General features: G+C 68.9%; 58 protein-coding genes and 2 pseudogenes (1 of these 60 cut by a window edge). 18 read left to right on the top strand and 42 right to left on the bottom strand.

The features are described 5' to 3' along the window. From A5702_RS17880 to A5702_RS17900, 5 genes are all read right to left on the bottom strand, one after another. Positions 1-736, bottom strand: a 736-nt coding sequence (locus A5702_RS17880) for a glycosyl transferase (RefSeq protein ID WP_068222421.1), incomplete at its 3' end; no start/stop codon positions are given. 238 nt (positions 737-974) lie between these two features. After that, positions 975-2030 (bottom strand): DNA topoisomerase IB, encoded by a 1056-nt coding sequence (locus A5702_RS17885; RefSeq protein WP_068222335.1) that lies wholly within the window; start codon positions 2028-2030, stop codon positions 975-977. Between the two features lie 113 nt (positions 2031-2143). Continuing rightward, positions 2144-2542 carry a heme-binding protein gene (locus A5702_RS17890; RefSeq protein ID WP_068222337.1) on the bottom strand — a complete coding sequence of 133 codons (399 nt, stop codon included), beginning with the start codon at positions 2540-2542 and terminating at the stop codon, positions 2144-2146. 269 nt (positions 2543-2811) lie between these two features. Further along, entirely contained in the window at positions 2812-3216 is a 405-nt protein-coding gene (locus A5702_RS17895) for an STAS domain-containing protein (protein ID WP_055403847.1), read from the bottom strand. A 169-nt stretch (positions 3217-3385) separates the two neighbouring features. After that, on the bottom strand, positions 3386-4222 hold the full coding sequence (locus A5702_RS17900) for an SDR family oxidoreductase (RefSeq protein WP_068222340.1): 837 nt from the start codon (positions 4220-4222) through the stop codon (positions 3386-3388). Between the two features lie 163 nt (positions 4223-4385). On the opposite strand from A5702_RS17900, the gene A5702_RS17905 reads away from it, so the two are divergent. Further along, positions 4386-4622 (top strand): general stress protein CsbD, encoded by a 237-nt coding sequence (locus tag A5702_RS17905; RefSeq protein ID WP_067818442.1) that lies wholly within the window; start codon positions 4386-4388, stop codon positions 4620-4622. A gap of 117 nt (positions 4623-4739) precedes the next feature. Beyond that, the gene (locus tag A5702_RS17910) at positions 4740-5009 is read left to right on the top strand and encodes a DUF3349 domain-containing protein (protein WP_067818445.1); all 270 of its coding nucleotides are present in this window, start codon (positions 4740-4742) and stop codon (positions 5007-5009) included. A gap of 4 nt (positions 5010-5013) precedes the next feature. Here A5702_RS17910 and A5702_RS17915 read toward each other — a convergent pair whose 3' ends face one another. Genes A5702_RS17915 through A5702_RS17925 form a run of 3 tightly spaced genes read right to left on the bottom strand, consistent with a single transcriptional unit; the run spans position 5014 to position 7548 of the window. Further along, positions 5014-5778, bottom strand: a complete 765-nt coding sequence (locus tag A5702_RS17915; RefSeq protein ID WP_067818448.1) for an endonuclease/exonuclease/phosphatase family protein — start codon at positions 5776-5778, stop codon at positions 5014-5016. A 50-nt stretch (positions 5779-5828) separates the two neighbouring features. After that, positions 5829-6599, bottom strand: coding sequence for a PIG-L deacetylase family protein (locus tag A5702_RS17920; RefSeq protein WP_055403852.1), 771 nt, complete (start codon positions 6597-6599; stop codon positions 5829-5831). A 7-nt stretch (positions 6600-6606) separates the two neighbouring features. Next, a complete protein-coding gene (locus A5702_RS17925) occupies positions 6607-7548 on the bottom strand; it encodes an acyl-CoA dehydrogenase (protein ID WP_055403853.1) in 942 nt (313 codons plus the stop codon). Between the two features lie 29 nt (positions 7549-7577). On the opposite strand from A5702_RS17925, the gene A5702_RS26435 reads away from it, so the two are divergent. After that, on the top strand, positions 7578-7799 hold the full coding sequence (locus A5702_RS26435; protein ID WP_156669668.1) for a hypothetical protein: 222 nt from the start codon (positions 7578-7580) through the stop codon (positions 7797-7799). Positions 7800-7920: 121 nt separating this feature from the next. Further along, positions 7921-8487, top strand: a complete 567-nt coding sequence (locus A5702_RS17930) for a nucleotidyltransferase (protein ID WP_068222344.1) — start codon at positions 7921-7923, stop codon at positions 8485-8487. On the opposite strand, the gene A5702_RS17935 is transcribed toward A5702_RS17930, so the two are convergent. Next, positions 8481-8738: a hypothetical protein gene (locus tag A5702_RS17935; RefSeq protein ID WP_055403855.1), complete on the bottom strand. Its 258-nt coding sequence runs from the start codon at positions 8736-8738 to the stop codon at positions 8481-8483. The genes A5702_RS17930 and A5702_RS17935 overlap by 7 nt on opposite strands. Before the next feature lie 134 nt (positions 8739-8872). Here A5702_RS17935 and A5702_RS17940 point away from each other — a divergent pair, with 134 nt between their 5' ends. The 3 genes from A5702_RS17940 to A5702_RS17950 are packed head-to-tail and all read left to right on the top strand — an operon-like array spanning position 8873 to position 12531. Then, positions 8873-9889 carry a chemotaxis protein CheB gene (locus A5702_RS17940; RefSeq protein WP_068222347.1) on the top strand — a complete coding sequence of 339 codons (1017 nt, stop codon included), beginning with the start codon at positions 8873-8875 and terminating at the stop codon, positions 9887-9889. Continuing rightward, positions 9882-10640, top strand: a complete 759-nt coding sequence (locus tag A5702_RS17945) for an STAS domain-containing protein (protein ID WP_068222424.1) — start codon at positions 9882-9884, stop codon at positions 10638-10640. The genes A5702_RS17940 and A5702_RS17945 overlap by 8 nt, the downstream gene beginning before the upstream one ends. A gap of 49 nt (positions 10641-10689) precedes the next feature. Next, a complete protein-coding gene (locus A5702_RS17950) occupies positions 10690-12531 on the top strand; it encodes a CheR family methyltransferase (RefSeq protein ID WP_067818456.1) in 1842 nt (613 codons plus the stop codon). A 6-nt stretch (positions 12532-12537) separates the two neighbouring features. Here A5702_RS17950 and A5702_RS17955 read toward each other — a convergent pair whose 3' ends face one another. Continuing rightward, a complete protein-coding gene (locus tag A5702_RS17955) occupies positions 12538-13392 on the bottom strand; it encodes a chemotaxis protein CheB (protein ID WP_231965084.1) in 855 nt (284 codons plus the stop codon). A 151-nt stretch (positions 13393-13543) separates the two neighbouring features. On the opposite strand from A5702_RS17955, the gene A5702_RS17960 reads away from it, so the two are divergent. From A5702_RS17960 to A5702_RS17970, 3 genes are all read left to right on the top strand, one after another. Next, complete coding sequence (locus tag A5702_RS17960; protein ID WP_068222350.1) at positions 13544-14719, top strand: glycosyltransferase; 1176 nt, start codon at positions 13544-13546, stop codon at positions 14717-14719. A 40-nt stretch (positions 14720-14759) separates the two neighbouring features. After that, the gene (locus A5702_RS17965; protein WP_068222353.1) at positions 14760-15860 is read left to right on the top strand and encodes a helix-turn-helix transcriptional regulator; all 1101 of its coding nucleotides are present in this window, start codon (positions 14760-14762) and stop codon (positions 15858-15860) included. 261 nt (positions 15861-16121) lie between these two features. Continuing rightward, positions 16122-16634, top strand: a complete 513-nt coding sequence (locus tag A5702_RS17970; protein ID WP_082956112.1) for an STAS domain-containing protein — start codon at positions 16122-16124, stop codon at positions 16632-16634. On the opposite strand, the gene A5702_RS17975 is transcribed toward A5702_RS17970, so the two are convergent. Next, complete coding sequence (locus A5702_RS17975; RefSeq protein ID WP_369817934.1) at positions 16631-17992, bottom strand: flavin monoamine oxidase family protein; 1362 nt, start codon at positions 17990-17992, stop codon at positions 16631-16633. The genes A5702_RS17970 and A5702_RS17975 overlap by 4 nt on opposite strands. 119 nt (positions 17993-18111) lie before the next feature. Between A5702_RS17975 and A5702_RS17980 the strand changes: the two genes are divergently transcribed. Next, positions 18112-19068: an alpha/beta fold hydrolase gene (locus tag A5702_RS17980; protein ID WP_068222356.1), complete on the top strand. Its 957-nt coding sequence runs from the start codon at positions 18112-18114 to the stop codon at positions 19066-19068. Here the strand turns inward: A5702_RS17980 and A5702_RS17985 are convergent. From A5702_RS17985 to A5702_RS17995, 3 genes are all read right to left on the bottom strand, one after another. After that, the gene (locus A5702_RS17985; RefSeq protein ID WP_067818568.1) at positions 19063-20409 is read right to left on the bottom strand and encodes a flavin monoamine oxidase family protein; all 1347 of its coding nucleotides are present in this window, start codon (positions 20407-20409) and stop codon (positions 19063-19065) included. The two genes, A5702_RS17980 and A5702_RS17985, sit on opposite strands and share 6 nt — an antisense overlap. A 119-nt stretch (positions 20410-20528) precedes the next feature. Beyond that, positions 20529-21644 carry a hypothetical protein gene (locus tag A5702_RS17990; protein ID WP_068222359.1) on the bottom strand — a complete coding sequence of 372 codons (1116 nt, stop codon included), beginning with the start codon at positions 21642-21644 and terminating at the stop codon, positions 20529-20531. Then, a complete protein-coding gene (locus tag A5702_RS17995; protein ID WP_068222435.1) occupies positions 21644-22795 on the bottom strand; it encodes a phosphotransferase family protein in 1152 nt (383 codons plus the stop codon). Before A5702_RS17995 ends, A5702_RS17990 begins: the two co-directional genes overlap by 1 nt. Before the next feature lie 88 nt (positions 22796-22883). Between A5702_RS17995 and A5702_RS18000 the strand changes: the two genes are divergently transcribed. Together A5702_RS18000 and A5702_RS18005 are read left to right on the top strand one after the other, a co-directional pair. Beyond that, entirely contained in the window at positions 22884-23486 is a 603-nt protein-coding gene (locus A5702_RS18000; RefSeq protein WP_055403862.1) for a TetR/AcrR family transcriptional regulator, read from the top strand. Next, a complete protein-coding gene (locus A5702_RS18005) occupies positions 23483-24355 on the top strand; it encodes an SDR family NAD(P)-dependent oxidoreductase (protein WP_068222362.1) in 873 nt (290 codons plus the stop codon). The genes A5702_RS18000 and A5702_RS18005 overlap by 4 nt, the downstream gene beginning before the upstream one ends. Here the strand turns inward: A5702_RS18005 and A5702_RS18010 are convergent. Further along, positions 24352-25740: pseudogene (locus A5702_RS18010) on the bottom strand (13E12 repeat family protein). The gene A5702_RS18005 and the pseudogene A5702_RS18010 sit on opposite strands and share 4 nt — an antisense overlap. Positions 25741-25885: 145 nt before the next feature. On the opposite strand from A5702_RS18010, the gene A5702_RS18015 reads away from it, so the two are divergent. The 5 genes from A5702_RS18015 (at position 25886) to A5702_RS18035 (ending at position 29987) form a co-directional block, all read left to right on the top strand. Then, the gene (locus A5702_RS18015) at positions 25886-26827 is read left to right on the top strand and encodes a DUF4129 domain-containing protein (protein ID WP_197281270.1); all 942 of its coding nucleotides are present in this window, start codon (positions 25886-25888) and stop codon (positions 26825-26827) included. Then, positions 26824-27306 carry a hypothetical protein gene (locus A5702_RS18020; RefSeq protein WP_055403866.1) on the top strand — a complete coding sequence of 161 codons (483 nt, stop codon included), beginning with the start codon at positions 26824-26826 and terminating at the stop codon, positions 27304-27306. Before A5702_RS18015 ends, A5702_RS18020 begins: the two co-directional genes overlap by 4 nt. Then, positions 27303-28274 carry a MoxR family ATPase gene (locus tag A5702_RS18025; protein ID WP_055403867.1) on the top strand — a complete coding sequence of 324 codons (972 nt, stop codon included), beginning with the start codon at positions 27303-27305 and terminating at the stop codon, positions 28272-28274. The genes A5702_RS18020 and A5702_RS18025 overlap by 4 nt, the downstream gene beginning before the upstream one ends. After that, a complete protein-coding gene (locus A5702_RS18030; RefSeq protein ID WP_055403868.1) occupies positions 28271-29530 on the top strand; it encodes a DUF58 domain-containing protein in 1260 nt (419 codons plus the stop codon). Before A5702_RS18025 ends, A5702_RS18030 begins: the two co-directional genes overlap by 4 nt. A gap of 64 nt (positions 29531-29594) precedes the next feature. Beyond that, positions 29595-29987: a hypothetical protein gene (locus A5702_RS18035; protein WP_231965087.1), complete on the top strand. Its 393-nt coding sequence runs from the start codon at positions 29595-29597 to the stop codon at positions 29985-29987. A gap of 2 nt (positions 29988-29989) precedes the next feature. Here the strand turns inward: A5702_RS18035 and nuoN are convergent, their stop codons facing one another. The 27 genes and pseudogenes from nuoN to A5702_RS18170 form a co-directional block, all read right to left on the bottom strand. Then, positions 29990-31579 (bottom strand): NADH-quinone oxidoreductase subunit NuoN, encoded by a 1590-nt coding sequence (gene nuoN / locus A5702_RS18040; RefSeq protein ID WP_068222369.1) that lies wholly within the window; start codon positions 31577-31579, stop codon positions 29990-29992. Next, on the bottom strand, positions 31579-33159 hold the full coding sequence (locus tag A5702_RS18045; protein ID WP_197506620.1) for an NADH-quinone oxidoreductase subunit M: 1581 nt from the start codon (positions 33157-33159) through the stop codon (positions 31579-31581). The genes nuoN and A5702_RS18045 overlap by 1 nt, the downstream gene beginning before the upstream one ends. After that, entirely contained in the window at positions 33156-35042 is a 1887-nt protein-coding gene (gene nuoL / locus A5702_RS18050) for an NADH-quinone oxidoreductase subunit L (protein ID WP_068222375.1), read from the bottom strand. The genes A5702_RS18045 and nuoL overlap by 4 nt, the downstream gene beginning before the upstream one ends. Before the next feature lie 10 nt (positions 35043-35052). After that, positions 35053-35352, bottom strand: coding sequence for an NADH-quinone oxidoreductase subunit NuoK (gene nuoK / locus A5702_RS18055; protein WP_007168303.1), 300 nt, complete (start codon positions 35350-35352; stop codon positions 35053-35055). Beyond that, entirely contained in the window at positions 35349-36116 is a 768-nt protein-coding gene (locus A5702_RS18060) for an NADH-quinone oxidoreductase subunit J (RefSeq protein ID WP_156349529.1), read from the bottom strand. The genes nuoK and A5702_RS18060 overlap by 4 nt, the downstream gene beginning before the upstream one ends. A gap of 17 nt (positions 36117-36133) precedes the next feature. After that, positions 36134-36700, bottom strand: a pseudogene (gene nuoI, locus A5702_RS18065) (NADH-quinone oxidoreductase subunit NuoI); the annotation flags it as partial. Next, positions 36672-37946 carry an NADH-quinone oxidoreductase subunit NuoH gene (nuoH, locus tag A5702_RS18070; protein WP_055402976.1) on the bottom strand — a complete coding sequence of 425 codons (1275 nt, stop codon included), beginning with the start codon at positions 37944-37946 and terminating at the stop codon, positions 36672-36674. The pseudogene nuoI and the gene nuoH, both read right to left, overlap by 29 nt. Beyond that, positions 37943-40381, bottom strand: a complete 2439-nt coding sequence (locus A5702_RS18075) for an NADH-quinone oxidoreductase subunit G (protein WP_231965092.1) — start codon at positions 40379-40381, stop codon at positions 37943-37945. The genes nuoH and A5702_RS18075 overlap by 4 nt, the downstream gene beginning before the upstream one ends. 79 nt (positions 40382-40460) lie before the next feature. Continuing rightward, on the bottom strand, positions 40461-41771 hold the full coding sequence (gene nuoF, locus A5702_RS18080; protein ID WP_068222380.1) for an NADH-quinone oxidoreductase subunit NuoF: 1311 nt from the start codon (positions 41769-41771) through the stop codon (positions 40461-40463). Beyond that, the gene (gene nuoE, locus A5702_RS18085; RefSeq protein WP_055402982.1) at positions 41768-42523 is read right to left on the bottom strand and encodes an NADH-quinone oxidoreductase subunit NuoE; all 756 of its coding nucleotides are present in this window, start codon (positions 42521-42523) and stop codon (positions 41768-41770) included. Before nuoE ends, nuoF begins: the two co-directional genes overlap by 4 nt. Further along, positions 42520-43851, bottom strand: coding sequence for an NADH dehydrogenase (quinone) subunit D (gene nuoD / locus A5702_RS18090; RefSeq protein WP_055402984.1), 1332 nt, complete (start codon positions 43849-43851; stop codon positions 42520-42522). Before nuoD ends, nuoE begins: the two co-directional genes overlap by 4 nt. Continuing rightward, a complete protein-coding gene (locus A5702_RS18095) occupies positions 43851-44576 on the bottom strand; it encodes an NADH-quinone oxidoreductase subunit C (protein ID WP_055402986.1) in 726 nt (241 codons plus the stop codon). Before A5702_RS18095 ends, nuoD begins: the two co-directional genes overlap by 1 nt. Next, on the bottom strand, positions 44573-45127 hold the full coding sequence (locus A5702_RS18100) for an NADH-quinone oxidoreductase subunit B family protein (protein ID WP_055402988.1): 555 nt from the start codon (positions 45125-45127) through the stop codon (positions 44573-44575). Before A5702_RS18100 ends, A5702_RS18095 begins: the two co-directional genes overlap by 4 nt. Positions 45128-45134: 7 nt before the next feature. Continuing rightward, the gene (locus A5702_RS18105) at positions 45135-45512 is read right to left on the bottom strand and encodes an NADH-quinone oxidoreductase subunit A (protein WP_055402991.1); all 378 of its coding nucleotides are present in this window, start codon (positions 45510-45512) and stop codon (positions 45135-45137) included. A gap of 249 nt (positions 45513-45761) precedes the next feature. Continuing rightward, positions 45762-46175, bottom strand: a complete 414-nt coding sequence (locus A5702_RS18110) for a response regulator transcription factor (RefSeq protein ID WP_055402993.1) — start codon at positions 46173-46175, stop codon at positions 45762-45764. Positions 46176-46205: 30 nt separating this feature from the next. After that, positions 46206-46742 (bottom strand): YceI family protein, encoded by a 537-nt coding sequence (locus A5702_RS18115; protein WP_068222440.1) that lies wholly within the window; start codon positions 46740-46742, stop codon positions 46206-46208. 33 nt (positions 46743-46775) lie between these two features. Beyond that, positions 46776-47159 (bottom strand): nuclear transport factor 2 family protein, encoded by a 384-nt coding sequence (locus A5702_RS18120; protein ID WP_068222383.1) that lies wholly within the window; start codon positions 47157-47159, stop codon positions 46776-46778. Between the two features lie 11 nt (positions 47160-47170). Further along, entirely contained in the window at positions 47171-47512 is a 342-nt protein-coding gene (locus tag A5702_RS18125; RefSeq protein ID WP_055402998.1) for a DUF6285 domain-containing protein, read from the bottom strand. Next, positions 47512-48498, bottom strand: coding sequence for a phosphotransferase family protein (locus A5702_RS18130; RefSeq protein ID WP_068222386.1), 987 nt, complete (start codon positions 48496-48498; stop codon positions 47512-47514). The genes A5702_RS18125 and A5702_RS18130 overlap by 1 nt, the downstream gene beginning before the upstream one ends. After that, complete coding sequence (locus tag A5702_RS18135) at positions 48495-49730, bottom strand: acyl-CoA dehydrogenase family protein (protein ID WP_068222389.1); 1236 nt, start codon at positions 49728-49730, stop codon at positions 48495-48497. Before A5702_RS18135 ends, A5702_RS18130 begins: the two co-directional genes overlap by 4 nt. A 9-nt stretch (positions 49731-49739) precedes the next feature. Continuing rightward, positions 49740-50366, bottom strand: coding sequence for a TetR/AcrR family transcriptional regulator (locus A5702_RS18140; protein WP_082459840.1), 627 nt, complete (start codon positions 50364-50366; stop codon positions 49740-49742). Continuing rightward, positions 50366-51262, bottom strand: a complete 897-nt coding sequence (locus A5702_RS18145) for a hydroxymethylglutaryl-CoA lyase (protein WP_068222392.1) — start codon at positions 51260-51262, stop codon at positions 50366-50368. Before A5702_RS18145 ends, A5702_RS18140 begins: the two co-directional genes overlap by 1 nt. After that, positions 51259-52461, bottom strand: a complete 1203-nt coding sequence (locus A5702_RS18150; protein ID WP_068222395.1) for a CaiB/BaiF CoA-transferase family protein — start codon at positions 52459-52461, stop codon at positions 51259-51261. The genes A5702_RS18145 and A5702_RS18150 overlap by 4 nt, the downstream gene beginning before the upstream one ends. Next, entirely contained in the window at positions 52458-53639 is a 1182-nt protein-coding gene (locus tag A5702_RS18155; RefSeq protein ID WP_068222397.1) for an alpha/beta fold hydrolase, read from the bottom strand. Before A5702_RS18155 ends, A5702_RS18150 begins: the two co-directional genes overlap by 4 nt. A 2-nt stretch (positions 53640-53641) precedes the next feature. After that, positions 53642-54745 carry a homogentisate 1,2-dioxygenase gene (locus A5702_RS18160; RefSeq protein WP_068222398.1) on the bottom strand — a complete coding sequence of 368 codons (1104 nt, stop codon included), beginning with the start codon at positions 54743-54745 and terminating at the stop codon, positions 53642-53644. Between the two features lie 121 nt (positions 54746-54866). Then, positions 54867-55838: an NADPH:quinone oxidoreductase family protein gene (locus A5702_RS18165; protein ID WP_068222400.1), complete on the bottom strand. Its 972-nt coding sequence runs from the start codon at positions 55836-55838 to the stop codon at positions 54867-54869. A 22-nt stretch (positions 55839-55860) separates the two neighbouring features. After that, a protein-coding gene (locus A5702_RS18170) for an acryloyl-CoA reductase (RefSeq protein ID WP_055403017.1) crosses the window boundary here: on the bottom strand, positions 55861-56110 show its 3' portion. The gene runs 749 nt beyond the window's last position; 250 of the gene's 999 nt are visible here — the last part of the coding sequence; its start codon lies off the right edge, out of view; the stop codon is at positions 55861-55863.

A 56110-nucleotide genomic window follows, 5' to 3' on the forward strand; every position in this document is an offset into this window, starting at 1 on the left:
CCAAAAGCATGGCTTCGATGAGCGAGAGACCCAGCGAGGTCCAGCGGGCGGTATGCAGGTAGACGCGCCTGCGGGCGATCTGGTCCCAGAGCGCGGGTGGCGCCACGTCGCCGCGGCCGGTGACACCGCCGCGGTTGGTGCGCAGGTCGGCGGTGCCGATGCCCCAAACGTCGATCTGGGCGTACACCGACAACGGCTCCAACAGGTCGGCGCCGACCACGCGATTGCGGCGCAGTGGCTCGTTGATCATGGTGGCCGCCCGCAGCACGTCACCGGTGTAGCGCGGGCCGGGATCGGCGACGCCGTGGTCGATCACCCGGGTGTCAGCCCGGCCGTTGTCCCACATCAGCCGGTTGAAGTCGGTGACATGGATCAACGGGATGTCGCTCCGGTCGGCGACCACGTGCCGGCTCTGCGTGGGGCTCGGGCGAGGCGCGTTGTGCTCGACGTACACCGCCGGCAGCCCGGAGCCCGCCCGGCGACCGACCCACCGGTCGACCAGCTCCGCTTCATGTGGGCGTTGCAGCACGACGAGATCGATGTCCTCGTGCTTCAACTCCTCGAGCGGTACCTCGCGCGCGTTGGGCCAGGACCGCGCGGCGAGTCCGATGCCCCCGTCGCCGCGATCACCGGCGACCGGGACCAGATACCGGTGCCGGCCCGCGACGAACGCTTGGGTCCACGAACCGTGAACGTGCCACACCAACACGTTCTTTGCTCGCCCCGGTCGAACCATGGCGAGCGAAATACCCTACGAGTACTTCGTTAAACGGTGCTTCTCCGGCAGCAGCACTTCGTCGCGTGGCTCCCCGAGGTGGCGAACCGCGTCCGGCCTTGCCGCGCAGTCGAATTGAATGGAGGGCGGTGCACACCCCGAGGCCCGCGGTGTCCGGGAAGCGAAGCGTCAAGGACATCCGACGAAGAGCTGGCGGCGAGAAGCGGTTTGCCGGAGCAACTTTCGGACGGTCGTCTGCTCACGCGCTCTTGGGCAGCGCGGATGATTCCCCCGCGCTGTGGCCCCTGGCCACCCGCCGGATCAGCATGCGGGTGGCCTTGTCCAGGATCTCCTGGGCCGCGTCGGGGTGCCGGGCGCGTTCGGCGCGCCGCGCCGCCGACGCGATCGTCAGCCCCTGCTCGTAGCCGGTCACGACGCGCGGATCCACGTAGGAGCCGCGGGCCACCGCCGGGGTGTTGCCCAGCTCCTCGGCGACCTCCTTCATCACGGCGGACTCCACCCGTTTGGCCACCCGCCGGGAAACGGCCGGGTCCGCATCGGCGAACGCCGTCGCGGCCAACACCGTCCCGTGCCAGGTGCGCAAATCCTTCACCGTGTATTCGTTGCCGACGAGCTCCTTGAACCGGGCATTGAGGTCATCGGAGCGCACATCGAGCCAGCCGGCCGAGGTGCGGCACACCAGGAGTCGCGCGGTACGGTCGGGCCGGCGCATCAGCGCGCGCACCGCACGGACCACTTCGGGGTCCTCGATCTCCACGGTCCGTCGCACGCCACTCTTGGCCGGAAAGTCGAATTCGACCGCGCCGCGGCGGACCACCACGTGTTCGCACAGCAGGGTCGCCAGTCCATAGGACTCGTGCTCCTCGGCGTATTGCTCGCCGCCGGCGCGAAAATAGCCACGATCCAGGAGGCGCAGCGCCAACGCCAGCACCCGCTTGCGGGTCAAGCCGCTGCGCGTCAGGTCTTTCGCGATGACGGCGCGCCATTGGGGTAACCGGGTGGACAGTTCCAGGACGCGGTCGAACTTCTCCTCGGCGCGTTCCTGCTGCCAAGCGGTGTGGTACAGGTACTGCCGGCGCCCGGCGGCGTCGACGCCGACAGCCTGAATGTGGCCGTTGGGATGCGGCGATATCCACACGTTCTTCCAGGCCGGCGGAATGACCAGATCCTTGATCCGCTGCAGGATTTCGGGATCCGACACCAGGTCGCCCTCGGGCCCGTAATACGCGAAGCCCTTGCCGCGGCGCTTGCGTTTGATGCCCGGCTTGCTGAGAACGCTGCGACGCAGCCGCATGTTATGCCTCCAGTTACGTTCGCTGACTGGACAATTACCCGCCGCGGCGGCCGTTCACACGTTGCAGAGAAACGACCCGCCACGGCGTCGTGGCGGGTCGCTTCTCGGCTGGATCAGCCGGCCATGAATTGCTGGTAGGCCGACTCCAGGGTCGGCGGCAGGGCCTTGACGTTGCACTGCCGCTCGGTGTCGCCGATCGGGGCCAGGATGCCGCGCAGGTCGTAGTACTCCTGCGGGTGGGCCGTGAAGTAGCCCCGCAGGCTCGACTCGGCCTCGGGACGCGGCTGGCCGTAGGCGGCCGTGACCACCTGATTGGCGCCCGGGTGGGCCGCCAGGTACTGCTCGGCCGAGCCCTGCACGGACGAAACGGTGGCGTTCACGCCGCCGGGGCTGCAGTCGGGCGCTGCGGCCGCCGACGGGGCGCCGACGACACCCATGGCGATTCCCCCGAGCAGGCAGCCGGCACTGATGCCGGCCAGACGCCGGCGCGCGACAATACTGCTGATTTTCATGATGGGTTTGTCCTTCGAAATTGTGAATCTGTTCTTTCCAAAGAGGCTCCCGATCCTCGAAAACCAACGTAGCGGAAGAAAAGAAGTGGTCGCGTTCGCTGACGACGACCGGACGGCCGCCAACCCGCCGATCCGGCACGGAACGCGGTCGTTCACTAAGTCGGCGATCAATTTTTGCGGTAATCCTTAAGGAAAACCGTGTGGTTCTTAAGGAATCGTGATCATCTTCGTGATGAAATCGTGACCCGCAGTCGGCTCTGAACGGGTCCTCACCCGCGAATGGTTCCCCGGATCAGCTCGAGCGCGTCGGCCACCGAATCGACCAACGGCAAGCGCAGCCCGGTGACAAGCCGGGTCAGCCGGTGCAGCGCCTCACCGCCGACGACGCTGCAGTGCAGACGGGCGAGCCGACACTCGTCGTCGACGAGCAGCAGCGCGCGAAGGCCGGCGCTGCCGAGGTAGTCCACGAGGCTGACATCCAGGATCAGCGGGACCCGCAGCCGCACGAACCGGCGGGCCGCCTGTGCGACGAGGTCGGCGTTGGACGCGTCGATCTCTCCCTCGACGCGCAACACGGTGGCCACTCCATGCACCCGCACGTGCAGTCGCGCCCCGGCGCAATCGATTTCATAGCAGTCGAGCCGTTCCTCGGCTCGGAAGGGTTGAGCAGTCATCTGATCGCCCGTCCGGCTTGTGATGAGTGAGCGACCAGTTGCCCAGGGCCGCTCGATAGGGGGCAGCTGTGGACTCAACCTGAGCTGAGCCTAACCCCCGGCTTCCCTGCGCGGGTGGGAATGGCTCTTGCCACGAAAACTCTTCGTTTCATGGCTTCACCACGCCCACTCAGGCCGGGGTGAAATCCGGCCGGTGCAGGGACGCGTTCGCGTTCTCGCGGCCGTCCTTCGTACCGTCCGTGACCGCGGGCGCCTGGGTGCGCAGCCAGGTATCGAGGTCGGGGCCCAGCACGATTGCGCGATCCGGAGCCAGCAGCGCTCCGGCGGCGAGCGGGGCAGCCGCTGGCTGCACGGCGCGTACCGGGCGGCTATCACCTTGCTGGGCAAGCACTTTGGTGGTCAACTCGGGCAGCCGAATCGTGTTCGGGCCGGTGATGGTGCGCGGCGTGGGCGTCTGTCCCAGGGCCGTCTCAACGATCACGTCGGCCACGGTGTCGGCGGCGATCGGTTGAATCAGCCAGTCTTCGACGAGCACCTCGTCCCCGTCACAAGTCACCGGCCCCGCGGGGCCGGTGGCCGACTCGTACCACGTGGTCGACTTCACCACGGTGGTCGGGACCGGGCCGTCGAGCAGGATCTCCTTGGCCGCCCGCTTGGCTTCGAAGAACGGGACGCCGTCGAACACCGGGTCGTCGATGCCCGCCATCGTCGACACCACCAGGCGCTGCACCTCCCGTGCGGCGCACACACCCATGAGATTGTGCGAGGCGGTGGTGAACGCCTGCGGATCGGTGGGCTGCCCGTCGTCCGCCACTGGATTGGACACGTCGATCGCCACATCGACCCCCTTGAACGCCCGGTACAGGCCCTCCCCGCTCAGCAGGTCGATGCCATGCGCGCGGGACACCTCCACGACCGCGACGTCGCGGGCCCTGAGCCTGGCGACGACGCGGGCGCCGGCGGTGCCGGTCGCTCCGATGACGGCGATGGTGGTCAGCAGCCTCACCCGCTTTCGTTGGTCGCTGATTACTACCCGCCGAATCCCGCTTCAAACGTTCCGATTCCGCCGCGGTCCGGTCTCGTGATCGCCCGCACGTTCCCGTTTGACTGGTCGGCCGACGGGAACGCCGTAGGGACGAATTGACAGTAACCAACAGGGAGGTCGACCCATGGGGGATGACAAGAGCGGACCGCAGGAAGCCGTCAAGGGCGCCGTCGAGGGCGTGAAGGGCAAGGTCAAGGAGGCCGGCGGAACGGTGCTCGGCCGCGACGACATGGTCGAGGAGGGTCAGGCCCAACAGGACAAGGCCGACGCTCAGCGTGACGCGGGCAAGAAGGAGGCCGAAGCCGAGTCCGCGCGGGCCGGCGCCGAGGCCGCCGAACAGCGCCAGAAGGAAAACCAGTAGCTAGTTGGTGAAGGGGTCCGGTCCCGCTCGGGGCCGGGCCCCGTTTCCGTCTCGACGTCGCGGGCAGGTTTCAAACCGCCACGCCCGGTTATCCCCGGCTAGGACCGGAGGTGGCCAATGGGTTTGAGCGATCGCGTCTTGAACATCGTCGCGTTCCTGCGCGCGGGCTACCCGAACGGTGCCCCCGCCCACGGCTACACGCCGGTGCTGGCGCTGCTGCCGCGCCGGGTGACCGACGACGAGGTCGCCACCATCGCGACAAAGTTTCCGATGCCGCGTTCGGTATCCAGCGTGGACGTCGGGGTGGAAATCACCCGGGTTACCGACGCGCTGCCCTCGGTGGACGAGATCGAGCGGGTCAGGCGGCGGCTGACTGCGATGGGCTAGCCGATCATGCGTGTTGGAGGTCGACGACCAGCGGTCGATGGTCGGAAATTCCCATCGGTTCGGCGTCGACGGCACTGCCGCGCAGGCGGCGGTCGTCGGTCAGAATGTGATCCAGCTGCCGGTCCGGCGCGTGCGCGGGAAAGGTGGCGGCGCTGGCCAATGCTCGCATGCCCGACCAGCGGCGCACTGCCCTGGGGGTCATGTTGAGGTCCCCGGTCAGCAGCCGCGGGCCCGGAAAGCCGCGCAGGTCGTGCACCAGGCGGCGCAACTGGCGCCGATTCCAGCCGGGCACGAAGGACAGGTGCGTGTTGGCCACCGTCAGCCCGCCCATCGGGGTGTGCAGCTGCGCGATGACCGCCGCCCTCGGCTCCTCGTCGACGACCATCACCCGGTTCGGGCCCGGCAGGTACATGGGGAAGCGCATGGGAATGCGGGGCAGCCGCACCACCTGCCAACTGGCCACCGGGTATCGCGACAGCAGCGCGATCCCGTAGGCCGCGGTCCCCGGTTGCTCGCGACCCGTGGCGGCCATCCACGTCGCCCCGGGTGTGCCGGAGATGGCCGCCACGAACCGGTGTTCCACGGCTCCCATGGCTTCGGCCGCGACCGCGGTGAGGTCGGCGCGGTCGGACCGCGGCTGGTCGCAGTCGACCTCTTGCAGGCTGAGCACGTCGGGGTCGAGGCACCGCACGCAGTCACGCAGCCGCTGCAACTCCACCCCGTCACCGACGGTGCGGCCGTGCAGGATGTTGAAGGTCGCCACACGCATAGGGGTTCTCCTACCCACTTTCCGGCTCGTGCAGTCATGCCGGGGCGTGGTCAGCGGAAGACCACCTCGCCCACCGCGAGCAGCCGTTGCAGGACGAACGGCGGCAATATTGGCGGCGTTTCGCCGCGCCCGGGCCGCAATTGACTCCGATAGCATTGCGCGGCTTGGCGTTTGCGATTCACGGCCCAGCCGGGCGCCGGGACTCGGTGGGCACGCTCCCACGGCACCGCGGGGTCGGCCGGGGTGGCCCAGTGCCACATCCAGACCGGATATTCCAGCAGCGCGACGCCGGTGCGCGAGCAGGCCGCCGCCGCCGCGCGGCCCACGGCTTCGTAGTCGTGATGCCCGTCGCGGCGCCAGGGGGCGGCGCACCAGGCGTTGGGGCCTGCGGTTCGCAGAATGTCCACCAGCGCCGCGGTGAGGCGGTCCTGGTGCTTACCCAGCTCGCCGTCGGGCAACCCGAGCCGGACCGGGGATGCCGCCCCTAAAACGCTTGTGGCCCTGCGAAGTTCGTAACGGCGCGTCGTCGAAAGCCGAATGCGGCCGGACAGGGTCGCCCCGGGTTGGGCGGCGCCGCCGTCGCTGACCGACACCACCCGCACATCGACGCCCGACGCGACCAGTTGGGCGATCATCGCGCCCACACCGAGGGTCTCGTCGTGCGGGTGGGGCGCCACGACGATCAGGCGCCGACACCTCGTCAGGTCCAGTTCCGGCAGGGGGCCGCGCTCAAAAGCCGCCAGCCACAACGGTGCTGGGGTGCCGCCGTGGGTGAGCGGCTTGGCCGCGAACCGGGCGCTGTTGCTGGTGGGCGCGGTCATGGCGGCCTCAGCGGTTGCTGCCCGCCAGCCGCCCGAGCTCGGCGAGATCGCGCTCGGCGTGGCTTTGCCGGATGTAGATGCTCAGATCGGCGACGCGCTGGGCGTGCCGCCCGTCCTGGCACAGCGGGCCCGGGCCCAGCGCTCGGCCGGTGCGGGTGATGGCCTCGTCGACCGCGTGTTCCACCACCGTGCGGACGCGCCGGGCCAGCAGTTGGGCGGTCCCGCTCCGGTCGAAGGGGTCCGAGTCGACCTGCGCCGCGGCGGCGGCCAGGATCGCGTCGCCGGCGGCCAGCGCGGCGTCGACGGCGCCGAGGTGTGCCAACGAGTAGGCATCGGCGGATTGGCTTCCGGCGCAACGGTATAGCGGATCCGCGACCCGGCGCGCACCGCCAAGCCAACAGGCGGCCACGCCGATAGCGCCATGCCAGAACCCCGGCCGGTCCACGTAGTCGCCGGGATCCCCAACCGCTACGGCGTGAGTATTGGTGAATTGCACGGGCCTCGTGTCGCTGCCGGCCATGCCGGCGTTCCACCAGGTGCTCGGCAACGGCTTGACGCTTGCGTCCGTGACTTGCACGGCGAACAGGCCCCGTGAGCCGTCTTCGAGCCGGGCGGTCACCAGGGCGTGGGTGCAGAACCCGGCGCCCGAGCACCACACCTTGGTGCCCGTGAGCGTGAACGCCCCCTTGGTGTCGGTGGCGGTGAGCACCGCGTCCGGGGACTCGGTGGCCCAAACCGCCCACAGCTGACCGGATTCCGGGGGTTTACCGCCCAACTCGTGGAGGATGGCGACGGCATCGACGTGGGCTTCGGCAACCCTGGCCGCCACGATGTTCTCTTCGGCGAGCGACGCCAGGCGCTGCCAGCGTTCGGTGGTGCGCCCCGAGGCGGGTAATGGCAGCTCGAGCCGTCCCGACTCGAGCCAATGCCTGACCAGTCCCGCCGTCACGCGCAATCACCCGCCGCCGATCTCCTCAGGTGCCTGAGGCGGAAAGCGAACCCGTGTGGCGCCCGAGCCTGGGTTCGTGCCGACGTGAGGAGGAAGAGTTCGGTATCGCGGTGGACGCGGTGGCCGGCGACCTCGAAGCGGTCGGCCGGGGCGGCGTCCTCGCCAGGGGCTGGCGCACGAAGGCCGGCCACCAATCGCCCCCGCCCGGCACGGGCGGGGGTCACTGTGGCGGCGGCATCATCGGCGCTTAACCAAGCGGTTAACACCTCGACAGAATTTCCCAATTGGCCGCAAGTTAAACAGGCTTAGCACCCTCGGCGACCCATCCGCGCAGGTTGTAGCTCGTCGCCAGCGGGGTATGACCTAGGGACCATGGCACCCATCGAGCCCCCCGCACCCGGCGCGGCGCTGCGGGAAGCGCTACGCGGCGCTGCCTCTGCGCTCAAGGAAAACGGCCCCCGGTTCGCATTGGCCGGTAGCTATGCGCTGTGGGCCTATGGCGCGCCGGAACCCACCCACGACGTGGATTTGGTGGTGGCCGAGTCCGACGTCGACGACGCGGTGGCCACCCTGAGCGATGCCGGCTTCGCCGTGGAGCGGCCCCCGGAGGACTGGCTCTTCAAGGCGCGCACCGGCGACACGGTCGTCGACGTGCTGCACCGCGTCAACGGCGTTCGGGTGGAATCGAGCACGCTGGACTGCGCCGAGCAGCACGACGTGCTGGCGATCAGGATGCCGGTGTTGCCGCCCACAATGGTGCTCATCCAGCAACTGCGCGCCCTGCACGAGCACTACTGCGACTTCGCCAAGCTGTTGCCGGCGGTGCGCGCCGTGCGCGAGCGGCTGGACTGGGAGCGGGTCAGGGCGTGCACCGCGGACAACGACTACGCGGTCGCCTTCCTGGTGTTGGCCGATCGGCTCGGCCTCACGGCTCAGTGATTGCGTAGCTTGGCTACCAGCTTGTCCTTGGTCAGGCTCGAATACCCGGACATGCCAAGCTCTTTCGCGCGCTTCCTCAGCTGGGGGACGGTCCAGTCCTGATACGAGCCGGACTTGCCGCCCTTGCGCGCGACCGAAGACTTACCCCGCGCCGCGGCCGCGTTGGAGATCCGGGCCGCCTTCTCCTTGGAGTCGCCCTGCTTGCGCAGGTCCTTGTACAGCTTTTCATTCTTGATCGACGAATTCGGCATGATTCACCCTCCTTGTCCGCAAGTGGTCAGGGTGCCCGCGCGGGCCGGGGTGGAAACCCATCAGATGGCATGGCGCCAACGCCTATCCCTGCGGCAGCGGGTTACTTACGATTGAGGCGGGTAGTCGAGGGGCAGTGTTCACAGCAAGCAGCGAGAACAATGATCTGCGCGGCGTGGTGGCGATCGGCGCCTCGGCGGGCGGGGTGGAGGCGCTGTCGAAGGTGGCGGGGGGATTGTCGCCGGGCGTGCCCTACGCCTACCTGGTGACCCTGCACGTCCCGGCCGGCGCACCAAGCATCCTGGCCCGCATCCTGAACCGGAGCGGCCCGCTGCCCGCCGTCGCGGCCGAACACGGTGCCGAGCTCGAACCCGCGCACATCTACGTCGCCCGTCCGGATCGCCACCTGCTCGTCGACGACCACCACGTGGTGCTGTCCCAGGGGCCGACCGAGAACGGGCACCGGCCCGCGATCAACGCGCTGTTCCGCTCGGTCGCGCTGGCCTACGGGCCGCGGGCGATCGGCGTCCTGCTCTCGGGCGTGCTCGACGACGGGGTGCTGGGGCTGGCCGCGATCCGCGCGCGGGGCGGCACCACGATCGGCCAGGCGCCCGAGGACGCGCTGTTCCCCGCGATGCCGATGAACGCGCGTGAGGCCGGCGTGCTGGATCGCCAGGCCCCGGCCGCCGAAATCGGCGCTCTCCTCAAAGAACTGTCGCACCGCGAGCTAGAGGATCCGGAGATGGAACGCGACGCCGCAATGGAACTGGAGAATCGCATCGCCATGGCGTCGCGATTCTCGACGGATTTCGACACCGAGGAGTTGGGCACGCCGTCGGGCTACATCTGCCCGGACTGCAACGGCTCGCTGGTGGCCATCAGCGAGGGCAACTACCGCTGCCAGGTGGGCCATGCCTGGACGGCCGATGCCCTGCTCAGCGCTCGGGACGTCGAGGTCGAGGGTGCGCTCTGGGTCGCCGTCCGAAGCCTGCAGGAGAAGGCGCGGTTGGCGCGTGAACTGGCGGACAAAGCGGGCCTTGGCCCGCTCGAGCGGCGCTACACCGAGCTGGCCGACGAAACCGAACGGGCGCTGCAAGTGCTCAGCGACCGGTTGGCGGACAACGCCCCGCACGGCGGTGAACCCGGTGGCTGACCAACGGTCGGTGGTCCGCATCGACACCGAAGCGCAACGGGACGTGCCGATCCTGGCGGTGGACGGGGTGCTCGACAGCTTCACCTATCGAAGCCTCCGCGACACCGTGATCAAGGCGGCCCTCGACGAGCCACGCGCGGTGATCGTCGACGTGGACCGGCTTGCCGTGCCGGCGTCCTCCGCGTGGACGGTTTTCACCAGCGCTCGCTGGCACGTCGGCATCTGGCCGGACATCCCGATACTGCTCGTGTGCGCGAAGCCCGAGGCGAGGCGGGCCATCGTCGCGGGCGGTGTGGCCCGCTATGTGCCGGTCTACGCCAGCCGCGAGGCGGCACTGGAAGCCGCGCTCAGCCGGTCGTTGGAAATGCGGCGTCGGGCGCGAGCGGAGCTGCCGCACACGCGAGGCAGCCTCGGCCTGGCCCGCGCGGTCGTCACCGATTGGCTGACCGAATGGGACTGCCGCGAGGTCATCCCCGTCGCCTCCACGGTCGCCACCGTCTTCGTCGAGAACGTCCTCGACCACACCGAGAGCGCACCGGTGCTGCTGATCGAAAGTTACCGGGACGCCGTGACTGTCGCGGTCGAGGACGGCAGTGACCGCCTGCCCTCCCGCCACGAGGATGCCGATCGGGGCGCCGAGATCGTCTCCGGTCTGGCCATCGTCTCCGCACTGTGCCGGATGTGGGGCAGCACCCCGACCTCGACGGGCAAGACGGTGTGGGCATTGGTCGGTCGCGAGAATGAATTCTGACCGTCGCGAGTAGTGTTCAAGTCCTTCGACCACGCTTGATGGGACCTGGATGGACGGCACGACCGACGAGGCCTTCGAGGCGCTGTTGCGCTACATGCGCGATTCCCGCGGCTTCGACTTCACCGGCTACAAGCGCACATCGCTGATGCGGCGCGTCCGTCATCGAATGGACCAGGCGGGTTTCACTTCTTTCGAGGAATACCTCGACTTCTTGCAGGCCAGTTCCGACGAATTCGCCGCGCTCTTCAACACCATCCTGATCAACGTCACCGCTTTCTTCCGCGACCCGGAGGCGTGGGAATACGTCGGCTCCGAAGTCATCCCCCGGATGCTGGCCGAGCGGGGTCCCGGCGATCCGATCCGGGTGTGGAGCGCGGGATGTGCCTCCGGGGAGGAGGCCTACACGCTGGCCATGCTGCTGGCCGAGAACCTGGGTCCCGAGGCGTTCCGGCAACGGGTCAAGATCTACGCCACCGACATCGACGAGGACGCGCTGTCCGAGGCGCGCGCGGCTTCCTATGACGCCAAGGCCGTCGAATCGGTGCCCGCCGACCTCTTGACGCGCTATTTCGAGCAAGTCAACGGCCGCTACGTCTTTCAGAAGGATCTGCGCCGCGCGGTGATCTTCGGCCGCAACGACTTGGTCAAGGATGCGCCGATCTCCCGCGTCGACCTGCTCGTGTGCCGCAACACGCTGATGTACCTCAACGCCGAGACACAACGAAACGTGGTGGGGCGCCTGCATTTCGCCCTTGCCCCGCAGGGAACGCTGTTCCTCGGGCACGCCGAGATGCTGCTCAGCCACGGGGATCGGTTCACCCCGCTGAACCTGAAGCACCGAATCTTCCGTAAGGCGGTCGGAAGCCACACCGGCGTCGAGCGCTACGACCCCGCCGGCGCATTCTACGAACGCAACGTGGACCTGACGGGGTTGAGCACGGTGCGCGACTTGGCTTTTCGCGCCAGCCCGGTGGCACAGATAGTGATCACCGGCGAGGACACGGTCGCGATGATCAACCAGCAGGCCGAGACCCTGTTCGGGCTCTCGGCCCGCGACATCGGCCGGCTGCTACGCGACCTGGAGGTGTCCTACCGCCCGGTGGAGCTGCGCGCCTACCTGGAGCAGGCCAAGGTGGAGCGCCGGTCGGCGCGCATCCAGGACGTCAAATGGCAACGGCCGGGCGCCGATACGGTGTGGTTCGAAATCCACATCAACCCGCTCGTCGACGCCGAAAACGGCCTGCTCGGTGTGTCGATCGTGTTCTTCGACGTCAGCGCGACGCGCGCCCTCCTGGACAAGGTGGTCCAGACCAACCGTCAGTTGGAAGCGGCGTACGAGGAGTTGCAGTCCACCAACGAGGAACTCGAGACCACCAACGAGGAACTTCAGTCCACCGTGGAGGAACTCGAGACCACCAACGAGGAATTGCAGTCCACCAACGAAGAACTCGAAACGATGAACGAGGAGCTGCAGTCCACCAACGACGAACTGCACACCATCAACGACATGTTGCGGGAACGCAGCCTCGAGTTGGACGACGCGAAGAACTTCCTGGATTCGCTCATCGATTCCGTCCGCATGGGAATGGTCGTCGTGGACCGCGAAATGACGGTGATCCTGTGGAACCGCGGCTGCGAGGAGCTTTGGGGGCTGCGGTCCGACGAGGCGACCGGCACCAGGCTGACGAGCTTGGACATCGGGCTGCCGCTGGAAGGCGTGCGGCCGCTGATCGGCAATGCGTTCGTGGATGCCGACAGCTTCGGTGAGACCGAAGTGGACGCGATCAACCGGCGCGGCCGGCCGACGCGGGTCCGCGTCACGTGCACGTCGTTTCGTTCCGGCGAGGGGACGGTCGGCGGAGCGCTACTGCTCATGGAGGTGGTGAACTAGCCAGCCTCACCGTCCCCACTGCGCGGCCGCTTCCTCGGCCGCTTGGTGGGCCAACTGCGCCCGGCGCCGCGACTCCGCGGCCCGGCGTCGCGCCGTCGCCACGGTTTGGGCGGTGGCGCCGGATCCCGCCGACAGGTCTTTACGCCTGCGGCTGAGTTCGGCCGCGCGCAGCCCGGCGAGTTCGGCGCGGCCCGTCGGGTTGTTGACGATGTCGTCCTGTACCGGGATTGGGTCCGGATCGGGTTCTTCCACCCCCGGGTCCAACCGAACGCGGGTGTGGGGCGGCAGCGGCGCGCCCGCGACGATGCCGACCAGCACCCGGCCAATCTCCTGGATGGGCAACACCAGGTCGGCACCGGCGCGCGCCGCGGCCAACGGCATCGACGAGTACCGGGCGGTTTCGGGGCTCTCGGCGACGACGATGGCTCCCGCTCGCTTCATCGCCGCGGTGCCGCCGGCCCCGTCGTGACCGGAGCCCGACAACACCGCCGCCACGCTACGCGGCCCGTACGACCTGGCGACCGATCGGAGCAGCACGTCGAAGCGCCGTATCCCACGGACCTTCGCGAGGTGGCAGCGGCCGTCGGGGGCCAGTTCCATGTCCATGCCCGGCGGACAGACCACGGTCTGCCCGGGGACGAGGACCTGCCCGTCGTGCGCCCACCCGACCCCGCGTTCGGTCTGGCGGCAAAGGATCGCCGGCAACACGCTGTCGTGGTCGCCGAGGTGTTGCTGCACGACGATGGCGGCGGGGAGATCGGTAGGCAGATCACTCAAAACCGTCGACAGCGCGTGCAATCCACCCGCCGACGCCAGCAGGATTACCAGCTCGACTGGGGGGCGATGTGCGTCGCTCGCCACGCATTCAGTTTCGCAAATCCCCGGCCCGCGAGCGGGCCTGCTATCCGGAATGCGAAACGAGCGCGCGGTGTGCGAAGCCACCGGGCGCGCCGCAGTTTCGTGGATAACGCTCCGGGTACGCCACGGTAATGACGACGCAAGGGGGTCGGCAGTGAGGATCGCGATCGTCAGCGGTGACGACATCGTCGGTGACGACCCGCAGCAACTCGCCGCCGCGCTCGCGTCCCGGGGCCATGCGGTCACCGCGTTCGTCCGGCGCAAGGGCCGTTCGCCGGTGAACACCACCGGCGCCCACCGCGCCTTATCGGTGCCGGTTGGCCCCCGCGAGGCGAAGTCGCCATCGGACGTGCTGCCATATATCGGGGACTGGGCGGGGGCGCTCGCCCGCGAATGGGCAACCGACGCGCCCGACGTCGTGCACGCCTATGGCTGGCTCGGCGGTTTGGCCGCCCAACTGGCCGCCCGGCGCCACGACGTGCCGACCGTCCAGAGTTTCCTGGGCCTGGCCGCCACCGATTCGCCCGGCGGAGCACCCCACGCCGCCGCCGAACGGCTTCGCGTCGAACCGCTGCTGACGCGTAGCGCGATGTGGGTGACCGGCGAGAGCTCCGACGATGTCGACGCGTTGAGCCGATTGCGCCGCAGCCGCGCCAGGGTGTCGGTGTTGACCAGCGGCGTCGACGTCGAGCGATACACTTCGGATGGTCCGGCACTGTCCCGCACCCACCCGCATCGTGTTCTTTGCCTGGCGCCAAACCCTCTGCCGCACAACGGGTTTGACATCGTCATCAACGCCTTGCCAAGGGTTCCCGGCGCCGAGTTGGTGATTGCCGAAACCGATGCCACGAATCTGGATTACGACGGGGCACGCGTTCGGCTGCAACGCCTGGCCGCCGGGCTGAGGGTGGCGGACCGCGTCCGGTTCGCCGGAACCGTTGCCGGTGATGAGCTGCCGATGCTGCTGCGGTCCGCCGACGTGGTCGCGTGCACGCCCCGACAGCCACCGCGGGCGGCGGCGGCGCTACGGGCGATGGCCAGCGGCGTGGTGGTGGTGGCCTTCGGCATCGGCGTACTCAAGGACGCCGTGGTGGACAGCGTCACCGGGCTGGTGTTGTCGCCGCAAGCCCCTGGCGGACTGTCCGCTACCTTGAGAAGCCTCCTCGCGCAGGACTTTCAATGCCAGAGCATGGGCGCGGCGGGTCGCAGTCGCGCACTGTCCCGCTATGCCTGGGACCGCATCGCCCTGGACGCGCTCAACACTTATCAGCAGGTGGGAGCCCCGTCTTGGCCGCCGGAACGCTTGCGGTCGGCTGGCATGCGGTGCTGAAATTGATGACATCGTGCGAGGCCCTTCGGGTACGCCAACTATGACCACCGTGACGAGCGCAACCGAACACACCGGCTCCGGGCTGGTCGTTGAGGCGGCCGGCCCGCCGGCCGATGCGGGCCGAGTCGAGTTCGCCCCCGCCCAACCGCCCCCCTCGGGGGATCCGCTGCGGCGCGCTCGGGGATCGGCCATGGCGCGCCGGTACGACCAGTTCCGCACCATCGATGCCCAGGCCGCGCGGCAATTCTTTGCCAAGGCGTACCAGCCGGGCTGGCGCATCGCCGGCCTGACGGGTCGCTCGGCCGTCTCCCATCGGCGCTGTGAAGCGGGTTCGTTGACCGTCGACGACGTGAGCATCCAAGGACGCGTCGCGCTCGAGATCCCGGGGTCGGACACCGTCGCCGTCATCCAGCCCCGCGCGGGATCGATTAGCGTTGCCGGCGGGCCGCCCGCCACGGTCGACTTTCCCATCCTGGTCGCGCACGACATGCCGTGCCTGTTGCAGTGCAACGGGGCGCGGTTCGACGTGGTCAGCATCGGTGCGGACGTGCTGCAGAAGTTCGCCGCGGAGTGGCGGGCGCCGCTATCCCAGCAGATCCACTTCCTGGACTGGCGCCCACGCTCGCGCTCGGCTGTGCGGGCGTGGCATCGGGCGCTGGACTACGTGGCGTTGACGTTGGCCGCCCCGGAGACCGCCCAGCAGCCATTGATCGTGGCGGGGCTGGCTCCGCTGCTGGCCGGCGCGCTGCTGGGGTGCTACCCGTCCAACCTCACCGAGCAGGACCTGGCCAACGAGCCCGCGCTGCCCGAGACGCTCAAGGACGCCATATCGTTCATCCACCGGCACGCCGACTCGGAAGTGGGCATCAACGACGTTGCGGGTGCGGTGCATCTCACCCCCAGGGCGGTGCAGTACCTGTTCCGGCGCCAATTGGGCACCACGCCAACGGAATACATTCGCAGCGTTCGCCTCAGTCGCGCGCACCAGGAGCTGATCGCCGGGGCCCCGTCCAACACCACCGTCACCGAAATCGCCCAGCGGTGGGGCTTCGCGCACACCGGCCGGTTCGCGGTGCTCTATCGGCAGACGTACGGCCAGAGCCCGCACACCACCCTCCGGGACATGACGCCGCCGTCGTAGCGGCGACACGCCGCTGAGCCGCAGTTCAAAACGGACACGCCAGACTTATTTTGCGCACGCAGAATTGTATTGAAATCGCCTGGTTGAGCGCCGATTCCCGGTCCGGGGTCCGACCGTGCGAGGCGGCCTTAGCTCACATGTGTCGGCCGCAGCCGGTAGGCTCTAGTCAGGTTGAGTCCCCAGCTGCCGTTATCAACGGGCGCCATTCGGACACCGACGTCGCTCGCCCTGCACTCTCAAGCCTGAAGGGCGCACATCCCCATGACTGCTTTACCCGATCTCACTCCTGCTCGACATAGCACCGCGCTGCTCGGAGAACCGCGCAGCCGCTACGAAATCGATTGCGCCGCAGCGCAAATCCATGTCCACGCCCGCAGCACAGCCACCATTTTGCGCATCGTCGGTGAGGTGGACGCGTCCAACACCGGCCTGGTCACCGAGGCCATCCGCGGCTTCTCGCGGCTCAAGGCGCCGCTGATCCTCGACCTGACCGGCCTGGATTTCCTTGCCGGTTCGGGCCTTCGGGCGCTGCTGGTCCTCAACGAGGAGCACCGGAAAGCCCAGCTGCGGTGCTGGGTGGTCGGCGGCGCGGCGCTGCGCCGGCTGATGCGGGTGCTGCCCGATCACGGCCTGCCCATCGCCGAATCCGTCGAGGCGGCCCTTGCCCACATCGACGGCGCCACGACGGCGCGTCGCCGGTTGGTTTCGGGGCCGGCTCGCCAGCACGAACCGCAGCGCGACGCGTCCACGCGACTTCGCGGGCTGGCGTCCTAACGACCCAGGCGGCGCATCAACTGTTCGGCGGCGTAGCGGCCACTGGCGTAGGCGCCGTGCACCGTGGCCGGGTTGTTGACGCCGACCGCTTCGCCCGCCAGATACAGCCGGTCGCCGACGGGTTCGGTCAGCCTGCGCCGGTCGTCGAGACCGGATCCGGGGGCGTGAAATGAGTAGGCGCCGCGCGCGTACGGGTCGGAGCTCCAGTTCGATGTCTTGACGTCGAGTGGCGAGACGTCCCCGAACAGGCGGCGCGCGACGGGCAGCGCGGCTTCGGTCAGATCGCGGGGCGGGGAAGACTCCACGGTCCGGGCGCGGTCACCGGCGTTGAACGCCAACACGATTGGGCCGACCGCCGAGGGCATGGTGAACCACTGGGCCCAGTCGCCGCCGTCGGCGGCGAGGTATAGATAGAAGGCGTTGTCCGCCGACCAGCCGCGCCGGTTGAAGCGGAAGAAGCTCTTGGACAGCGCCCCGAAGCCCAGGGCGGCGATCGCCCGGTTGTGGCGATCGGGGAGCGGCGGATCGAAGGCGATGGCACCGGCTTTCAGCACGCCCAGGGGCACCGTGACGATCGCGGCGGGCCCCTGAAACGACCGATCCTTGGTCCGGACGACGACGGCGTCGTCGTGTTGCGCGATCGCGGTCACCGGCGTGTTCAGTTCGATCTGCAGCCCGTTGGCAAGAAGCCTCGGCAGGGCGTCGTAGCCGTTCGTGACGGCGTCCTGGTCTCCGCCGCTGTAGTCACCCTCGTCAAACGTTATGGCGGACAATTGATCCGCGTCGGCGGCGAATTCGTCCTCGACCTCGGTCGTGAGGTAGAAGGCCAACTGGGCGCGCTCGGCGGCGGACAGGCCTTCGTCGGCGGCGGCGGCGTTGACGGCGGCGCCCAGGCTGCCGCCGTCGACCAGGTAGCGCGCCCGCTCGACGAACGCGCGCCACGGCGTCGGATCGTAGTCCAGCGGTGAGAGCTTGGGATCGATCACGAGCTTGGCCCAGCCGTAGTAGTCGGTCGTGACCAGCTCGGCCCGCGCTTGCCGGGCCAGATCCATCAGGGGGTTTTGCGACGTGCCGTGAATCCACGACGCGCCCATCTCCAGCGGGACGCCCCAGCCGCGGTCGGTGTGGACGCGCCCGCCCACGCGATCGCGGGCCTCGATGACCCGCACCGGCCAGCCCGCGTCGGTGAGGCTGCGGGCGGCGGACAGCCCGGCCATCCCGGCGCCGACGACCAGCACCGAGCGGGTGTCCGGCGGCGGCGGGTGCGCCGCCGGCGGGCGCTCGGGCGCACAGGCGGCCATCAGCCCGCCGCCGACCATGGCTGCGGTGATGAATTCCCGACGGGACATCGGGTACACGGGTGTTAGCGTCTCATGAGAACGTTTGCCGGAATTACCGAATCCGAACGGACCTTAGGGATAAACTTGCGACAGACCTTAACTGCGGCGACGGGGCCACGTTCGAGGGGGGAGCGGCGATGAGTGCTCGACGATCGGCCCGCGCAGCCGACCCCTACCCCGACGAGTTGCCGCCCAGCCAGACGGTTGCCGTGCGGGCCACCGACGGCACCCGCCTGCACGCGGAGGTGTTCGGGCCGCCCGACGGCTACCCGATCGTCCTGACGCACGGCATCACCTGCGCCATCCGGGCCTGGGCATACCAGATCGCGGACCTGGCCAACGATTACCGCGTGATCGCCTTCGACCACCGCGGCCACGGCCGCAGTGGCATGCCTCGGCGCAACGGGTACAGCCTGAAACACCTTGCGTCCGACCTCAATTCGGTCATGGACGCGACGCTGGCGCCGCACGAGCGCGCCGTGCTGGCCGGCCATTCGATGGGCGGCATCACCATCGCCGCGTGGTCGGCGCGGTACCGGCACATGGTGCGCCGGCGCGCGGACGCCGTCGCGCTGATCAACACCACGACCGGTGATCTGGTCCGCAAGGTGCAGCTGCTGTCCGTGCCGCACGGGCTCTCGCCGGCCCGGGTGGTCGCGGCCCGCGCGCTGATCAACGCGTTCGGCGGGTTCCCGATCCCCACCGCCGCCCGCATCCCCAGTCGTCACCTGGTCGCGTTGCTCGCGGTGGGCCGGGACGCCGACCCGAGCGTCGCCAAAATCGTGCACCGGTTCTTCGAAGAGACCTCGCCGGCCGGGCGCGCCGGCTGCGCCAGGATGCTGGTCGCCGCGCTGGGGTCGCGCTACCTCGAGCTGGACGGCCTGACGGTGCCGACCCTGGTCATCGGCAGCGAACGCGACCGGCTCACCCCGATCAGCCAGGCCCGCAGGATCGCGAGCACCGCGCCCAACGTCATCGGCCTGGTCGAACTGCCCGGCGGGCACTGCTCGATGCTGGAACACCCGCGCGAGGTGAACCGCCACCTGCGCGCGCTCGCCGAATCGGTCACCCGGGACGTGCGGATCAGCTCATAGCAAGGCGGTGATTTCGGCGGCCGCGCGCTGACCCGACCGCACGGCGCCGTCGAGAAACCCGGTCCACTCGTCCGCGGTCTCCGTGCCGGCCCAATGGATGGGGCCGACCGGCTCGCGCAGCCACGGCCCGAAACGCGTCCACGATCCGGGCGGCACCGCCGCCGTGGGACCGCCGGGCGCGAATTGTTCTGCGCCCCAACGATGATCGACATAGTCCAGCGGTTTGAGCGCGTCGTCGCCGAACAGCGTCGCAAAGCAGCGCAACGTTTCCTCGCGGCGCTGTTCGGGGGAGAGCGAGTCGAAGGCGCGCGCATCGACGAAGCCCATCAGGATGCCCGGGCCGTCGGCGTGCGGACTGACGTCGAAGGTGATGAAGACCGGCCCGGTGTCGGACAGGGCCTGGCCCGAGAACCCGTTGGAGCGCCAGAACGGCGTGGAATACGCCGCATAGGCCTTGCTGAGCCGGCCCTGCGGCCAATGCTGGGTGAGCTGGTGGTACTCGGCCGGCAGCGGGGGAGAGAACTCGATCGACGCCCGGTGCGCGGGCGGCACGGCGACCACGACGAATCCGGCCTCGGCCTGGCCGACGTCGGTGGTGACGGTCACCCCGGCGCCGTGCCGGTCGATGCGGCGGACCGGCGCGCCCAGCACGACCCGGGTGCCGAGCTCGGCGGCCGCGGCCTCGGCGATCTGCTGGGTGCCGCCCGGAAAACGGTCCTGCTGGGCGCCGTTCTCGACGTCGAGCAGCCGGTCCAGGCCGCCGGCGGCGTGCGTGTAGCGGGCCGCGTGCAGCATCGACACGTCGTCGGGCTCGCACCCCCAGGTCACCCGGGACACGATCGCCAGCAGGTCGCGCGACGAGGCGGTGGCCCGCACCGAGCGCAGCCAGTCGCCGAGCGAGACGTCGTCGAGCTCGCGGGCCCGGCGCGCGTCCCATGGGGCCTGAAGCGGGACGCCGCGGGCGATCCGGTCGAATTGCCAACGCAGACGGCCGATGTCGAGCAGGCCCGTCAGCGAAAGCTTGGGGATGGTGCCGCGGTAGGAATGCGTCCAGCCGCGCCAGTGGATCACGTTCTTGCCGTCGTGATGGGTCGGGATGGTCGGGACGTCCAGCTCGGCCGCCAGCGCCAGAACGGCGTCCTGGGTCGGGCCGACGAAAGTGCCCCCCAGATCGGCAGGCAACCCCGCCACGCTCCCGGTGAACGACCGGCCGCCCACGCGGTCGCGGCCCTCGAACACCACCACGTCGTGGCCCTGGCGGGCCAGTTCGCGCGCCGCGGCAAGCCCCGCGAAGCCGGCGCCGACCACGACGACGTCGACAATCCAGGGGGGGTTTGGCACGCGCACCAGTCAACCGCACTTCTGGCGATTTCGTGTGGCGAATGCCTACACCCGCGAACGTCGATTCGTTGCGCGAGATGGCCCGAAAATCTCGGTACGAGTCGACGTTCGCGGGCTGCCTAGGGGGCGACCGTCAGCCAGTCGGCGAATCCGGACGGATCGTGGCGGCCCAGCGCGCCGTGCTCGTAGAGGCCCCAGCCCTCCACCGGATCGCGGTCGCCGTCGCGGCACAGCGCGCGGCCGACGTGGTCGATCACGCCGAAGCCCGAGCGCGCGACGATCGCCGGATCGGTCATGTCGTAGGTCAGGCGCTCGACGAACTTTTCGCCCTTCCACATGCCGTGCAGCCAGTCCGAGTCGCCGCCGTAGCCGCCGCCGACGTGGATGGGCACCGGCAGCTTGGACTCCACATCGAAGTGCACCGGCGTCCCGTCGGGGGCCGTCGCGTCGATGGTCGCGCCGGTGGGGATGCGGGTGCCCGAGCGGTAGTGGATCGCCACCCGCGGCCAGCCCAGCTGTTCGACGCGGCCGTCGCGCCACACCCGGGTGCAGTCGTTGAGCGAACGGAAGCCGTCGGGTGCCTCCTGGATGATCAGCACGATCGCGAACTCGTCGAACGCCATCGGCACGTAGAGCCACCACATGCCCTCGAACGGCGGGTCGGCGGGCCGGCCCGCCGGCTCGGGCTCGCCGATCGGCCGGATGCCCCAGGACCGGTCGCGGCTGCCCAGCCAGGTCGCGGGGTCGACGGCGATCTCCTCGCCGTCGATGGCGATGCGGCCGCTCCAGGAACCCAGCTGGGCGAACCGCTGCGCGTCCAGCGTCACCCGATTGCCCGACCGCATCAGATGCGGCTGTTCCTGCACGACGTCGAACAGGCCCTCCCAGGTGAGATCGGCTGCGATGCCCTCGGTTTCGTCGAGGACCAACCGCAGTTTGTGCAGCGGCTCGACCACCTCGATCCGGTAGCCGTTGACGTTCTGGTTCAGCCGGTCTTGGTCGATGGCGTCGGACAGGTGCACCGCCGTCTGCGTGTCCCCGCGCCGGACGAGGAAGAACGCGTCCTTGACGCCGAGGTTGGGGTAGTAGCCGATGCCGCTGATCACGAAGATGTTTCCGGTGCGGTCGTGCGCGTTGAAGTAGGAGCGGTCGTAGAAGTTGCGGTCCGAGGAACCCGGCCACGCGATGGGCTGCGGGATCTGATGTACCGGGAATTCGTCGAGCGGTCCGAGCATTAGTGGTCCTCTCCGATCAGGCCTTCGCCGATCAAACGTCGCATCAACCCGGCGTGGTAGAACAGCGACTCGACATCCTCGGGCTTCTCGGTTTCGCCGAAGTGCACCCGCCGGGCGCCGGTGCGCATGAACACGCAGGCCCACATGACGCCCGAGTAGACGTAGAACCAGCGCAGGTCACCGACCTGCACACCGGTCAGCCGCTGATAGGTCGCGCGGACGTCGTCCTCGCGCATCACCTCCGGCAGGCCGGGCAACCCCGCCAGCCCGGTCAGTTCCTGGAACACCATGTGGGCGTAGATCATCCACGCCACGTCGAGCTCGCGCGGCCCGAGCGTGACCATCTCCCAGTCCAGCACCGCCACCGGGGAGAAGTCGCGGTAGAGCACGTTGCCCACCCGGGCATCGCCCCAGAGCAGCACGGGCTCGCGCGCGTCCGGTTCGGCGGGCCAGTTGTCCTCCAACCAGGTGAAGGTCCGCTCCAGCAGCGGCGAGCGGCCGATGTCGGGCACGGCGAAGTCGTACCAGGACCGCACCCAGTTGAAGTGCCGGCGCAGGGCGGTGTCGCCGTCTTGCCCGTCGGACAGGAAGCCAAACGTCTTCTCGGCGTTAGGGATTGAATGCAACTTGGCGAGCACCCCGACAGTGGCGTCCTGCAGTTCGCGCTGGCGTTCGGCCGGGGCGTCGGCGAACCAGTTGTTGCCGAACGTGTACGGCATGACATCCGGGGGCACCACGCCGTCGACGTAGTCCATCACGAAGAAGGGCGTGCCCAGCACCTCTCCGGTGGGCTCCAGCCAGCGCACCGGCGGGACGGGCACATCGGTGAGTTCGCCGACTTTGCGGATGACCTCGAATTGGTGGTCGAGCCGATAGGTGGGGAAGACCTGGACGTCTTCGGCGGCGGGCGCCACCCTGGTCACGAGTTTCTGTTCGGTGCGCTTGCCGTTCTGCTGCCAGCGCGCGGTCAAGATGATGGTCTCCGACGACATGCCGGTCGAGTCGACGCCGCTCTCGACGGTCACCTCCGGCGCGGCGCCCGCGGGGAGCACGGTGGACAGCCATTTCGACATCACGGCGGGTAGCGTCGTGACGTCTCGGCTGGAGCGCTGAAGTCGGTCGACCTTGTCGAGCACGGGTTCGTTGGCCACGGGTGCCTCCATTCTTTGAGACTTGGTTCTCTTTGAGACGTTCCCTTTGAGACCTGGGCGCGGCAATTACGATACGGTAGGTAGCGTTATGAAAGCAGACCCGTCCGCCATTGACAAGGCCCCCGGTGCCGGCCGGCCGCGGGACCCCCGCATCGACTCGGCGATCCTATCGGCCACCGCGGAACTGCTTGTCCAAATGGGCTATTCGAATCTGAGTCTGGCGGCGGTCGCCGAGCGTGCGGGAACCACCAAGTCGGCGCTCTACCGGCGCTGGTCGAGCAAGGCGGAGTTGGTACACGAGGCGGCCTTCCCGGTGGCGCCGACCGCCCTGGAGGCGCCGGCGGGGGATTTCGCCGCCGACGTCCGGATGATGATCGAGGCCACCCGCGACGTCTTCACCACGCCGGTCGTTCGCGCGGCCCTGCCCGGCCTGGTGGCCGACATGACGGCCGATCCGGCGCTGAACGCCCGCGTGATGTCGCGGTTCGCCGACCTGTTCGCGACGGTGCGGGTGCGGCTCAGCGACGCCGTCGACCGGGGCGAAGCGCATCCCGACGTGGATCCGGACCGGTTGATCGAGCTGATCGGAGGCGCCACGATGCTGCGCATGCTGCTGCGACCGGAGGACGACCTTGACGACGCGTGGGTGGAGCAGACCACCGCCATCGTCGTGCACGGGGTGACGCGATGACCGGCCGCCTGGTGGGGCGGGCCGCGATCGTCACCGGCGCCAGTCGCGGGCTGGGGCGGGCCACCGCGCTGGCCCTGGCGGCCGAGGGCGCCGCCGTGGCGGTGGCCGGGCGCACCGAGCAGGTGTGGGATGAGCGGCTGCCGGGCACCATCGGCGAGACGGTGGCCGACATCGAGGCGGCCGGCGGACAAGCGATCGCGGTCCGTGCCGACCTGACCGACCGTGACGACGTCGCGCGGTTGGTCGACACGGCGCGAGATGCCCTGGGGCCCATCACGATTCTGGTGAACAACGCGGCCTTCACCGCGCCCGGCCGCCCCCCGACGCCGGGCGCCGAACCGCGCGCCAAGCGCGCCACGCCGCCGGCCGGCGCCGGCAAGCCCGGCTGGCCCGGATTCCTCAGCATCCCACTGGCCGCGTACCGCCGGCATTTCGACATCGCGGTGTTCGCCGCCTACGAACTGATGCAACTGGTGTGCCCCGACATGATCGAAGCGGGCAACGGGTCGATCATCAACGTCACCTCGGTCGCGTCGCGACTGCCGGGTGACGGGCCGTATCCGGACCGCGGCGGCGGGGTCCTGCCCGGCTATGGCGGATCCAAGGCGGCGCTGGAACATCTGACCCAGTGCGCGGCGTACGATCTCGCCGATCACCGGATCGCGGTGAATGCCCTGTCGCCGTCGAAACCCATCCTCACTCCGGGGCTGGCCTACTACGCCCGTGATTTCGACGATACCGCCGCGGCCGACGAATTCGCCCGGGCCGCAGTCGAATTGACACTGGTCGACCCCGGAAAGGTCACGGGGCGCACGATCGGCCATCTGCAGGTCCTCGACGGCAGTTTTCGGCCCTTCCAGCTCGACTAGAGGCCTTTTTCGCCCTGACCTTCGGGTGGATCGGGATCACCGCGGAGGAGTTCGTCCGGATGATGAGCGTGGTTGATCTCGGGCGACCCGTCGCCATCCGTCCAGCCGAGACGCCCGTCGTCGGCGACCTCGGTGCGCCATTCGCCCCGGCTCGCCGCGGCGTGGTCGCCACCGCAGGCGAAGAACAGTTTGTCCGCATCGGTTTGGCCACCGTCCGCCCAGCCCGGGCAATGGTGCACCTCGCAGTGGTAGCCGGGTTCGAGGCAGGCGGGCCGCGTGCAACCGCGGTCGCGGGCGTAGCAGATGAGCCTCTGGTCGGCGGTGGCGAGGCGTTTCTGGCGGCCCAGATACAGCGGCCGGCCCGTGTGCTCGTCGAACACCGCCAAGTAGTGAATTCCCTTGGCCGCCATCCGGATCAGGTCCGCCATGGGCAGCCTCGAATCGCCGCCCGTTCGGGCAGGCGGCGGCATGGGGACCGATGAGTCGGCGACCGCGTGCGCGGCGCGGTCGAGTTCGGCCAGCGTGGTCGTGACGACCACCGTGACCGGGTGGCCTCGGTGCGTCCCGAGCCGGCCAGAGGAGACGGCCGTTTAGAGGCCCCATTTCAACGCGTCGTGGCAGCGTTGGGCCGGTGTGCGTCGATCGCGGGACTCCGGGTCGTCGCCGGCGCCGTCGGGTTCGTGGCGGCCGGGCCGCACGGCCGCTTCGACGGCTTCGAAGTAGGCGCGGGTCTCGGGGTCGAGCAGGCCGGACAGCCGTGACATGCCGTCGGGACCCTGTGGGCCCAGGTGCAATCGGCGGCGCCGGGCCCGGTCTTCATCGTTGAAGAGGCCGTCGGGATTGAGGTGGTCGGCGATCCGCCGGCCGAGCTTGGCGACGACCCCGGCGTCGAGTTTGGCCGCATGCTGCACCAGAGCGCGCTCGGCCTCTGCCCGATCCAAGGGCGACACGCAGGAGGGCAGAACATCCACGGACGCGCATACCGCCCGGATGTGGTCCTCGCCGACCGCACCCGCCGCCACCGCTGCCGCGAGCGCCGGTAGCTCCGGGGGCGCGGGCGGACCGGTGAGCGAGCGCCGCGGCCGGATCCGGGCCGCGAGCCGGAAGCGGCGGGTGATCTCGTTGGGCGTGATGCGCAGCCGCGCCCACAGCTTGTCGCGTACTCCCGGGACGAACCCGCTACCGTCGGGCGGGTCGGCGATTTCCGCGAAATACCGGTACATCAGCCCACGGTTGGTGCGTTCCTGGGTCTCGAGCCGTTCGGCGACCCCGAGCCGAAAGTCGTTGCCGACCACGTCCGATGAGGTCTGCCGCAGCACGTCGTGGGCCGCGTCGATCGCGTCGAGAGCGGCGTCGATCCGCTCCCGTGCCTGCTCGGCGCTCATCCTGAAACCCACACCCCGACATTATCGAACACAGGTTCGAAAGTGGCCGCCTCGATCCGGATTTGTGGATGAACCGTGGACTGTGGATAACGCCTCGTCTGACGTGCCAGGATGAGACAAAGCCAACCGTTCGAGTGGTGGGCCAATGCCTGGTATGGACAAGCCGACGGGGCGGGTCGTCGCCCTGATCGTGCTGCTGCTCGTCGTCTCCGCCGCCCTGCGCGGTTACCTGCCCGCCGCCCACCACGCCGAGCGGCGGGAGTCCGAAAGCAGCCAGGCGGCGCTGATTGCGGTGGTGGCAATCCTCGGCCTCGCACTCGCGCTCGTGGCGGTCGCGGTCATCGCGAGGCTGCGCGACCCCCGCGCGGCCGCACCGCAGGCCGGGCAGCTGTCCGAGATGCTGGGCACCGGCCGGGGGCGGCCAAGCTGGCGCGTGGTGCTGATCGGGCTGGCCGTCATCGTCGCCTGGCTGCTGATCGTGCTGGTGGTGTCCCGCCTGCTGACCACCCACAACGTCGGTCAGGCCCCTCCGCCGCCGGGAACCGGTACCGCGCCGGCGGACCCCGTCAACGCCCCGGCGTCGCCGCGGCCACACCGGCCGAACGGGGACATGTTCGGCATCCTGCTCGCCGCCACCGTCCCGATGATGTTGATCATCGTCACCGGGGCGCTCGTCATGTCCCGGCGACGGTCGCACGCGGCGACGCCGGTCGCGATCGCCGCCGCCCCCGTCGAACCCGCGGCGCGGCCCAACGAATCGCTGGCGCGGGCGGCCGAACGCGGGCTCGCCGAGATGACGGACCTCAGCCGCGAACCGCGCGAGGCGATCATCGCCTGTTACGCGGCGATGGAACGCGAGCTCGCCAATGTGCCCGGGGCCGCCCCGCAGGACTTCGACACCCCGACCGAGGTGCTGGCCCGCGCGGTCGAACACCATGCGCTGCACGTCGATAACGCCGTGCAGCTGGTGAACCTGTTCGCCGAGGCGCGGTTCAGCCCGCACGTGATGAACGAGGGCCACCGCGACCTCGCCGTGCGCGTTCTTCAATTGGTCCTCGACGAACTGGGCTCACGGAGTCCGGTATGAAAAGAACCCTGGCCCTTGGTGTATGCCTCATCGTCGGGATCGAGCTGCTGGCGCTGACGCAGCACGATCGCGGGCTGGTGCTCGCCGCCTCGGGTGGCGCGCTGGCTCTGGTGTTGCTCACCGTTCGTCGCGTCCTCGGGCGCGGAATGCTTCCCGAGGCCGAAGCCGACCCCGACGATCTCGGGGATTCGTTGCGCCGCTGGCTTTCCAACACCGAGACGACGATCCGGTGGGCGGAGTCCACCCGCGTGGACTGGGACCGGCACCTGCGCCCGATGCTTGCGCGCAGATACGAGATGACCACCGGCCAACGGAGGTCCAAGGACCCGGTGGCCTATCAGGTCAGCGGCCAAATGCTGTTCGGGACCGAGCTGTGGGAATGGGTCAATCCGAACAACGTCGCACCGACCGGCGACCGACGCCCCGGTCCCGGCCGTGCGACGCTGGAAGAGATTCTGCGAAAGTTGGAACAGGTATGACGTTGCCGGCGGCGACAACCACAGCGCACTGCGAGGCGGTGCTCGACGAGATCGAGCGCGTGGTGGTGGGCAAGCGTTCCGCGCTCACCCTGATCCTCACCGCGGTGCTGGCGCGCGGCCACGTGCTGATCGAAGACCTGCCCGGCCTGGGCAAAACCCTGATCGCCCGGTCGTTCGCCGCCGCGCTGGGCCTGCAGTTCACCCGCGTGCAGTTCACCCCGGACCTGCTTCCCGCGGACCTGCTCGGCTCGACGATCTACGACATGCAGTCGGGCCGGTTCGCCTTCCGCTCCGGGCCCATCTTCACCAACCTGTTGCTGGCCGACGAGATCAACCGCACGCCGCCCAAGACGCAGGCGGCGCTGCTCGAGGCGATGGCCGAAGGCCAAGTCAGCATCGACGGCGAAACACACCAGCTGCCGAGGCCTTTCATCGTGCTCGCGACGGACAACCCGATCGAGTACGAGGGCACCTATCCGCTGCCGGAGGCGCAGCTGGATCGATTCGCGATCCGCCTGGAACTGCGCTACCTCTCCGAGCGCGACGAGACCGCGATGCTGCGCCGCCGGCTCGAGCGCGGCTCGAACGAGCCGACCGTCAATCAAGTGGTGGATGCGCAGGACCTGCTCGCGATGCGCGAGTCGGTGGAGCAGGTGACCGTGCACGAAGACGTTTTGCACTACGTGGTTTCGCTGGCCAACGCCACCCGGCACCATCCGCAGGTGGCGGTGGGCGCGAGTCCACGCGCCGAGCTGGACCTGGTCCAACTCGCCCGCGCCCGTGCGCTTTTGCTCGGCCGCGATTACGTGATCCCCGAAGACGTCAAGGCCCTCGCCATCCCGGCGGTGGCGCACCGGATCACCCTGCGCCCGGAGATGTGGGTGCGCAAAATCCAGGGCGCCGACGTCGTCGGGGAGCTGCTGCGGCGGTTGCCGGTGCCCCGCACGGGGCACGGGGACCCTGGATGAGCGCAGGGGCAGCGGTCGAGTTCCGCTGGCGCGCATCGCAGTTGACGCGGGCGGTCGCGACCTGCGCAGGGTTGGCGCTCGCGGCAGCCGTGATCGGCGGGCGGTGGGAGCTGATCGCCTTCGCGGCGCCACTGCTCGGCGTGCTGTGCTCGATCAGCTGGCAGCGACCCGTCCCGACGGTCCGCGTGCACGGCGACCCCGATTCGCAGCGGTGCTTCGAGAACGACCGGGCCCGGGTGAAGATCTGGGCGACCGAGGACGGCGAGGCTGCCGCGGTGGAGGTGACGGTCCCGGCCGTGGGGGGAATGCAGGTCGAAGTCCTCGACGCGGATTCCCGCGACGCGAAAACCGTTGCGGCGACGGCACAACGCTGGGGCCGCTACTTCGTGCGGGCCCAGGTCGACGCGGTCGCGCGCGGCGGGCTGCTGTCGGGGACGGCCACCGTCGACGCCGCCGAAGTCATCGTGTTTCCGTTGACTCCGCCGCAGTCGACGCCCATCCCGCAAACCGAACTGCTCGACCGCCTGGGCGCCCACCTCACCCGCCATATCGGCCCGGGCGTCGAATACGCCGACATTCGCGCCTACGTCCCCGGCGACCAACTGCGGGCGGTGAATTGGCCGGTGAGCGCGCGCCGCGGCCAATTGCACGTCACGCAGCGGCTGACCGACCGCGCCGCGGACGTGGTGGTGCTGATCGACACCTATCGGCAACCGGCGGGCCCGGCCACCGAGGCCACCGAGCGCGTGGTGCGCGGCGCGGCGCAAGTGGTGCAGACCGCCCTGCGGCACGGCGACCGCGCCGGGGTCGTCGCCCTCGGCGGCAACCGACCGCGCTGGCTGGGCGCCGACATCGGGCAGCGCCAGTTCTACCGGGTGCTCGACACCGTGCTCGGCGCCGGCGATCGGTTCGAAAACACCACCGGCACTTTGGCGCCGCGCGCGGCCGTGCCCGCGGGCGCGATCGTCATCGCGTTCTCCACATTGCTCGACACCGAATTCGCGCTCGCGCTGATCGACCTGCGCAGGCGCGGCCACGTCGTCGTCGCCGTCGACATCCTCGACAGGTCCCCGTTCGAGGCCCAACAGGATCCCCTGGTGAACCGGATGTGGACGCTGCAGCGCTCGGCCATGTATCGCGACATGGCCACCGTGGGCGTCGACATCGTGTCGTGGGAGGGTGACAGCGGGTTGGAGCAGTCGATGGGTGTGCTGCCGGATCGCCGCCGGCGGGTGCGGGGGCGGCTCCGTGGCTAGCGAAGGCGCGGGTACGGTGCCGCGGCTGTGGGCCCCGGTGTTCTCGATCGCCTTCGGCTTGCTGATGGTGGGCCTGGCCGCCGACGGTTCACACGGGTTGGCGGTGACCGCTTGGGCGGCCGCCCTTTTCGCGGTGGCCGCCGGAACGGTATTTCACCCCGCGGCAACCCTTGCGGTGCTGCTGGCGGTGGTCACCATCATCTTGTCCGAACCGCCGCCGGTGTTCGTCGCGCTGTCCGGATTGTGCGCCGCCGCCTACCTGGTCTGCCGCCACGCGGCCGGCCCGGCGGCCGGTGCGGTCATGGGCAGCTGGCCCACGGCCGTTGGGGCGGTTGGCTTTACGCTCGCGGGGCTGGCCGCGACGTCGTTTCCGCTACAGCTGCCGTGGCTGCCGTTGGCCGCGCCGCTCGCGGCCCTCGGTGTCTACGTGCTGGCCGTGCGGCCGTTTCTGAGCTGAGGTCAGTGCAACAGCTGGGCGGCCTGGTCGGCCAGGTCCAGTAGCGGCTGCGGGAAGATGCCCAACGCCACGGTGATCGCGGCGCACACCGCGATCGCGGCCTTGCTCAAAATCCCCGGCGCCACCACGTGCGGGGTGTCCTCGGTCGCCTCGGTGAAGAACATCGACACGATCACTCGCACATAGAAGTAGGCGGCGATCCCACTGGCGACCACACCGACGATCACCAGCGGCACTGCGCCGCCCTGGGCGGCTGCCTTGAACACGGCGAGCTTGCTGACGAAGCCGCTCGTCAGCGGGATGCCGGCGAACGCCAGCAGGAACATCGAAAACATCACGCCCACAATGGGTGAGCGCTGCCCGAGTCCCGCCCAGTGCGACAGCGTGGCGTCCTCGACGCCGTCGGCGTCGCGGATCAGGCTGACGATGGCGAACGCGCCGACGGTGCTGAAGCTGTAAGCGAGCAGGTAGAACAGCGTCGACGAGAGGCCCGCCTGGTTGTCGGCGATGACGCCGGTGAGGATGAACCCGACGTGGGCGACCGACGAATAGGCCAGCATGCGTTTGACGTCGGTCTGGTTCACCGCGGTGATGGTGCCCACCGCCATGGTGAGAATGGAGATGGTCCACAGCACCGGCCGCCACTGCTCGTGCAGCGGCGGCAGCGCGACGTAGACCACCCGCAGCAGCGCGCCGAAGGCCGCGACCTTGGTGGCCGCCGCCATGAAACCGGTGATGGGGGTGGGGGCGCCCTGATACACGTCCGGAATCCACGAATGGAACGGAACCGCACCCACTTTGAACAGCAGGCCCACCGACAGCAGCGCGACGCCGACCAACGCCATCGAGGTGTCGCCGTGCGCCGCCAGCGCATCCCGGATGCCGGTCAGCAGCAGCGTGCCGGTCGCGCCGTACAGCAACGCCACGCCGTACAGGAAGAACGCGGACGAGAATGCGCCCAGCAGGAAGTACTTCATGGCCGCCTCCTGCGACAGCAGGCGCCGGTGCCGCGCCAGGCCGCACATCAGGTACAGGGGCAGCGAAAGAACCTCGAGCGCAACGAACATCGTCAACAGGTCGTTGGACGCCGGGAACACCATCATGCCGCCGACCGACAGCATCGCCAGGGGGAACAGCTCCGTCTGCGCGGCCCCGGCCCGCTGTGCGTCGCGCTCGGCGTCGCTGCCGGGAACCGCGGAAGCCTGCGGGGTGAAGGAATCCAGCCCGCCCGACCCGGCGGCCCCCACCCCCGCGGTGACCTTGCTGTCCGCTTTGGCCTGCGCGCGTTCGGCGATGAAGATCACCGCCAGCACCGCGACCAGCAGCACGGTGCCCTGCAGGTAAAGAGTCGGCCGGTCGATCGCCATCGCGCCCAGCACCGTCGCCCGGCCGGAGGCCGGAATCGACTCGGCCACCTCAACGGTCGCCACGAACGCGGCGATCAAACCGGCCAGGGCGAGCGTCACCTGGGCGCCGTAACGAATCCGTCTGGGCAGGAACGCCTCCGCGAGGATGCCGACCACGGCGACGCCGAACACGATCAGCGTCGGGCACAGCAGGAAGTACTCGATGCTGGGGGTGGGGAGGGTCATTATCGCGGTCCTTCGGCTGTCCGGGGTACGCGGTTGACTGCCGGCACGCTCGGCGCGGGGTCGTGCTGACCGATGGTGGTCATGGTGTTCTCGACGGCGGGGTTGATGATGTCCAGGACCGGCTTCGGGTAGATCCCGAGCACGAACAACAGCGCGATCAAGGGTGCGACCACGACCAATTCGCGTGCCCGCAGGTCACCGATCTTCTCGTTGCCGGCGGCCACCGGTCCGGTCATCATGCGCTGGTAGAGCCACAGCATGTAGATGGCCGACAGCACCAGCGCGGTGACACCGAACGCGGCGGCGAGCCAGTAACGATTGAAAGTGCCCAGCAGCACCAGGAATTCGCTGACGAACGGCGCCAGGCCGGGCAGCGACAACGTCGCCATGGCCGAGACGAGGAACGTGCCCGCCAACACCGGGGCCACCTTCTGCACGCCGCCGTAATCGGCGATCTGCCGGCTGCCGTGCCGGGCTATCAGGAATCCCGCGATCAGGAAGACCGCCGCCGTGGACAGGCCGTGGTTGAGCATGTACAGCGTCGACCCGCTCTGCCCCTGGCTCGTCATCACGAAGATGCCCAGGATGATGAATCCGAAGTGGGAGATGGAGGTGTAGGCGATCAGGCGCATGACGTCGGTCTGCCCGATCGCGACGATGGCGCCGTAGATGACCCCGATGACGGCCAGCACGATGATCAGGGGGCGGAAATACGTTGAGGCGCCGGGGAAGAGCTGAAGGCAGTAGCGCAGCATGCCGAAGGTGCCGACCTTGTCCATCACCGCCATCATCAACACCGCGGTCGCCGGGGTGGCCTCCACCGCGGCGTCGGGCAGCCAGCGGTGAAACGGCCACAGCGGCGCCTTGATCGCGAACGCGAACATGAAGCCCAAGAACAGCGCCTTGAACACCGCGGAGTCGGCGCCGTAGCGGCCGGAGGCGACGCCGGCCACGATCTCGCGGAAGTCGAAGGTGCCCGAACCGTGCTGCGCGGTCACCACGTACAGCCCGATCACCGCGGCCAGCATGATCAGCCCGCCGAACAGGTTGTACAGCAGGAACTTCACCGCCGCGCGGGACCGGCCCGGGCCACCGCCGAAGCCGCCGATCAGGAAGTACATCGGGATGAGCATGGCCTCGAAGAACACGTAGAACAGCAGCACGTCGAGCGCGACCACCGAGATCAACACCATCGCCTCGATGGCCAGCGTCAGGGCAACGTAGGCGTGCACGCCGCGATGGCTGCGTTCGCCGCCATCACCGTCGCTCCAACCCGCCACCTGCAGCACTGGGATCAGCACCGCGGTGAGCAGCACCAGCACCACTGCGATGCCGTCCACGCCCAGGGAGTAAGTGGCACCGAACGCCGGTATCCAGGAATGACTTTCGACGAATTGGTAAGTGCTGCCCCCGGACTTGAAGCCCAGCGTGACGACGATCGCCACCGCCAGCGTTAGAACGCCGAACACGAGGCCGGTCCACTTGGCCAGCCGGCGCAGCCCGGGCGGCAGCAGGATGACGAGCACCGAGCCGGCCAGCGGCACCAGCCACAGAATGCTCAGCCAGGGAAGGGTTTTCACCACAGTTTCACCGCCAGGATCAGCGCGACCACCAGGACCGCGCCCGTCAGCATCGACAATGCGTAGTTGCGGGCGAAGCCGGTTTGCAGCCCCCGCAAGCGATTCGAAGTCCGACCGACCAGCGCGGCCAGCGCGTTGACCGAGCCGTCCACCCCGGCGTTGTCGACGTCGACCAGCGCCTGGGTCAGCTCGGCCCCGGGGCGCATGAAGAGCTCCTCGTTGAACGCGTCGCCGTAGAAGTCCCTGCGCGCGGCCGTGGTGACCGGCGACACCGCAAGCGGGGCGACGCGGGGGATTTCGGCGTTGGCGTACAACCGGTAGGCCACCGCGATGCCGACCGCGACGACGCCCAGCGCCACGGCGGTGCTGACCCAGGCCGGGAACGCGTGGGTCACCTCTTCGTGTTTGCCGACGACCGGTTCGAGCCAGCGCGCCAGGGTGCCCCGCCAGGCCAGCAGTCCACCGGAGAACACCGAGCCGACGGCGAGCAGGATCATCGGCCAGGTCATCAGGCCGGGCGCCTCGTGGGGATGTGTGCCGGGGCCCCAACGCTTTTTGCCGAAGAAGGTCATCAGCATCACGCGCGTCATGTAGAACGCGGTGACGCCCGCGCCCAGCAGGGCGGCCCCGCCGAGGACGTAGCCGCGGGCGTCGCCGGCGCCCAGGGCCGCCTCGATGATGGCGTCCTTGGAGAAGAAGCCCGCGAACGGGGGCACGCCGATGATCGCCAGATAGCCGAGGCCGAAGGTGGCGAAGGTGACCGGCAGGGCGGCGCGCAGGCCGCCGTAGCGGCGCATGTCCTGCTCTTCGTGCATGGCGTGGATCACCGCGCCGGAGCCGAGGAATAGGCCGGCCTTGAAGAAGCCGTGGGTGAGCAGGTGCATGATCGCGAACGCGTAGCCGGCCGGGCCCAGGCCGGCGGCCAGCACCATGTATCCGATCTGACTCATGGTGGACGCCGCCAGCGCGCGCTTGATGTCGTCCTTGGCGCAGCCGATGAACGCTCCGAGTAGCAACGTGACGGCGCCGACCACCACCACCGCCGTTTGCGCGTCGGGCGCCAGGTTGTAGAGCGGGTTGGACCGCACGATCAGGTAGACGCCGGCCGTCACCATGGTGGCGGCGTGGATCAGCGCCGACACCGGGGTGGGGCCCTCCATGGCGTCACCCAGCCAGGCCTGCAGCGGAACCTGCGCGGACTTGGCGCAGGCGCCCAGCAGCAGCAGCAACCCCATCGCCGTCAGGGCGCCGCGCCCGGCGGCGGGCGCCCCGGCGAACACCCCGGCATACGACAGCGTGCCGAACGTGCTGAACATCAAGAACATTCCGAGCGCGAGCCCGGCGTCCCCGACGCGGTTCATCACGAACGCCTTCTTGGCCGCCGTGGCCGCCGTCGGCTTGTGGTACCAGAACCCGATCAGCAGGTAGGAGGCCAGGCCCACGCCCTCCCAGCCGACGTAGAGCACCACGTAGTTGTCGGCGACCACCAGCAGCAGCATCGAGGCCAGGAACAGGTTGAGGTAGCCGAAAAACCTGCGCCGGTCCGGGTCCTCGGCCATGTAGGCGACCGAATAGATGTGGATCAGCGATCCGACCCCGGAGATCAGCAGGACGAAACACACCGACAGCTGGTCGATCTGCATGCCGAGGTCCACCTGCAGTTGGCCCACCGGGATCCAGCTGAACACCGTCTGGTGGATGACCCGGTCCTCGGCGGCGCGGCCGAGCAGCTCGTTCAGCAGGTCCAGGCCCACGCCGAACGCCGCCAGCGCGGTGGCGCAGCCGAGCCAGTGCCCCCACGGGTCGGTGCGTCGTCCGCCGAACAACAGGATCGCGGCACCCGCCAGCGGCAGCGCCACCAGCAGCCAGGTGTAGTGAGTCATGTTGGCGCTGTCAGCCTTTGAGTAGGTTCGCGTCGTCGACCGACGCCGATTTGCGGGCACGGAAAATCGTCATGATGATGGCCAGGCCGACGACGACCTCGCAGGCGGCCACCACCATCGTGAAGAACGCGATCATCTGCCCGTCCAGGTGGCCGTGCATCCGCGCGAACGTGACGAACGCCAGGTTCACCGCATTCAGCATCAGCTCGACGCACATGAACATCACGATGGCGTTGCGCCGCAACAGCACACCCGAGGCCCCGATCGTGAACAGCAGGGCCGAAAGGTACAGGTAATTGGCCGGATTCACGATGCACCGCCTTTGATCGCCTGACGCGAGGGGGTCTCCTTGCCGTCGGCGCCGCGGCTGCGCAGGATCGGCGACACCGAAAGCTCCGAGTACGACCCGTCGGGCAGCAGCGCGGCCACGTCGACGGCGTTGTGCCGCGCATAGACACCGGGGCTGGGCATCGGGGTTGGGTGCCCACCGGGCTGGAACCGCTCCTGGGAGAGCTCCCGCTGCGTCTTGCGGCGCTCGAAACGCTCGCGGTGCGCCAGCACCATCGCCCCGACGGCCGCGGTGATCAGCAGCGCGCTGGTGAGCTCGAAGGCCCACACGTACCGGGAGAAGATCAGGGCGGCAAGCCCTTCCACGTTGCCGTTGGCGTTGGCAGTGGTCAGCCCGGCGAAGCCACCGGTCGCGCCGGTGCCGATCGCGGCGATCAGCAGAACGCCGAACCCGACGCCGGCCAACACCGCGGCGACGCGCTGACCGCGCAGCGTCTCCTTCAGGGATTCCGCCGAGTCCACGCCGATCAGCATCAGCACGAACAAGAACAGCATCATCACCGCGCCCGTGTAGACCACGACCTGGACGACGCCGAGAAACAGCGCGTCCTGGATCATGTAGAAGACCGCGAGGATGATCATCGTCATCGCCAGGAACATCGCCGAGTACACGGCGTTGACCGCCAGCACCACCCCGATCGCGCCGATCAGCGCGAGCGCGCCCAGCACCCAGAACGCGACCGCCTCACCGGTGGAGGTGCGGACGATGGTGTCGGCCGCCAACAGCTCGCCCGTCAATCCGGTCACCGGGACTCTCCGGCGTTCTCGATCTGCCGCAGGCCGTCGGCGGTCACGTTGCCCTGGTAATAGTCCTTGTCGGTGGCGCCGGGCGCCCGGGGATGCGGCGGCGCGGTCATCTCCGGCAGCAACGGGGCCAGCAGTCGGTCCTTTTCGTAGATCAGGTCGGCTCGGTTGTCGTCGGCCATCTCGTAGTCGTTGGTCATCGTCAGCGCCCGGGTGGGGCAGGCCTCGATGCACAGGCCGCAGCCGATGCACCGCAGGTAGTTGATCTGGTAGACCCGCCCGTAGCGCTCCCCGGGCGAATACCTCAACTCCTCGGTGTTGTCCGCGCCCTCGACGTAGATGGCGTCGGCCGGGCACGCCCACGCGCACAACTCGCACCCGATGCATTTCTCCAGACCGTCCGGGTAGCGGTTGAGTTGGTGGCGGCCGTGATAGCGCGGCGCGACCGGGCCCGGCTTCTCCGGGTACTCCTCGGTGACGTTCTTCTTGAACATCGACCCGAACGTCACGCCGAACCCGGCGACAGCGTCCAAAAACTTAGCCACGTGCGTTCTCCTTGCTCGCGGCCGCCAAAGACTTCATCGGCAGCGGCGGTGTCGGGAATACCGGAGTGGAGCCCTGTCCGGCCGGAAGTTGTTTGGCCTCGCGGCGCAGCTGCCGCTCCAGCGCGCGAATGCCGGGCGTGCTGAAGGGTTTTCGCAGCAACAGCACCAGCACGGTGGCGAATACGAGGCTGCTGACCACCAGCAGCGGCGTCCAGTGCGCGTACCCCTGGTTCTGCAGCGTGCGGATCACCGCGGCGATCAACACCCAGACCAGCGAGGCCGGGATCAGCAGCTTCCAGCCCAGCCCCATGAACTGGTCGTAGCGCAACCGGGGCAGCGAGGCGCGCAACCAGAAGTAGATGAACAGGAAGGTCCACATCTTGGCGGTGAACCACAGCACGGGCCACCACCCGGTGTTGGCGCCGTCCCACATGTTGATCGGCCACGGCGCATGCCAGCCGCCGAAGAACAGGACGGTGGCCAGCGAGGAAACCGTCATCATGTTGACGTACTCGGCCAGCATGAACATCGCGAACTTCAGCGACGAGTACTCGGTGTGGAAGCCCGCGACCAGCTCACCCTCCGCCTCGGGCAAATCGAATGGCGCCCGGTTGGTTTCGCCGACCATGGAGATCAGGTAGATCACGAACGACGGCAGCAGCAGGAAGACGAACCAGACCCGGTCCTGCGCGGCGACGATCTGCGACGTCGACATGGTGCCGGCGTAGAGGAAAACCGCCGCGAACGACAGCCCCATCGCCACCTCGTAGGAGATGACCTGGGCGGTGGAGCGCACCCCGCCGAGCAGCGGGTAGGTGGACCCGGATGCCCAGCCGCCCAGCACGATCCCGTACACCCCGATCGCCGACAGCCCCAGGATGAACAGCACCGCGACCGGCAGGTCGGTCAGCTGGAGCGGTGTGCGGTGGCCGAACACGGACACCACCGGGCCGAACGGGATGAACGCGAAGGCGGTGAACGCGGGGATGGTGGAGATGACGGGCGCCGCGAAGTAGACGAACTTGTCGACGCCGCCCGGGGTGATGGTTTCCTTGAGCGCCAACTTGATTCCGTCGGCCAGGCTCTGCAGGGCACCCCACGGTCCCGCCCGGTTGGGCCCGGGGCGCAGCTGCATCCAGCCCAGGATCTTGCGCTCGAGCAGGATCGCGACCAGCACGTTGAGCATGAGGAACACGAAGATGGCCAGCGCCTTGCCCAGCACCAGCCACCAGGTGTCGTGCCCAAACGCGGATAAGGAGCTCGTCATGATGATTTGCGCCGCTCCTCTTCATCGCTCCGTCCCCCGCAAGCGGGAGGTGCCCCCACTGCATCGTCGCCGGCGGATCCCACTCCGATTTTCACTGTGCTGCCCACGGTTACGCCCAACTGCCGGTGGACGGCGCACCCCGGTGAATTCAGCGGAAGCCAGACCACCCGGTCGGGCATGTCGGTGATCACCAGCGGCAGGCTGATCGACCCGCGTGGTGTGCTGATGGTGACCGCGTCACCGTCGCCGGCGCCGATTTCGGCGGCGGTGTCGGCCGACAACCGCGCTGCGGGTTTGCGTGCGGTCCCGGCGAGATGCGGTTCGCCGTCCTGCAATCGGCCGTTGTCCAGCAGCATGCGCCAACCGGTCAGCACGGCTTCGCCGGCGCCGGGCTGCGCGGGCCGCGGGGCCGCAACGTCGCTCCCGGCGGCCCACTTGCCGTCCCAACTGCCCAGCGCGGACAGTTCCGCGCGGGCCGCGTCCGCGGTCGACAGCCCCAGATAGACGCCCATCTCGTCGGCCAGCGCGTCGAGCACCTGGTGGTCGGATTGGCCGGCTTGCGCGATGGTGCCGCGCAGGGCCGGGGCGAACGGGCGGTAGCGGCCCTCCCAGTTGACGAAGGCGCCGGCCTTCTGCGTCGTCGGGGCGACCGGGAACACCACGTCGGCGCGCTCGGTGACGGCGCTGCGCCGCAGCTCCAGGCTGACGACGAACCCCGCGGCGTCGAGCGCGGCCAGGACGGCTTCGGGGTCGGCGAAGTCGTCGGGTTCGACGCCGCCGACCAGCAGGGCGCCCAGCGTCCCATCGGAGGCCGCCGCCAGGATGCCGTTCACGTCACGCCCTGCGGCCGATGGCAATTCGGAAACGTGCCACGCCGCCGCGATCTGGGCGCGGGCGGTCTCGTCGTCAAGCGGCCGGCCACCCGGCAGCAGGGCGGGTAGTGCCCCGGCCTCCAGCGCGCCGCGCTCCCCGGCGCGGCGCGGCACCCACGCCAGCCGGGCCCCGGTGGCGTCGGCGAGCCGGGCCGCGGCGGACAACCCGCCGGGCACCGTGGCCAGGCGTTCCCCGACCATGATGACCGCGCCGGCGGTGGACAGCAGTTCGCCGACCTCGCCGGTGGCCAGCCCATCCAGCGCGGCCGCTTCGGTCCCCGGAACGGTTTTGATGAGCCGACCGGACATCTTGACCAGTGCCCGGGTGGCGAAGGGCGCCACCGCGTACACCGGCAGCCCGTGCTTGCGGGCGGCCTTGCGCAGTCGCAGGAACACGATCGGCGACTCGTCCTCGGGCTCGAACCCGACCAGCACCACCACCGGCGCCGATTCGAGATCGGAGTAGCTGACGTCACGACGGCCGGCGATCCGCGCCGCCAGGAAGTCGGCCTCCTCGGCCGAGTTCGGCCGGGCACGGAAGTCGATGTCGTTGCTGTCCAAGACGATTCGCGCGAACTTGGAGTAGGCGTAGGCGTCTTCCAGGGTGGCCCGCCCGCCGACCAGCACACCGGTGCGCCCGCGAGCCTCGTCCAGGCCCCGGATCGCCGTCGCCATCGCGTGCGACCACGACGCGGGCACCAGGGAGCCGTCGGCGTCGCGGATCAGGGGAGTGGTGATCACGTCCGGCTGCGTCGCGTAGGTGAACGCCCACCGGCCCTTGTCGCAGTTCCACTCCTCGTTGACCTCGGGGTCGTCACCGGCCAGGCGGCGCAACACCTTGCCGCGGCGATGGTCGGTGCGCTGGGCGCACCCGGAGGCGCAGTGCTCGCACACGCTGGGGCTGGACACCAGGTCGAAGGGGCGGGCCCGGAAGCGGTAGGCGGTCCCGGTCAGCGCGCCCACCGGGCAGATCTGGACCGTGTTGCCCGAAAAATAGGAATCGAAAGGCTCGTTAGCGTAGATGCCGACCTGTTGCAGGGCGCCGCGCTCCTGCATGTCGATGAAGATGTCACCGGCGATCTGCTCGGAGAACCGCGTGCAGCGGGCGCACAGGATGCAGCGCTCGCGGTCGAGCAGCACCTGGGCGGAGATGTTGATCGGTTTGGCGAAGGTGCGCTTGACGTCGGTGAAGCGAGAATCCGCGCGGCCGTTGGACATCGCCTGGTTCTGCAGCGGGCACTCGCCGCCCTTGTCGCACATCGGGCAGTCCAGCGGATGGTTGATGAGCAACAGCTCCATCACGCCGTGCTGGGCCTTGTCGGCGGCCTCCGACGTGAGCTGCGTGCGGACCACCATGTCGTCGGTGGCGACGGTGGTGCACGACGCCATTGGCTTGCGTTGCCCCTCCACCTCGACCAGGCACTGCCGGCACGCGCCGACCGGCTCGAGCAGCGGGTGGTCGCAGAACCGCGGGATCTGGATGCCCATCAACTCGGCGGCGCGAATCACCAATGTGCCCTTGGGCACGCTGATTTCGTTGCCGTCGATGGTCAGCGTGACCATTTCCGGCGGACGTGCCCCTTCCTTCTCGGGGCCGTCCTTGGGGTCACCGGTTTCGGTTTTGGCGGCACTAGTCAAAGTGTCAAGCCTTTCCGTTCAGCATGGAGTCCCTCGGGTCGAACGGGCACCCGCCGCCCTCGACGTGGGCGACGTACTCGTCGCGGAAGTACTTGATCGAACTCATCACCGGGCTGGCGGCGCCATCGCCCAACGCGCAGAACGACTTTCCGAGAATGGTGTCGGAGATGTCGAGCAGCTTGTCGATGTCCTCGCTGGTGCCCTTACCGGTTTCCAGCCGATCGTAGATCTGGTCCAGCCAGAAGGTGCCCTCGCGGCACGGGGTGCACTTGCCGCACGACTCGTGCTTGTAGAAGTACGTCCAGCGCTGCACGGCGCGCACCACGCAGGTGGTCTCGTCGAAGATCTCCAGCGCCTTGGTGCCCAGCATCGAGCCGGCGGCACCGACGCCCTCGTAATCCAGCGGCACGTCCAGATGTTCCTCGGTGAGCAGCGGTGTCGAGGACCCGCCCGGGGTCCAGAACTTCAGGCGATGCCCGGCGCGGACCCCGCCCGCGTAGTCGAGCAATTCGCGCAGCGTGATGCCGAGCGGGGCCTCGTATTGACCGGGGCGGGTGACATGGCCGGACAGCGAATACAGCGTGAAGCCGGGCGATTTCTCGCTGCCCATCGATCGGAACCATTCGACGCCGTTGAGAATGATCGGCGGCACGCTGGCGATCGTCTCGACGTTGTTGATCACCGTGGGGCAACCGTAAAGCCCGGCCACGGCGGGGAACGGTGGCCGCAGCCGGGGCTGGCCGCGCCGGCCCTCCAGACCCTCCAGCAGCGCCGTTTCCTCGCCGCAGATGTAGGCGCCCGCACCGGCGTGCACCACCAGTTCCAGGTCGTAGCCGGATCCTTCGATGTCGCGGCCCAGATAGCCGGCGGCGTAAGCCTCGGCGACCGCGTTCTGCAGCCGGCGTATTACCGGCACCACTTCGCCGCGCACGTAGATGAAGGCATGGCTGGCCCGGATCGCGTAGGAGGCGATGATGGCGCCCTCCACCAACAGGTGGGGCGTCGCCAGCATCAGCGGAATGTCTTTGCACGTACCGGGTTCGGATTCGTCCGCGTTGACTACCAGGTAGTGCGGCTTGGCGGCCGGGCCGGTGTCGCCCTGCGGGATGAACGACCACTTGGTTCCGGTCGAGAAGCCGGCGCCGCCGCGACCGCGCAGACCCGAGTCCTTCACGGCCCCGATCACCGCGTCGGGGTCCATCTTCAGGGCCTTCTTCAGCGCCTGGTAACCGTCGTGGCGCTGGTAGGTCTCCAGCGTGAACGACTTCGGGTCGTCCCAGTAGGCGCTGATGACCGGGGTCAGCGGGGTGGTCATGACTCGCCTCCGGGAGCCGGCGGGGCTTCCATGCCCTTCTCCTTCGCCACCTGCAGCCCGGCCAAAGTGGCTGCACCGGCGCCGCCCTGGCCCTGGTCGGGGCGCTCGTCGGGCAGGCCGGCCAGGATGCGCGAGGTTTCGCGGAACTTGCACAGCGCACCGCGGGTGGGAGCCTTGGGATTTCCGGATCGCAGCGAGTCGACGAGTTCGCGTGCCGACTCGCACGTCTGGTTGTCGTAGAACTCCCAGTTGACCATCACCACCGGGGCGAAGTCGCACGCCGCGTTGCATTCGATGTGCTGCAACGTGACCGAGCCGTCGTCGGTGGTCTCATCATTGCCGATGCCGAGATGTTCTTTGAGCGCGTCGAATACCGCGTCGCCGCCCATGACCGCGCACAGCGTGTTGGTGCAGACGCCGACCAGGTAATCACCGGTGGGGCCGCGCCGGTACATGGTGTAGAAACTCGCCACCGCCGACACCTCGGCCCCGGTCAGCCCCAACTGCTCCCCGCAGAACTCGAGGCCCGCCGGGGTGAGGTAGGAATCCTCGGCCTGCACCAGGTGCAGCAGCGGCAGCAGCGCCGAGCGCTTGTTGGGGTAGCGGCCGATGATCTCCTTGGCGTCGACCTCGAGGCGCGCCCGCACCTCGGGCGAATACGACTGCGGCGCACCCTCGGTGACGAACGCGTTGGGCTCCTCGGGCGGGGGTCCGAGCCGGATGAAGACCGGCTGTCCCTGCGGGCCGGTCACCGGTCCACCCCGCCCATGACCGGGTCGATGCTGGCGACCGCGGTGATCAGGTCGGCCACCATGCCGCCCTCGCACATCGCCGCGACCGACTGCAGGTTGGTGAACGAGGGGTCCCGGTAGTGCACCCGGTAGGGCCGGGTGCCGCCGTCGCTCACCATGTGCACGCCCAGCTCGCCGCGCGGCGATTCCACCGCGGTGTACACCTGGCCCGCCGGCACCCTGATGCCCTCGGTGACCAATTTGAAGTGGTGGATCAGGGCCTCCATCGAGCCGCCCATGATCTTGGCGATGTGCTCGGGTGAGTTACCCATGCCGTCGGGGCCCACCTTCAGGTCGGCCGGCCAGGCGATCTTGCGGTCCTCGATCATCGTCGGACCCGGCTTCAACTTGTCCAGACACTGCTCGACGATCTTGATCGACTCCCACATCTCGTTGACGCGAATCATGTAGCGGCCGTAAGCATCACACGTGTCGGCGGTCATCACGTCGAATTCGTAGTTTTCATATCCGCAGTAGGGCTCGCTCTTGCGCAGGTCGTGCGGCAAGCCGGTGGCGCGCAGGATCGGCCCGGTGATGCCCAGCGCCATGCAACCGGTCAGATCCAGGTAGCCGACGTCGCAGGTGCGGGCTTTCCAGATGGCGTTTTCGTTGAGCAGGCCGCCCATTTCGCGCAGCACCTGGCGCAGCGGCTTGAGGGCTTCGGCGATGTCGGACTCCGCGCCCGGCGGCAGGTCCTGCGCGACGCCGCCCGGCCGGATGTAGGCGCTGTTCATTCGCAGCCCGGAGATCTTCTCGAACAGGGTCAGGACGATCTCGCGGCCTCGGAAACCGACGAACATCGGGGTCATGGCGCCCAGCTCCATGCCGCCGGTGGCCAGCGCCACCAGATGCGAGGAGATCCGGTTGAGCTCCATCATCATCACCCGGATGACGTTGACCCGCTCCGGGATCTGATCGGTGATGCCGAGCAGCTTCTCCACGCCCAGGCAGTAGGCGGTCTCGTTGAAAAACGGTGAGAGGTAATCCATTCGGGTCACGAATGTGACGCCCTGCGTCCAGTACCGGTATTCCAGGTTCTTTTCGATCCCGGTGTGCAGGTAGCCGATTCCGCATCGGACGTCGGTGATCGTCTCGCCCTCGATCTCGAGGATCAGCCGCAACACCCCGTGGGTGGACGGGTGTTGGGGCCCCATGTTGACGACGATCCGTTCGCCGGGGTCCGCGTTGCGGGCGGCCTCGACGATCTGGTCCCAGTCCTGGCCGCCGGCGACCAAGACGGTCTCCGGGCTTTCCGCGCCGCCGCTGGTCGAATCGGTGATTGTGCTCATCAGTTGTACGCTCTCCGCTCGTCGGGCGGGGGTATCTGCGCACCCTTGTATTCCACCGGGATGCCGCCGAGGGGGTAGTCCTTGCGTTGCGGGTGGCCATGCCAGTCGTCGGGCATCTCGATCCGGGTCAGCGACGGATGCCCGTCGAAGATGATGCCGAAGAAGTCGTAGGTTTCCCGCTCGTGCCAGTCGGTGGTCGGGTAGATGCCGAACAGCGAGGGGATGTGCGGATCACCGTCCGGCACAGCCACTTCCAGGCGGACGCGGCGATTGTGCGTGATCGACTGCAGCGGATACACGGCGTGCAGTTCGCGGCCCGTCTCGTGGGGGTAGTGCACCCCGCTCACGCCCAGGCACATCTCGAAACGCAGTCCGGGCTCGTCGCGAAGGCGCTGGGCCACCCGGGGCAGGGCGTCCCGGCGCACGTGCAGGGTCAGCTCGTCGCGGTACACCACGACCTTCTCCAGCGCGTCGGACAATTCGACGTCGGCGCTTTTCAGGGCCTCGGCCAGCTTGTCGACCACGTCGTCGAAGTAGCCCCCGTATGGGCGGGGCGAGCTGCCGGGTAGCACGACCTCCCGGACCAGCCGTCCGTACCCGGTGGTGTCACCGCTACCGGAGATGCCGAACATGCCGCGGCGTACGCCGATCACTTCGCCGTCGGCCCGGGGCGGGCCCCCGCCTTCGGTTGCCGCTTCCTTGGGGTCGTGGTCCGGCGAGCTCATCGCAGCAGCCCGCGCATCTCGATCGTGGGCCGGGCGGCCAGCGCCGCCTGCTCGGCTTCCGCGATGGCTTCTTCGCGGTTGACGCCCAGCGGCATCTGTTGAATCTTCTCGTGCAGCTTGAGGATTGCGTGCAGCAGCATCTCGGGCCGCGGCGGGCAACCGGGCAGGTAGATGTCCACCGGGACCACGTGATCCACGCCCTGCACGATCGCGTAGTTGTTGAACATCCCGCCCGACGATGCGCACACGCCCATGGCCAGCACCCACTTCGGCTCGCCCATCTGGTCGTAGATCTGGCGCAGCACCGGCGCCATCTTCTGGCTCACCCGGCCGGCCACGATCATCAGGTCGGCTTGCCGCGGCGTCGCCGAGAACCGCTCCATGCCGAACCGCGCGATGTCGAATCTCGGTCCGGCGGTTGCCATCATCTCGATGGCGCAGCACGCCAACCCGAATGTCGCCGGCCACAACGAGTTCTTGCGGACGTAACCGGCCACCTTCTCGACCGTCGACAGCAGAATCCCACCGGGCAGCTGTTCCTCGAGACCCACGTCTACCTCAATCCCACGTCAGGCCGCCGCGGCGCCACACATAGGCGTACGCCACAAAAACCGTGAGCATGAACACCACCATCTCGACCAACGCGAACGTTCCCAGCGCGTCGTAACTGACCGCCCAGGGATACAAGAACACGATTTCGATGTCGAAGACGATAAACAGCATTGCGGTCAGGTAATACTTCACCGGGAACCGCTGTCCGCTCGCCGCGTGCGGGCCGCTGACCGGGCTTTCGGTCGGCTCGATCCCGCACTCGTAGGCCGCCATCTTCGACTTGTTGTATCGCGACGGTCCGGCGATGCTCGCGATCGCGACCGATCCCACGGCGAAGGCCGCCGCTATCGCTCCGAGAACCAGGATGGGTATGTAGACGTTCAACTCGCTCCAAGATCTCCTCGTACGGGTCGCCGTGCGGCGGCCGGGCGGGGGGCCGGGCTGCTGTGACGTACGCGGGCTGCGGGGCGCCACAGTGACCTCCACAACATAGCGTCGTGAAGACAGGTGTGCTTTGTCGGGGTGGGGGTATCCGTCAGAGTTTTGTGTCGTAGCAACCCGGCGGTTGGCCGCCGTGCACCGGCACCTTCGTCCGCGAGGCGCGACCGGGTGCTGTTACCGCAGGTGAAGGCGCTAGCGGGTGGGGGTGCGGAGCAGTCCCAGCACCGTGCGGCCGAGCACGATGGGGTCGATCGGGTGCGGCACGGCGGCTTCGGCCCGCGACCAGTTCGCCAGCCAGGCGTCGTCCGCGCGGCCGGTCAGCACCACGAGGGGCGGGCACGTCGCGAGTTCGTCCTTGAGTTGTTTGGCGATTCCCATGCCGCCGGTGGGCGTGGCCTCGCCGTCCAGAATGGCCAAGTCGATGCCGCCCTCGTCCATCTGGCGCACCACCATCGGGGCCGTCGCCACCTCGAGGTAGGTCAGCTCCGGCAAATCCGGATGCAGGTGCTTGCCCAGGGCCCGGATCACCTGTTCGCGGGTGTTGGCGTTGTCGCTGTAGACCAGGATCCGCAGGGCAACGCTGGATTCGGGGCTGGAATCGGGCACGGTCCAGATGGTACTGGTGCCGCACCGGCTTTACTGGGCAGCCCGCACGAAGACCAGTTCCGCGGCCGCCTTGGCCGTCGAACCCATCATGGAAAGCCGGTTCCAGCCCAGGTCGAACCTGGTGCGGTCGACGTCGGTCTCCCCGGTGACCCGGATCGATCCGTCGTCGAGCTCGGTGATGGTGGCGGAGACCGGCAGCGGCTCGGTGATGCCTTTGATGGTGAACGCGGCCCGCACATCCGCCGCGTTGCCTTTGGTCGGTTGCACCGCGGTGACGACGACGTTGATCTCGCCGTAGCGCTCGACGTCGAAGAAGTCGGCGGAGCGCAGGTGCTTGTCGCGCCGCCCGATGCCGGTGTCGATCGAGGCCGCGCGGATGTCGATGCGCCCGAAAACTGCTCCCGCGCCCGTCAGTTGGCCGTCGCCACTGAACTCGGTGAACCGGCCCTTGACGTTGACCAGGCCCCACATGTTTCTGATCTTGAAGGTGATGGCCGAGCGGTCCGGGACGAGGTTCCAGACGCCGGCCACGTCGGGATCGTTCAGCAGTGTTTCCAGAGTTGTCATCTCCCACCCCATCTCTCGAGGGGAATCTAACCGCTATTGCATCAGCGGCGCGATCTCTGCGGGGTCGAAATACTCGTCGATCCGGGCGAGCCGACCGTCATCGCCGACCCTGATCACGATGCAGACCCGCATCGAGATCGATTGGCCGGCATGGCCGGTGGCGTGCAGGACGTGCTGCTGGACGAAGCCGCCCTCGAAAAAGCGCCGGTCCAGGATTTCATAGCGGCGTTCGGTGGTCGCGTTGATGAACCAGTCGATGACCCGCAACGCGCGGGCCTTGCCGTCGTCGCGGCGCGCGCCCACCCGCCAGACCGCGATGTCGTCGCTCCACATCGCCTCGACCGCCGCGAAGTCACCCTTTTCGATGGCCGCGAACAGCCGGTCGGCCGCGTCGGCGACGGTTTCCGCACTCGTCATGGCAAACGCTCCTATTCGCTGTTGTCGTAACCCGGGTGTGCGGCGGCCAGCCGGCGCCGCACCAGCGTGCGCAGGCAGGCCGTCACCTCCAAGGCCCGCCCGTCCAGCTCGCCGGCCCGGATCGCGGCGGCCAGCTCTTCCTCGTCGGCGAACCCCAGGTCGGCCAGGGCGGCGCGGGATTCGGCCTCGCTCTCGTCGAGCAGTTCGCGCTCGACGATGCGCAACGCGTTGGCCGCCACCCTGGCGTGGAAGTTGACCTGCCCGCTGGTCGCCGACCGCACGTCGGTCTCCAGGAATTCGGCCACCGCGGCCACCAGCTCGGCGGCGATCGGCCGGCCGTACGCGCCGATCATCAGGCGGCTCCTTCGAGCAGGTCGAGCAGGTCCCACTCGGTCTCGCACACGCGGCGACCGATGGTGGCCAGCTCCACCGAGCGGTGCAGACCGGTCAGATGCCGCTCGGCCTGATAGCGGCAGATGACCCCCCAGCGCAGCGTGGCCAGCACCAGCCACCAATGGAAGGCCACTCGATCCACGCTGGAACCGCTGGCCTGCTCGTAGGCGCGCAGGAAGCTCTCGATGCTGCCCAGACCGCCGGCGCCGAGACCGGCGGGAGCGCCGAAGCGCCAGGCCCGGATGCAGAACCAGGCCAGGTCGTCGTGCGGGTCGCCGCGGTGCACCAGCTCCCAGTCGAGGACGGCGGCGAGGCGGGACCCCTCGACGATCAGGTTGCCCATCCGGTAGTCGCCGTGCACCAGGACGTCCGCCGACGGTTCGGGCCGACGGGCCTCCAGCCAGCGAAACGCCCATTCGAAGGTGGCCGTGGTGTCGCCCATCGCGTCGAGCCGCTCCCGATACCGCGCGAGCGGATCCTCGTGGGCCAGCCCGGGGATGTCCGGGTCCGCGCGGTGGATGGCCGCCAGCGCCTGCGCGCATTGCCGCAGCAGCCCCGCGCGCGCCGCCTGCCCACCGGCGGCGTCGAGTTGCCGCTGGATGCGCCGGACGATGGTCTCGCCCGCGATCGCCTCGCAGATCAGAAAGGGATTGCCCAGTGCCGCAGGCGAATCGTCGGCGGTCAGGACGTGGGGGACCGGTGCGCCGGCGGCTGCGGCGGCGGCCTGGGCGCGCGCCTCGAGCTCCATGCCTGCGTGCACGTCGTCGGGTGCGCCGGTGCGCAGGATCAACGCTTGGCTCCGGTCGCCGGTGGCGGCGTCGAACGCCCAGGTGGCGCGGCTGGCGCCGCCGGTCAGGGCGCGCAGGTTGTGCACCGCGACGTCGGCGCCGAGGACCGGCGCCAGCAGCGCGGCGAGTTGTGCGGCCAGGTCGTCGGTCGGCGTCACTTGCCAAACTTAAACAGCCGCTGTGCCACCCGGCGAATCTGGATCTCCTCGGCGCCTTCGGTGATCCGGTAGCGGCGATGGTGGCGATAGATGTGCTCGAACGGCTCGTGCCGGCTGTAGCCCAGGCCACCGAAGATCTGCATGGCCCGATCGGCGGCGTCGCAGACGAGCCGGTTCGCCCGGTAGTTGGCCATCGACACCTTGTCCGAGACCTCCATGTGGTGATCGCGGTCCAGGTGCCAGGCGGCGTAGGCCACCAGCAGCCGCACCATCTGGGCTTCGGTCTGCAGTTCCGCGAGCGGCCATTGCACGGCCTGGTTGACCGACAGCGGCTTGCCGAACACGGTTCGCCTGCCGGCGTATTCGGCGGCGCGGTCGATGCAGTACTGCGCGGCGCCCAGGCTGCTCGCGGCCTGCCGAATCCTGTTCTCGTGCAGGAAGGTCTGCGCCACCTCCAGGCCGCGGTCCACCTCACCGAGGACCGCATCGGCGGGTACCCGGACGTCGGTCAACCGGACTTCGCCATGGTCGGTCGGCATGTTGAAGGTCCACCAGTAGTAGGGGACTTCGAACCCGGGCGCGTCCGTCGGCACCAGAAACGCCGTGATGCCCCGCGCCTGGCCGGGCTCACCGGAGGTGCGCGCGAAGACCAGGTCGTGGGTCGCGCGGTGCACGCCGGTGTTGAACCGCTTGGATCCGTTGATCACCCAGTCGTCGCCGTCGGGCCGCGCGTGCGTCTGAAGCCACGTCGCGTCCGAGCCGTGCTGCGGCTCCGTCAGCCCGAACGCCATGGAACGTTCCCCGGTGATCAGCGCCTCGGACCACAGCCGTCGCTGCTCGGAGGTGCCGAACCGCTCCATCATGATCACCTGCGGAAAATTCCCGACGATCGAGGACTCGTTCTGCAGGTCGTTGTGCAGCCCAAGTCCCTTGTGCGCCAGGTGTTCCCGGATGACGGCCATGTCCACATTGGTGCCGTCCCGCCCGCCCAGCGAGGCCGGCAGACCGTACCGCAGCCATCCCGCCTTGTCGGCCCGCCTGCGCATCTCGGCGAGCAACTCCTCCCATTCCCGCGTCGGGATGCCGTCGTTCTCCCAGTCGGTGCGGGCATGTTCCCGGCGCTTGTCGAAATACTGGATGTGTTCGCGCTCGAGCGGTTTGATCTCGGCCTCGATGAAGTCGTCCATCTCGGCGAGCAGGCCCGGAAGGTGTTCGGGGAGCGTGAAATCCACAGTTGTCTCCTATGTCTCCTTGCCGCTGCCGTACAGGGTTTTCTTCCAGATCGTCGAAAGGGTGGCGATGGCGTCCTCGTCGCTGATCTTGATGCCCAGGTTGGAGGGGCCGACGAACACGGTGGTGAAGTTCTCGAAGAGCAGGGCGATGGCCGCCGCGGTGTGTTTCGGGTCCAGCTCGGTTCCGTAGCCCTGCTCCTGGGCGCGGCGCACCGAGGCGGCGACGATGTCCATGCCGAAGCGCCGAAATTCGTTCTGCACGGCGGCGAAGCGCGGCTGGGTGGCGGCGAGCTGGGCCACGGCGATCATGATGCCGATGTTCTGTTTGAACATGTTCCAGTAGCCGGTGACCACCGAGGTGAAGAAGGCCTCGTCTTCCGGCGAGTCCGGCAGGTGCACGCTGAGCCCGGACGGCGTCACGACGTCGTGCAGAAAGGACTCCGCCAGCGCGGCGAGCAGGTCTTCCTTGTCGCCGAAATACCGGTAGAACACGGCGGGCGACTTGCCGGCGGCGGACGTGATGTCGGCCAGCGTGGTGCCGTGAAAGCCCCTCTCGGCGAACAGCTTTCGGGCGGCCTGCTCAATGGCCTGCCTGGTTTGGCGGCCCTTGGCGGTCAGCGTGTCCGGGGTGGGCATCAGGCCCGGATCCGGTCACCGGCGCGCAGCAGGGCGCCCGGCAGGTCATGGCCGACAACGGATCTGGCGACCTCGGCGGCGGCGATGGCGGCCTGCAGGTCGACGTCGACGCCGAAGCCGCTGTCGCGCAGCAGGTACACCAGGTCCTCGGTGGCGATGTTGCCGGTCGCGCCCGGCGCGAACGGGCAGCCGCCCAGGCCGCCGACCGAGGCGTCCAGCCTTCGCACCCCGGCGTTGACCGCGGCGTAGGCGCTGGCCAGCCCGGAGCCGCGGGTGTTGTGGAAATGGCCGCCCAGCGGCAGGTCGCCGATCACCGGACGCAGTTGGGCGATCAGCGAATTCACCCGCCCGGGGGTGGCGGTGCCGATGGTGTCGGCGATCGACAGGCGGTCGACACCGCGGTCGCGGGCGGCCGCGGCGATGTCGAGCACCCGCTGCGGGGGAGTGGGGCCTTCGAACGGTGAGTCCCACGCGGTGGCGATGATCACCTCGACGCTCACGCCGGCGTCGTGCGCGATGGCGACGATCTCGCTGATCGCCTCGGTGGCCTCCGCGCTGGTGCGCCCGACGTTGGCCTGGCTGAAGGTGTCGTCGGCGGCCACCACGTACTCGATCGAGCGCAGCCCCGCCGCCACCGCGCGCTTGGCCCCGTTCGGGCTGGCCACCAGCGCGGAGAATTCGATGTCGGGGTAGTCGTGCAGGTGCGCGGCGAGCTCGGCGGCGTCGGCCATCGACGGCACCTTCGACGGCGAGACGAACGCGGTGGCCTCGACCTCGCGCACCCCGGTCGCGGCGACCGCCGCCAGGAGTTCGAGCTTGGCCGCCAACGGGATTGGTGCCTCGATCTGCAGGCCGTCGCGCAGCGACACCTCGCGGATCACCACCGCTGTGTTCACAGCACCTCCTCGGCCCGCAACGCGTCCAGCTCTTCGGTGGTCCTGCCCAGCAGTCCGATGAATACGTCGTCGTTGTCTTGGCCCGGCCGCGCGGGCCCGGCGCTGCGGACCCGGCCCGGGGACTCGGAAAGCACCGGCACCACGCCGGGCCCCAGGACGTTTCGCCCGACCCGTTCATCGAAGTGCTCGACCAGCATGCCGCGGGCCCGCAGCTGCGGGTCGTTGACGACCTCGGCGACGGTGTTGATGGGTCCGGCGATCACGCCTGCGGCGCTGAGGGTTTCGATGATCTCACCCGGCTGGCGCTCCGCCGCCCATGCGCCGATGATCTCGTCGAGCTCGTCCTGGTTGCGGCCGCGGGCGCCGTGCGTGGCGAACCGGTCGTCGGTGACCAGCTCGGGGCGGCCCATCGCCTTGCACAGGCGGGCGAAGACGGTGTCCTGGTTGGCGGCGATCACCACCCAGGAGCCGTCGGCGCTGCGGTAGATGTTCGACGGCGCGATGCCCTCCAGCCGGGTGCCCGACGGTCCGCGCACCACGCCGCCCGCGTCGTAGTCGGGGATGGTGGATTCCTGTACCGCCAAACAGGATTCGGTCAGCGCGACGTCCACCACCTGGCCGCGCCCGGTGATGCCGCGGCGGTACAGCGCCGCCAGCGCCCCCTGGGCGCCGAACATGCCGGCCAGGGTGTCGCCGAGGGATAGCGCCAGCCGGGGCGGCGGGCCGCCGGGGAAGCCGTTGAGGTGCCGCAGCCCGCTTGCCGCCTCGGCCACCGAGGCGTAGCCGGCCTTGTGCGCGTCGGGCCCGGTCTGCCCGTAACCCGAGACCCGGACCAGGATGATGCCCGGGTTGCGGGCGCTGAGCACGTCGTAGCCCAGATCCCATTTCTCCAGCGTCCCCGGCCGGAAGTTCTCCACGACGATGTCGGACTTCGCGACCAGCTCCAGGAACAACTCGCGGCCGCGGGGCTTGCGCAGGTCGAGGGTGATCGCGCGCTTGTTGCGCGCGTGCACCGTCCAAAAGACGTGCTGCCCGTCGATTTCGGCCTGGCCCCAGGTGCGCAGCGGGTCCGGGGCGCCGGGAGGCTCGACCTTGATGACGTCGGCGCCCATGTCGCCCAGCAGCCGCCCGGCGAACGGGCCCGCGATCAGCGTGCCGAGTTCGAGCACCCGGACGCCCTCCAGCGGACCGGCTGTCACTCTTTGCTCGCGAAGTCGTGGCGGACCAGCCAGTCGGTGACGATGTCGACGGCCGCGCGCAGCTTGTCGCGCTGGTCGGGACCCGCGTAATAGTGGGTGGCGCCGGGGATTTCGTGCATTTCCTTGTCGTGGTACCCGATGGCCTCGAACAGCCGCCGGGTGTGGCTGGGTGTGCAGGCGTCGTCGGCCAGGTTACCGATCACCAGCGCCGGGACCGCGATGTCGGCCCCGCACGCCACCCCGTCGCCGCGGGCGTCGTCGTAGCTCCACTGCGAAAGCCAGCCCCGCAGCGTCGAGAAGCGGGCCAGCCCGACCGGGCTCATGTTCACCACCTGAGGATCCCCCAGGTAGCAGGTTCCCGGGGTGCGTTCGTTGGGATCGACGGTCGGGTCCAGCCAGCGCGGGTCCGCCATGGTGCCGTGCACCACGAAGCCGAACTCGTCTTCGGGCCGGCCGGCCGCCTTCAACTCGGCGAGCTTGTCCCGGACCCAGGCGGTGATGCGCCGGTTGCGCGCGATCTGCGCCTGGCGATACCGGGCCAGGAACTTCTGGCTGTACGGCGGCTGGTTGGGGTTGTCCGGGTTGTAGAGGTCCAGCTCGGGATCGCGCTTGGTGGGGTCGGATTCGTCGAGGATCGACGCGTCGAGCCATTCGGTCAGCGTGCCGTGGCGGCTGATGTGCGCGGCCAGCAGCATGATGCCGTCCGCGGCGGGCAGGTCCAGGGCGGTCAGGTCGGGACCGTCGCCGGACGGGCTGGACGTGATGGTCGGGTGCTGAGCCTGCTGTTGGTAGAACACCGACAGTGAACCGCCGCCGCTCCACCCGGCCAGCACCACCTTCGAATAGCCCAGCCGCTTCTTGGCGTCCTTGATGCACTCGCCCAGGTCCTCCACCACCTTCTCCATCAGCAGCGCCGCGTCGGTGCCGCGGAATCGGCTGTTGCAGTAGATGACGTGGTGGCCCGCCCGGGCCAGCGCGTTGATCATCGGCAGGTAGGCGCCGCCCCCGATCGGGTGCATGAACACCAGCACCGTGTCCGACGGCCTGTCCGTCGGCTTGAGCAGATAGCTCTCCAGCACGGTGATCTCGGCCAGGCCGCCGTAGACGTCGCGGACGCCGGAATTGTTCTGGAAGGCAACGAGATAGGGGATTCGTTCGTATTCGTGACGGGTCGTCATGCTCAGTGTTGTCCTAGGTCGTTCGCCAGCACCTCGGCCGACGGGGTCAGTCGCCGACGGGTGTCGACGGCGATCACTTGCCAATCGACGCGGGAGTACTCGTCGAACTTGCGCCGCGCCCGTTCCCGCGCCTTCTCCGGTGCGCCGTGGTGAACGCCTTGCGGCGCATGGGAGATCAGGCCGGGCGGCATCGGGATGCCGTAGAGCGAGCCGCCGTGGAAGAAGGCGATCTCGTCATAGTCGACGTTGCGGTGATACCACGGGGTGCGCTCGGTGCCCGGGACACCCTCCGCCGGCTTCGGCAGGAAGTTCATCACGTAGACGCCGGTGGCCTGCATGAACAGGTGCACCGTCGGTGGCAGGTGGACGCTGTCGGAGGTGACCACGTTGTAGTCGGCGATGTTGAAGGTGAACGCGAAGTTGTCACCGCGCCAACCCTCGACGTCGAGCGGATTGTGTTGGTAGAAAAGCGTTGTCGGGCCGCCCTCGTGGAGGAGCCGGACCTCGTACTCGTCGCGGCCGTCGTCCTCGACGGGGGCCGGTTCGGGGATGGTGGCCTGCGACGGGTCGAACGGGAAGTGCCGGCCCAGCGGCCCGGGCGGCGGCACCCGGAACTCGTCGGTCGCCTCGATCATGAGCAGCGTCGTCGCCTCTTTTGTTGAGGGGTCCGGCGCCTGGCGCCAGGTGCAGGCCTTGGGCAGGTAGACCCAGTCACCCTGGGAGTAGCGCAGTGGCCCGAACTCGGTTTCGAGCAGGCCCGCGCCCTGGTGCACGAAGCACAGCAGGTCGCCGTCGACATGGCGGGCGAAAAACGGCATCGGCTGGGCGCGACGGCTCAACAGGATTCGGCAGTCGGCGTTGCTGAACATCAGCAGCGGACCGCCGTTGGCGTCGGTGGCGTCGCTCGGCTTGAGCTCGCCGGCCAGCACGTCGACGGGCCGCAGCGGGCCGACGGACCGGTAGGCGGTGGGGTCGTGGCGGCGGTAGAGGTTCGCCGTGCGGCCGGTGAATCCGCCGCGGCCCAGCTCGTCGTCCTTGAGCCCGTCGAGGTCGGCGTGCAGGCGTTGGGGCGTCGTGCCTTTTCGCAAGTGAACGAACGATTCCATGGATGACCCCCGGCTCGGGCGACCTTACAAAACTGAAAGTGACATTAGTTTTTGTTTTGCGCCCGCACAAGGGTCCATGCGTCTTCGTCGACCTTTTGGGTCGCCGATCAAGCCTGACGAGTCAGTCGCGCACGCGCACCACGACCTTGCCCCTGGCGGTGCGGTTCTCCAGCGACGCGACCGCCGCGGCGGCCTCCTCGAGCGGGTACACCTCCGGATTGGGGGCGGCCAGTTGCCCGGAGCTCAACAGCTTCTCGAGCCCGGCCCACTGCTCGGCCAGCGCGTTCGGATGCGTGGCCGTCCACGCCCCCCAGCCGACGCCGACCACGTCAATGTTGTTGAGCAGCAACCGGTTCACCTTGACGGTCGGGATCTCCCCGCCGGTGAAGCCGACGACCAGCAGCCGCCCGCCCGGCGCAAGCGAGCGCAGCGAATCGGTGAACCGGTCACCGCCGACCGGGTCGAGTATCAGGTCGACGCCGCGACCGCCGGTGAGTTCCTTGACCGCGTCCTTGAACCCGTCGGCCAGCACCACGTCGGTGGCGCCGGCGGCGGTCGCGACGTCGGCCTTCCCCTCGGTGCTGACGACCGCGATGGTGCGCGAGGCCCCGAGCAGCGAGGCCAGCCGCAGCGTCGACGTGCCGATACCCCCGGCGGCGCCGTGCACCAGGACGGTCTCGCCCTGGGCGAGCCGGCCGCGCACTGTCAGGGCGAAATACACGGTCAGGTCGTTGAACAGGAGTCCGGCGCCGGCCTCGAAGCTCACGTTGTCGGGTAGCTTGAACACCCGGTCGGGCGCCAGGATCGCGACTTCGGCCATGCCGCCGGACAGCATCGTCAGCCCGACGACCCGGTCGCCGGTCCGCACGTGCGCGTCGGCCGGCGCCGAGCGGACCACACCGGCGATCTCCGCGCCCAGCACGAACGGCGGCTCGGGGCGGTACTGATACAGGCCCCGGGTCAGCAACGCGTCGGGGAAGGCGGCACCGGCGGCGTGCACCTCGACGACGACGCCGTCACCCGACGGTTCGTCGACCTCCGCCACCTCGATCGCGTCCGGACCGTCCAACCGAGTCACCCGTGCAGCGCGCATGGTCGCAGAGCCTACTGCCGACTCAGAATCCGCCCGCGACCCGCACCACCGCCCGACCGGTGAACTTGCCGGCGCGCACCTGATCGAGCACGTCGACCACGTCCTTGACGTCGACGTCGCTGGTGAGCGAGTCGAGATGGCGCGGCCGCAACGAATCGCCCAGCAGCGCCCACAGTTTGCGGCGCCGCCCGATCGGCATCTGCACCGAATCCATCCCCAGCAGCGCGACGCCGCGCAGGATGAACGGCATCACGGTGGTGCGTAACGCCGGA

Source organism: Mycobacterium sp. E3339, assembly GCF_001666915.1.
Classification (GTDB): domain Bacteria; phylum Actinomycetota; class Actinomycetes; order Mycobacteriales; family Mycobacteriaceae; genus Mycobacterium.

Coding starts and splice junctions, on each gene's coding strand:
- A5702_RS17915 (WP_067818448.1), bottom strand. CDS start 5,778: ATGCGTGTGGCGACCTTCAACATCCTGCACGGCCGCACCGTCGGTGAC.
- A5702_RS18015 (WP_197281270.1), top strand. CDS start 25,886: ATGCCTGGTATGGACAAGCCGACGGGGCGGGTCGTCGCCCTGATCGTG.
- A5702_RS18120 (WP_068222383.1), bottom strand. CDS start 47,159: ATGACGAGTGCGGAAACCGTCGCCGACGCGGCCGACCGGCTGTTCGCG.
- A5702_RS18115 (WP_068222440.1), bottom strand. CDS start 46,742: ATGACAACTCTGGAAACACTGCTGAACGATCCCGACGTGGCCGGCGTC.
- A5702_RS17970 (WP_082956112.1), top strand. CDS start 16,122: ATGACTGCTTTACCCGATCTCACTCCTGCTCGACATAGCACCGCGCTG.
- A5702_RS17930 (WP_068222344.1), top strand. CDS start 7,921: ATGGCACCCATCGAGCCCCCCGCACCCGGCGCGGCGCTGCGGGAAGCG.
- A5702_RS17910 (WP_067818445.1), top strand. CDS start 4,740: ATGGGTTTGAGCGATCGCGTCTTGAACATCGTCGCGTTCCTGCGCGCG.
- A5702_RS17990 (WP_068222359.1), bottom strand. CDS start 21,644: ATGCTCGGACCGCTCGACGAATTCCCGGTACATCAGATCCCGCAGCCC.
- A5702_RS18125 (WP_055402998.1), bottom strand. CDS start 47,512: ATGATCGGCGCGTACGGCCGGCCGATCGCCGCCGAGCTGGTGGCCGCG.
- A5702_RS17965 (WP_068222353.1), top strand. CDS start 14,760: ATGACCACCGTGACGAGCGCAACCGAACACACCGGCTCCGGGCTGGTC.
- A5702_RS18155 (WP_068222397.1), bottom strand. CDS start 53,639: ATGACGACCCGTCACGAATACGAACGAATCCCCTATCTCGTTGCCTTC.
- A5702_RS17895 (WP_055403847.1), bottom strand. CDS start 3,216: ATGACTGCTCAACCCTTCCGAGCCGAGGAACGGCTCGACTGCTATGAA.
- A5702_RS18030 (WP_055403868.1), top strand. CDS start 28,271: ATGAGCGCAGGGGCAGCGGTCGAGTTCCGCTGGCGCGCATCGCAGTTG.
- nuoL (WP_068222375.1), bottom strand. CDS start 35,042: ATGACTCACTACACCTGGCTGCTGGTGGCGCTGCCGCTGGCGGGTGCC.
- nuoH (WP_055402976.1), bottom strand. CDS start 37,946: ATGACGAGCTCCTTATCCGCGTTTGGGCACGACACCTGGTGGCTGGTG.
- A5702_RS18165 (WP_068222400.1), bottom strand. CDS start 55,838: ATGCGCGCTGCACGGGTGACTCGGTTGGACGGTCCGGACGCGATCGAG.
- A5702_RS18020 (WP_055403866.1), top strand. CDS start 26,824: ATGAAAAGAACCCTGGCCCTTGGTGTATGCCTCATCGTCGGGATCGAG.
- A5702_RS18025 (WP_055403867.1), top strand. CDS start 27,303: ATGACGTTGCCGGCGGCGACAACCACAGCGCACTGCGAGGCGGTGCTC.
- nuoD (WP_055402984.1), bottom strand. CDS start 43,851: ATGAGCACAATCACCGATTCGACCAGCGGCGGCGCGGAAAGCCCGGAG.
- A5702_RS18095 (WP_055402986.1), bottom strand. CDS start 44,576: ATGAGCTCGCCGGACCACGACCCCAAGGAAGCGGCAACCGAAGGCGGG.
- A5702_RS18000 (WP_055403862.1), top strand. CDS start 22,884: ATGAAAGCAGACCCGTCCGCCATTGACAAGGCCCCCGGTGCCGGCCGG.
- A5702_RS17905 (WP_067818442.1), top strand. CDS start 4,386: ATGGGGGATGACAAGAGCGGACCGCAGGAAGCCGTCAAGGGCGCCGTC.
- A5702_RS18160 (WP_068222398.1), bottom strand. CDS start 54,745: ATGGAATCGTTCGTTCACTTGCGAAAAGGCACGACGCCCCAACGCCTG.
- nuoF (WP_068222380.1), bottom strand. CDS start 41,771: ATGACCACCCCGCTGACCCCGGTCATCAGCGCCTACTGGGACGACCCG.
- A5702_RS18075 (WP_231965092.1), bottom strand. CDS start 40,381: ATGGTCACGCTGACCATCGACGGCAACGAAATCAGCGTGCCCAAGGGC.
- A5702_RS18140 (WP_082459840.1), bottom strand. CDS start 50,366: ATGCCCACCCCGGACACGCTGACCGCCAAGGGCCGCCAAACCAGGCAG.
- A5702_RS18035 (WP_231965087.1), top strand. CDS start 29,595: ATGGTGGGCCTGGCCGCCGACGGTTCACACGGGTTGGCGGTGACCGCT.
- A5702_RS17890 (WP_068222337.1), bottom strand. CDS start 2,542: ATGAAAATCAGCAGTATTGTCGCGCGCCGGCGTCTGGCCGGCATCAGT.
- A5702_RS17935 (WP_055403855.1), bottom strand. CDS start 8,738: ATGCCGAATTCGTCGATCAAGAATGAAAAGCTGTACAAGGACCTGCGC.
- A5702_RS17950 (WP_067818456.1), top strand. CDS start 10,690: ATGGACGGCACGACCGACGAGGCCTTCGAGGCGCTGTTGCGCTACATG.
- A5702_RS18005 (WP_068222362.1), top strand. CDS start 23,483: ATGACCGGCCGCCTGGTGGGGCGGGCCGCGATCGTCACCGGCGCCAGT.
- A5702_RS17885 (WP_068222335.1), bottom strand. CDS start 2,030: ATGCGGCTGCGTCGCAGCGTTCTCAGCAAGCCGGGCATCAAACGCAAG.
- A5702_RS17920 (WP_055403852.1), bottom strand. CDS start 6,599: ATGACCGCGCCCACCAGCAACAGCGCCCGGTTCGCGGCCAAGCCGCTC.
- A5702_RS17980 (WP_068222356.1), top strand. CDS start 18,112: ATGAGTGCTCGACGATCGGCCCGCGCAGCCGACCCCTACCCCGACGAG.
- nuoN (WP_068222369.1), bottom strand. CDS start 31,579: ATGACCCTCCCCACCCCCAGCATCGAGTACTTCCTGCTGTGCCCGACG.